The sequence below is a fragment of the Mucilaginibacter myungsuensis genome, from assembly GCF_015222005.1.
GTDB lineage: Bacteria > Bacteroidota > Bacteroidia > Sphingobacteriales > Sphingobacteriaceae > Mucilaginibacter > Mucilaginibacter myungsuensis.
Map to the genome: position 1 here is coordinate 749,729 of NZ_JADFFL010000001.1, position 57,671 is coordinate 807,399.

A 57,671-nucleotide genomic window follows, 5' to 3' on the forward strand; every position below is an offset into this window, starting at 1 on the left:
AACATCCCACGCAAAGTACGCCGCCATTTACATCAGTTAATTGGGTCGATGCGAAATCGCAAGCGGTAGAGAATATCGGGTTAACTGTAATGGTGACGGGAGTACGTGCACTTGTACAACCTGTAGCCAAAGCCGATTCTACATAATAAGTAGTATTAGATGTAAGCACAGGTGTAGTAAATACCGAACCTGTTGCTACCGCGGTACCACCTGCTGAGGTAGTATACCAGGCAAACGTAGCACCCGATGTAGTAGACGATGCGGTCAAGGTAGCGGTCTGACCAGAAGTGATCTGACCACCTACCGGGTTAACGGCAACTGTCGGCGCAGCCGGAGTTGGGTTGACGGTCACCGTGGCTTGCGCTCTTGTCGGACTGGTACAAGTACCTGCCACAGCTTCTACATAATAATTGGTATTAGCATTCAACGCAGGTGTAGTGAACTGCGCACCTGTAAATACCGGTGAGCCACCTGTCGCAGCGGTATACCATCTGAAGGTAACACCTGCCTGAGGTGAGGTTGCTGTCAAGGTTGCAGATGAACCTGCGCAAGTGGTCACGCTTGATTGTGCTAAAACAGGCACGGTCACCGCACCACTTACGGTAGCGGTCACTTGTGTGCGGCTTGTGCTGCCGCAAGTTCCGTTGCTCGCTTCTACATAATATGATGCTGTTGAAGCTAAAGCCGGAGTAGTAAAGCTATTACCTGTAAATATTGATGTGCCACCGGTTGGCGCGGTGTACCAGGTATAAGTGACGCCTGCCACAGGAGTAACCGCGAAACTTGCTGTAGAACCCGAGCAGATGGTCACATTAGGTACGGCCACCACAGGAGCGGTAGGTACCGGTACAACAGTTACGGTAGCCGGGGTACGCACAGGTTGGGCGCAGCCATTACCGGTACGGCTTGCCTCGGCGTAGTAAGTAGTTGTAGCGGTTAATACCGGGGTATTAAAGGAGGTACCTGTAAATACCGGGGTACCGCCTGTAGGCGTAGTGTACCATCTTACAGTGACATGGCTTGGTACAGTAGCGGTCAGGGTTGTTTGAGAGCCTTCGCAAGCTGTAACACTTGCTGTCGCGATAGTTGGAGCGGCTACTTCCTGATAAGCGTCGTAAACGTTCAGTGAAGCTAATACTCCTGCTAAAGCGCCGTTCTGTCGGATCTCTACCCTATCAAAATCAGCGGTAGCGCGGAACGCCACACGGAAACGGCTGTCGCCATTTAATAAGGTGACGGTCAACAGCGCACCATTCACATTAAAGCGGTCATTATTGTAGGTAGCACCATTATAAGTAGCTAAGCTGATACCTGACAACAAGCCAACACTTGCCAATGAACCCGGGGTACCCAGCTCAACCACAACGCTGTCCCCTGCCCTGCCTATTCCTGCGAAGCGTAAAGTTTGTTGAGCGTATGAGCCAACTAATCCGATAGGCACATTCAGTTGGGAGAAGGTGTTGCGGTCAGCATCAACAGCACCTGCTGCATTGGCAACCGAACATCCCACGCAAAGCAATCCGCTGGTGGTGTTAATTTGGTCGATGGCGGCGTCGCAAGGCACTGCGCTGCTTGCAATAGAGTTAACGGTGATGGTACCGGTAGCCCTTGTTGCCGATGGCGTGCCGGTGGCTTGTACTACAGCTTCGGCATAATAAACGTTATTAGCGAATTGCGGAGGGGTGGTAAATGTAGCACCGGTAGCGATCGCTGTTCCACCCGTTGGGGTAGTGTACCAATTAAAGATAGTGCCCGGCGTGGTTGATGAGGCGGTGAAAGTAGTGGTAGTACCGGCATTGATCGTACGCGTCGGCGGCGTCACGGTAATATCCGGAACGGCGTTCACCACCACGTTGATCGGCGTGCGATCTACCGATACGCAATTACCTAAGGCAGCATCAGCATAGTAGGTAGCGTTAGCGGTCAGCGCCGGAGTAGTGAAGTTATTACCTGTACCCAAAATGGTACCGCCTGTTGCAGATGAATACCATCTTACGGTAGCACCGTTAGCAGCAGTAGCGGTAAGCGTAGCAGTTTGACCACTGTTGATGGTAATGCTATTGAAAGCAGCCACCGGTTTCAGCGGAACATCATTGGTCAGTACATTGATGGCGTAGCGCACAGGGCTTACGCAACCATTGCGGGTGTACTCTACATAATAAACAGCGTTGGCGTTCAGTACCGGGGTAGTAAAGGTGGTGCCTGTAGCTACTGATGTACCACCTGTAGGAACAGTATACCAGGTATAGGTACCGCCGTTAACCGGGGTAGTGATATTGATGGTAGCGGTACTGCCTTTACAGATCTCGGGAGCTACCGGGTTAAATACCGGCGGCGCGAATTGCTGTATGGCGTAGTAAATACTTAAAGCATCAACAGCACTTAACAGACCTGAAGTCAACCTTACCACTACCCTATCATAAGCGCCGGTAGCAGGTACGATCACCTGATACTTATCGCCGGTACCCAATAGGTTCACTTTTACCAGCGGGTTACTCAACAAGTAAGTAGCCCCGGCGGTAGTACCATTGTAAAAGGTGACCTGGATACTACCTAACACACCTGCATCGGCCAACCCAATTGGAGATTGCAAGCCTAACTTAACGTTATCGCCTGCAAAACCCGGTTGTTGAAAGCGCAGCTCTTGCTCAATGTAAGTGCCCACAACACCTGCAACAATATGCAAGGTAGATGCGGTGGTAGTATCAGCATCAACCGCTAAGGCCGGTAGCGTAACGTTACAGGCCACACACAGCAAACCACTCACCGCATTACTTTGCGCGTTGGCAAAAGAACATGGCGCGTTGGTGTTGATGGTCACTGTTATAGTGATCGGCGTACGATTTACCGAAGTACAACCGGTGCTGTTCACCGCGCCTACATAATAAGTAGTGTTGGTGAATAAAGCAGGAGTAATAAAGGTAGTACCGGTAAATATTGGCGAAGCAGCACCTGCAGATGTATACCAGTTATAGGTAACACCTGTTTGGTTATTGCTTACGGTGATGGTGGCGGTCTGCCCGGCACTGATCGTTTGGTTATTGGCCACCAGCGTTGGATCGGTCGGTTTAGGCTGCACGGTCACCGTGGCTTGCGCGCGGGCGGTGCTGGTACAGCCGGTAGTATTAACCGCCTCTACATAATAGTTAGTGTTATTAGTTAATGCAGAGGTAGTAAAGGTAGTACCCGTAAATATTAAGGTACCGCCGGTTGCTGCACTATACCAGTTATAAGTTTGACCCGCAACCGGTGAAGCAACTGATAATACAGCAGCATCGCCCGAACAAATGGTTACAGCAGGCGCGGTCAAAGTTGGTGTTAATGGCGGTGCGCTTACAGTAGCGATCACTGCTGTACGTGCCGGGCTAACGCAGATACCTCCGCCTGATGTGGCTTCGGCATAGTAAGTAGTTGTGGCGCTAAGGGGGCCGGTAGTGAAACTATTACCGGTAGCTAAGGCAGTGCCGCCTGTTGCGGTAGCATACCAGCTAATGGTGATGCCGGCCGTCGGCGTAACCGCGAATGTGGCTGTTTGCCCCTGGCATAAGGTAACTGCCGGATTGATCACAACCGGCGCTGTTGGGATAGCAGATACATTCACGGTCACCGCGGTACGTGCCGATGCATCGGTACAACCGTTCCGCACGGCCTCAACATAATATACAATAGTGGAACTTAGGGCTGGGGTAGTAAAACTGGCACCTGTAAATATCGGCGAGCCACCGGTTGCGGTGGTATACCAATTAAATACCGTATTAGGCACCGAGTTTGCAACTAAAGTGGCCGAACCGCCAGTACATAACTGCACCGAGTTGGCCACCACATTATTATATTTTATCACCGGGCTTGGGATGACACGCTGAACTTCAAAAAGGTCTATCGATGAAAGCACACTGCCTATCCCTCCGCCTAAGCGAACTTGCACCCTATCAAATACGGCGGTAGGTGCAAAGGTCACTATAGCTTGCTGGCGATCGGGGCCAAAGTCTAATAACCTTATGCTCAACAGCGCGCTGCTTAACGTGCGGGTATCGCCATTGCTGGTGTTACCGTTAAAGGTGGTCACCGATATATTTTCGGTAACACCGGCGGTCAGCAACGTGCGAGGGATGGACATGATCAGTTTAACAGAATCGCCGGGAACAGATGGTTGCTGAAAGATGGCGGTCTGCTGGGCCGAAGCACCTAAAAGGCCAACACCGGCATTCAGTGTCGATGCGGTGGTGATGTTGCCGTCGATAGCGTTCGCAGGATTAACAACACCGCCCACGTTAAGACCTAAGCCTAACAAGGCCGACGAGATACCGTTCAACTCATCTATAGCAGTGTTACAGGCACCGTTGCCGGGGCTGTTGTAAAAGGCATCGTATAAATAAATACTGCTCGCTGCACCTAACAGCCCTGCATCCAGCGTTACCCTTACCCTATCATATATAGCATTAGGGGTAAAAGTGACCAGCGCCTGGTTATTATTACTCAACGCGCTCAACAGCGATGCGGCCGTTACCGGCTGCCCAATCGCGGTATTCCCGTTATAGGCTTGCAATAATGTACCGCCCAACAACGTTAGGTTAAGTAGATTATCGCCCGAGCCCAGCTTAACGGTCACCGGCGTATTGGCAGGTACCTTGCCCGCGCCGGGGAAGATGACCTCTTGCCAGCTTTGCGCAAGCAAACCTACTGTAACCCTAACAACCGAGTTGGTTTGAGTGTTACCGTCGGCAGCGTTGGCCGGATCTGTTGGAGCACATAAAAGGCAAACACCGTTTGTCCCTGTGCGTTGGGTGGTAGCATAGTTGCGCTGCGCGAAAACATTTTGACTATTAAATAACCAAAATGTAAGCGTGAAAATGCACCATTTAAGGTAGGTAGAAATTTTCATAGAGTGAGTGTTTATTAGACCGATGCTTAACGGTTTCTAAATTAAGCAGGCATATAGGGGGCATTCTGTTCACTTGCAAACAGTTTGTTCATTCTGTTCGATCTGAGATTTATTTGTCCATTCATTCAGATTTTCATTAATCTCGCATAACCATTTATTTAACTTTCCGTTAAAAGCATTAAAACGAATTCGTTGAAAGGCTATGCAAGCATATCCGGGTAAGGATATATCGGCACCGACGGCAGCGTTATTTAAGTAAGCATCTATCTACTATGCCGTATTTCGATCCATATTTTTTCGAGGAGCTGAAAAAACAGATCCTCAAAATTGCCGGATATACCGACCTTATCCCTGCTAATTGCAAGGCCATATCCTCTTTGATAGAAGCCAAGACCAGGCAAAAGATAAGCGAGACCACCCTCAAAAGGATCTTCGGCTTTGCCTACTCCAAATTCCAGCCCTCGCTGTTCACGCTCGATGCCATGTCTAAATATTGCGGTTACCGCAGCTGGAACGATTTCTGCGAGAACCAGGAAGAGCATACCGTTAAACCGGCATCCGCAGTTGCCAATAAGAATACGCTGAGCCAGAACGCGGGTAAGATCACCCAGTTCACCCTGCAGGCTTTAAAAAACAAGTCGGGGATCCCCTACTATCTTACCATCAACCGCAAATTCATGGACGATCATTTTGATCTGTTCCTGAACGGGCCATATAATGCTACCATCATTGCAGGGCCTGCCGGATATGGAAAGACCATCGCCCTTTGCCATTGGATAGATGAGCGCCTGGCTTTAAAAGCATCTAAAAGCAACGATGATAACATCCTGTTCTTCAGCCTTAACGCGCTAATGAACGTGTTTTTTACGGGGCGTGATCTTAATGAGTGGTTGCTGGCATTACTGGGCTACTCTGCCGATCAGGATATCAGCTCGTTCTTGGAGTTGAAACAAAAGCACAAAGGCTACTTTATTTTGGTGATAGATGGGCTTGACGACCACACCTTCCGCAACGAGCAATTTCAACTGCTGCTGAGCCAGGTGATGGATATCTTTTCGTTCTATAAAAACTATCACTGGTTTAAACTGGTGCTCACTATGCGGTCGGCCACGGTGATCAACTATCGCCATGTTTTTGAATACGACGAGCCGAAATGGTTCCGCGGGTTCATCTCCAATAACGACGAGGTGACCAATGTCCCGCTGTTCAACATTAGCGAGATCAAACGCCTGTGCAATAAGATCAACCCCAACGTCAGCCATCAGGTAGATATCGACGCGGTGAAAAAGATCAACTATCCGCTGTACTTCCAGTTCTACTACAAAGATCAGCGTGAGGATTTTAGCCTAAAAAAGCTGGATCAGCTGCATATGTACGAGGTCATCGCCACTTTCATCCTCAACAAGATCTACCTCGGGCCAAACTCATCAGAGAAGGTGCTGCTTATCAATGCTATTTGCGATAAGATGGACATGACCAACCGCATCTATACCGTCAACAAGCTTGATCTGGATACCGAGATCAAACAATACCGATCGGCCTACCAGGATCTGTTGGGCATAGGTTACATCAAAGAGATCAATAATAGTAGTAATCTTAATTACCTGACGGCCATCCACTTTGGCAATAACGATTTTTTGGCCTACACCATTGCCAAAAGGATGCTGGACGATAACGGACTGGCCTTTGATACCGGACTGGTAGCCGGCATAAGTAAAACATTTGGCGATGACACTATTAAATTGTACATCCTAAAATGGTGCGTGATCTATGCACTCAAGAGCTGCCAATCAGTGGATCTGCCGCTGCTTTATAATGCGGGTCTTAGCCCGAACGAAAAGCTGGATATTGTAGTGTTCCTGAGCGATCTTTTCCGTAAAGAGCTTACATCGTCGCGTAATTCCGAGCAGGCTAATATTCATTATTTATCGGCCTTTAGTTCGGGGATATTCAGTCACTTTTTAGGGTTGGAGTATATATCGCCCGAGTACAAAAGATCGCTGAACAGCCTGCTGAATTTTGGCTTGCAAGACCGTGATAAGATCCTGCTGCACACCACCCTGGCTATGATAGCCTTTGCCGAACTGGATGTTAACCAATTAGAAGAGCGCCTGAGCCACCTGCGTAAATTTAGTGCCGAGGACTTTGAAGCTTTCCCGGTCAATCCGCTGGCTTGTTTAGAGACCATTTACTATTACCTAAAATACGGTATCATTAAAAAAGAGGCTTTTGCGCAACTGACCAAATTCTATTTTAACCCGCGCCATAGCGCCTACGGTGGCCTTAAACATGCTAACGAAGTTTTGTACCTACTCGGCGCGTCTACGTTAACGATCTGTAAACGGCCGCACAAGATCATCAACATGATCAATGCGGTAAAAAAAGTTTACCACCCCAAATATGGCGATGAAGCGCCTTATCATTTCCTGCTCAACATCATCAAAACCCAAGCCTATTTAGGCATGGACAAAGCCGACGACGGCCTGAAACTTTACCACCGGCTGTACGAGACCTATCAGGAACATAAAAAGGACTACACGCCCTACATGCGTGCATCATTTTACCTGCTGCAATTACAGGTAAGCATTTACGTAGGCAAAAACCAGGACATTTACGACGGTATACAGACCCTCCTTAACTTGGCCGAACAATACGGCTTTAAACTCATCAAACTCAATTGCCTTATCAGCATATTGGAGAACCGCTCGTCGCTAAAGATCAATAACGATTTTTACAAACTGCTTTATCACGACTTTATAAAGATCATTCGCGAAAGTGGTTTCCGCGGCGAAAGCTTTGTGGGCGATAGCACGGTGATATTGAATGCGGGGTGAGAACCCGAATAAACGCCGGTGAATCACTTCTTTGCTACCGACCCTCTGTGAACGAATGTCCTCTGAGATTGCCACGTCGCCCCAACACAGCCCCCCACCCTCCGCTTCTCGCAATGACAAAATGGTGTGAAAAGATCATTATGGATCGAATGTTCTTTGATATTTCCACGTCGCCCCAGCACACTTCACCCTCGTCGCTCTCGCAATGATAAATTAGTAAACTCTGATGATCGTGTTATGAATGTGATCGGTTATAGATTACCATCAAATATACAAAAAATCGCCCGCCTCTCCAAACAAAAAAGGACCGGTCGCCCGGTCCTTTTTATCAAAATTTATAGCATCTGTAACTGCTTCGCGTTATGCCGTTTCGGCTATTGAGGTAGAAACCGACGGACAACTCGTGGCTGCCGGCATTGTAGCTGGTGACCTTGTTAAGCGACTGATCGTAAGAGTACCCCACTCTGATACTTGGGCTAATAAATATATCAGCTATCAACCCGAACGAGTTGCGCTGTGTCAGATCGCTTTGCAGGTTGTTTTTGGGGTACAGTTTTACAGATGTGCGGTAAAAACCGCCTATATTGAAACGTTCGTTAAATAAAAGGAAGGCGTTCAGGTCCATGGTGGTCGGGCCGCGCATGTCATCCTTGATCAGGAACACGGGTTTAAAACGCATATCATTATTCATTTGGATGTATGTACCCGCCGTTAAATAAACGTGCGGCTTAGGTATCGGCACTAGCATATTGGCCGCACTATTTGCGTTAGATAGGCTGGCTAACAGATTGGTAGCCGAAAGACCCCAAAAGTAATTGCTGTTAGCATAATATACGCCCACATGCGCATCGGGCAGTACCAAACTTTGCGAACCTACCGGTATAGCCTGATCGCCTTGGGTAACACTGTGCAGTTTGCTGCCATCTATACCTAATTGCATCATCCCCGCTGCCAAGCCAAAGGCCAGGCGCGATTCCTCGTCCTGCCCTACCCTAATGCGGTAAGCGTAGTTCAGATATCCCGATACGGCGGTCTGCGCACCGATCTGGTCGTTGGTGAGCATAGCGCCCAAACCTACGTTATCGTTCACGGTGCCGTCTATCGCTATCGCAAAGTTACGCGGAGCGCCTGTCAAGCCCACCCACTGCGATCGGTAGTACGATTGAACATACACGTCCTCTTTATACCCTGCGTAAGCCGGGTTAATGTACAATCCGTTAAAGATATACTGTGTTACTGCCGCGTCCTGCTGCGCGCTTGCCTTTAAGGCCGATATGATACATATAAGCCCTACAATGATCGCCTTTTTCATGGCCTTGCCTCCCTTCAATTACTTTTTATAGTACGTATCAGCGTGATATAGCCTTTGTAGATATCCCATTTGCCGTTAGCCGTTTGCACCTTAAGCAGATAGAAATAAGTACCCTCGTTCAGTCCGCTGCCGGTCCAATCGTTCTGGTAATTCTTTTTCTCGTACACGGTCGCGTTCCAGCGGTTCACTATGGATAGCTCGTTAGCTATATAGGTATTCAGGTTAGGTATCTCAAAAGTGTCGTTAACACCGTCGCCATTGGGGGTAAATACGTTAGGGATATACAGCCCGGCCATCATCAGCGTTGTGCTTGCTGTGTTGTTAGCCAGATCCATATCTGCCGGTTGCGAACTTACGGTAGCCGTATTTTCTATCCGGCCAACCTTCAGCGCTTTCACCGTGTAGGTGAGCGATGTCGTTTCGCCAACATCCAACTGGGCTAAGCGCCAGGTGATATTGTTATTGAAGGCATCGTAATCAGCCGTTCCCTTGGCCGGCTTGTCCATGCTCTTGTAGCTTACCTCGGCAGGTATCTTATTCTGCACGTTCACATCGGTAGCCGTTACAGGTCCGTTGTTCTTAAGCATAATGGTGTACCTGAAAGGGTCGTCCATATTATCGCTCACTTTCACCGCGTTAATGCCAATGGCCACATCGGTAAAGTTGGCTTGCTGAACGTTCACGATCACCGGATCCGACAAATCGGACGTGCAATTGGCAGCGTTGGTACTCAGTACCTGATAGCTCCCCGCCGTGCTTACCACATAAGTGGTTTGCGTAGCGCCCGGAATAAAAACCCCATTTTTAAGCCACTGAAAAGCCACCCCATTAACAGAAGCTGCCCGCAAAGTGGCCGTTTGCCCCTGTACAATGGTGACGGTTTGTGGTGCGGCGTAAACGGGAGCGCCTTTTTTGGTGGCGCTCCCTGTTAACGCGTACATCAGCAAAACCGCTATTACCGCAATATTAACACGCAGGTCAAACATTTAACGATGGGTGGTTATTTGGTGAGCTTGCTTTTGAGGCTGATATTATGGTGTTACAACGATGGTTGGTTTGCCCGGAGTTGCGATCACGTTAAAGTTGATAGCGTTAGACGTGGTCTCGGCGCAAGCTTTAATAACGTAAGTGATACGCACGGTGTAAGCAAAGTTGGTACCCACAACAGCATCACCAGGGTTAGCAAAAGCGTAAGTATTTGAGGTAGCACCTGTAATAGCCGTACCATTTTTGTACCACTGATATTTGTAAGCGAAGGTCTCAGACACGGTAGCGCCTGTTTTGCCACCCGTAGCGGTCAGCGTTAAACCTGCCGGAATAGCGGTCTCGCAATATTGAGTAGTTGAAGGTGAGCTTGATACGATAGCCGCCGAAATGCCCGGAAGCACATAAACGATGGCCGGATCTGATACGGTAGACTCGCAACCTTCGGCATTAACAGCGGTCGATACATAGGTATAGTAACCCGCGTCGGTCGGGGTGTCGGTCAGGTTAGCGGTAGTACCTGCTAAAGTTACCGGCGTACCCGATGTGTTAGCACCCGGATAACGTTTCCAGATGTAGCTTGCCGCACCTGTTGAGGCGGCGGTCAATTTTACCTGATCGGTCGGACAATATACAGCTAACGTTCCGGCAGTAAGATCTGACAGGGCTGAAACCTGTGCTTTGGCCATTGTGCCGGCTAATAAGAACAGCACAACAAGCAGTGTTTTGGGGGTAATTAAACGTTTCATGTTTCGGAATTTTAAATTTATTATGGAGTCAAATTAATTACTGGTTGGGTGGACCGCGCGTCTACGGTCAGCGTAAAAGGCTTGCCTGTACTCAGGCAACCGTTGGCGTTCTTTACGTATAAAGTGCCGCTGTAAGGCCCTACAGGCGCGGCCGGTGGCACGGTTATGCTGATAGCTCCTGGTGGCAGTACAGCATCGGTAACGTTGGTAAAACCTGCCGTATTAGCCGCTGCGCTCCAGACGATGCTGTATGTGTTTGGAGTGTTGGTAGCCCCGGTATAGCTCCAACTGGTAGCCGTATTACCTATGCAGATGCGCGGCCCGGTGCCGGGCGTAATGGCCGGTGCCGGATTCACGTTGATCACTACCGGGGTACGTACGGTGGTCTCGGTGCAGCCATCTCTTACGGCTTCTACGTAGTAGTTGTTAGCAGCCGTTGTTGACAGGCCCGAAGCTGCTGGGGTGTAGCTGGTGCCGGTGTGCAACAGGTTACCGCCGGTAAGTGCATCGTACCATTTGTAGGTGGTACAGGTTTGCGTGTTGTTGACCGCGAAGGTGGACGTGCTGCCCTCGCATACCGTTGCCGACGTGCCGGGATCGCCGTTCACATTGGTTAAGGGGTTAGCGATGATGCGCTTAACATCATAGATCCGCAGGCCGGGTACCAGACCTACCCCTGCCAGACCGCCCACTTGAACATCCACCCTATCGAAACTTACGGGAGCAGCCAATTCAAGCACATATTTTTCGTTACCGGCGGTGCTACCCGGCAATAAACTCAGCGACAATAAGCCCGAACTACTGGTAACAGCCGAACCGACCGGCGTACCGCCATTGTATAGCTGAATAGTAAAATTGGTTATCGCATTAAGATCAAGCAATCCTCCGCCCGGTCTTTGCAGGACCATGCGCACCTTATCGCCTGTTTGCGATAGCGCGTTAAAGATGGTAGTATGATATACCTGGCTAAGTACCTGTGCACCAACAAAAAGCTCTGAGTAGGTGATATAGGTCGGGTCGGTGTCTATAGCGCTAAAAGGGTTGGTGACCGTACCTGTCGCGTTAGCGATACCGCCTAAAACCGTACCGGCACGCACGCCCGAAAGCACATCGATGGGTGGGCCGCAAGCTACAGCGGGGTCTGTTGCCAGGCCTGTAGCTGTGGTGAATGCGCCGTAAACGTTGATACTCTGAGCGATCGTGATGCCCGACATGCGTACCCAAACACCATCGTAAGCTACATTAACGTTGCCCGCCGTTTTTGGGGTTATAGTGATCCAGGAATCGCCGCCGCCGTTAAGCAGGCCTAAAAGGCTTGCATCGGTAGTGGCAACGCCAACTGCATCGGCCGTCCAGTTACCACCCGACTGGTGCAGGTTAACAAACGGCTGTATAGTGACATTCCCCAGCACCGATAACACACTGGTAGGTACTGATAACTTGACAGTTACCGGTGTACCCACGGTAACTGGATCAGCAAATTTTAAGTATTGAGTAACGGTACCAAGTGTACCGCCATAAAGTTGCGAATAGTTGGTGAGATCGGCACCAGTTGCGTTGACGGGGTTGGTCACCGTGGCATCACCACCTAAGCTGATCGCCCTGAATTGCTGCGTGTTAGCATACGTATTAACCGGAATAGTACATTGCCCCACCGCTCTGTTGCTGTAGGAGATGGCCATGCATACCAGCATGGCCAAAACAATTTTAATTAGGGTTATGTTAACAGTCACTGACACTACGTATTTGCGATAATGCTTGGGGTGATCCCGGTTCGCATAGTTGCATAGCCGGGGCACTGTACCATCAAAATTATCTCAAGAAACGCCGTCAATTTTCATCCATTATGTTCAAATTGGGGGTGTGAACATGTGCTGAACAGGCCCTCCGAAGAGCTCCTGCAGACCGCTTTTGTTCACGATAAAATATTGATAATTAACAGGATGAATGCATAAATGAACGAATGTTCACTTTGTTCATGAAATGTGCGCGGGAACGTGTATTTGTGAACGGCCTGATCAGCCCGGAAATTTTCTGCCCAAAACCAGAAGTTGTGACCGAAAACATGAACGGCAAACCTGCAAAAAACCATCCAAAAAAGTGCAAAAAAGTGGTGTTTTTTCACTCTTTTTTGCACTTTTAACGCGTTTATTTTCGATCTGAAATTTCATATCGCGGGCAAATTCTTTCGACCCAAGATCCGCATAGTTCCCACATTGATCAGCCGTGGACCTGAACCAATGCCTGCCGATATCTTGGACCGGTAAAAAATGCAGGCAGATAAAACAAAAACACGACTACCACTATTGTAACCTCGCAAGTATGACCCGCCGGCGGGAAGACATTTTTCTTGAACCACCCGCCGTGTTAATTCCCTGATTTTGCTTAACATAAGCTTAATACTTGATTAACATACACATAATATATATTTGCCACGTATAATTCAGCAACCCTTATGAGTAAGAGCACATCAGCCATAAAAAAGGCAGCAAAAAAAGCCGCCAAGAAAAACCTTCAAGCAAGTTTATTCACCACCCTTCAGGAACTATCGTTAAGCTTAGGTGTCGAGTCTAAAAAGAACACCAAAGAGATCCTGAAAGCATCTAAAAAACTGGCCAAAAAGATCGCCAAAGAAATTAAGCCTGCCGCTCCGGTAAAAACTGCCGAAGCACCGGCACCAGATCAGGCCGCTGCCGCGCAAGCTGTACCAGCCCCGGCAAAAGCACCTGCTGCCAAACCAGTCGCAAGCAAAGCCAAAGCCCCAAAAGCCGAAGCTAAATAAGATATTAATTGTGATGTATTGCCAATTAAGGCCGCCCTATAAAGGCGGCTTTATTGGTTTTTGGTGGTATCGTTGGTCAAATAGCTTTAACTTAGTGGATATGGTTAGCTTACTACGTCAGCAATATCAATTGGTCCGAAGTTCGCGGGCGGTGATGCTCAAATTCATTGCGGAGCAAAACGTCGACGTGAACACGCCTGTACCCGCCTTCCATAACAAAACCGTCGGCTTTATGCTATTGCATGTGGCCAACGTTTACCGGCATTGGCTGGGCAACTTTGGGATGGGTAACGGACTTGGCTATTATGATGACTCCGCTCCTACCGATATCGGCGCTATCCGCGATGCGTTCGATGACGTTGACGACCTGGTAAATGCTTTCTTCAATAAATTCGGTAATGACCTTGATCTGCCCATCATTGGCACAATTTCAGGCGGACGACAATTCACCTTTACCCCTACCGAGTTATTCACACATGTGATCACGCACGAGTTCCATCATAAAGGGCAGGCTATGAGTATGTGCAGTTTGCTGGGGCACACGCCGCCGGATACGGATCTGATCAGGACGTAGTTTACCGGATCAGTAACTTCTCAAAATCCAAACTATCACCTTTAAACGCATCAAAATCTACCGCGTGGTTAATGCCGTTCACTCTGGCAATGTCCGAGTGTTGCCAAAACCACCAGTTGGTTTTCTTGTGCACTTTCAGATTTGACTTGTAGTAATGGGCTATCCAAAGCGGATACTCGTCAAAGTGACCTGCAAGATAGTCGGTATAAAAACTTAGGCCGGTGTAGATGATCGGCTTAACGCCCACCTTTTTCTCCACGTGTTTCAGGTAAGCCGTTAATTCCTTCCGCATTTTTTGTGGCGACACTTTATCCATTACCTCCACATCCACCACAGGGGGCAGGTCGCCGGGTTCCATCTTAGCGTTCTGCAGAAAAAAACGGGCTTGCCAAAGGCCATTTTTATTGGGATGGAAATAATGATATGCACCACAGGTGATACTTACTTTGGGCGCCTCGCGCCAGTTACGTTTAAAGTAGGGATCGACACCAAGCAGACCTTCAGTAGCTTTCACAAAGGCAAAACGGATGCGTACGCTGTCCTCTTCCATCGACCGTACTTTTTGCCAATCTATTTTACCCTGAGCGTAGGATACATCAATGCCATGGATATGATAAGCGGTAGGGATCTTAATACCGAAACTTTTATACGAGCGATAGTTTGGGTCCTGACCGATATCGCGCATCCAACGCCAGGTAGCCGAAAAGGTCTTGATCACATAACCATAATAGAACGGCGACAGCAACACCAGTAGCAGTCCGGCCAGGGCAACGTAGCCTGCCCAATTACGCTCGGCCTTCTTTTTTGCAGTTGCCCGCCTTTTGGCCGGGGCTTTTTTGGGGACGGATGTTTTTACAGGAGTTCTTTTAGGTGCAGCCACGGTACGAAGATAGGCATTGACGGGGTTTTCGGACATGTTATCGCTTCAAATTGTATCCACGCTGCATACATCTGACTACACATTTTGTGTCGACTGGGGCTATTTTTAACAGTAGATGAGCCTTGGCACACTATTGGTAATGGTATTGACATGAAAGTATTAAAATTTAAAACCGCCGAGAAAAAGCTTACAGCTACCGAGAAATTGATCAAAGCTATCCTGTGCGATAACATTGATGCTTTTGCAAACACCAGTCGCCAGTTCTTGCGTAATAACGCACAATATACATCGCAATACACAGGCCTGATCGCCTGATCCATCATATATCTACCTATGAATAGAAGCTTTCCCGGCACAGGAAGGCTTTTTTTGTGCCCTTTATTCCGCCCTTGTCTACAAAACAGATCGTATATTTTTTAATGTAGCCTGTCTTTTTTTTAATGCGTTGAAAAAACAGGACGCTCCGTTAAAACCGCCTTGCAGAATAATAGATAGCCATTATTACGAACAAAATAAACTGTTAGATAATTTTCTTTCAGATATTTTCAAAAAACACCTTACACAGCATTCATGGCATTTTATTGGCTATAACAACAATAACTAAAACACAAAAGCTTTAAACTTTTGCACTTATGAAAGCGAACGATCAAATATCCTATTACTGCTTCACCAAGACCTGTCCGGTCTCGGTTTACGCATGCGACTCGGTTGAGGTGGTTGATCTTCCTTTTACCGAAGAAACATTAACTACCGAACACCGTTGCGAGTTCTGTAACCATCGATTGGTCTCGGCCGTCGATATAGAACTGAAACAAGCAATGGCCAAAAAGCCCGTCGGCAGCAGGCTAATAAAGTATGCTGTAAAGGTTTGATGCTAAGCATCAAACCTTTTTTGTTTTTACCCTTGTTCATCATATCCGCTCAATCATATCCTTTTAACTGATAGCACATCGTATATTTAAGATGATCCGTAGTGCGATGTCTTGAAGTTAAAAAACGCTATCCGCCCCGTCGCCTGTGTCCCCACAGGCAACTAATATGATAAATATCAGAACCTGCGATCTGTCGTTTGTGAGGACACAAATGACAGTATCGAATAACTTTCTCCCACCCCTACTCAGAGATCATTGATCAAAAATGATTTGATAATTTAATTTTCAATAATTACTGAAAATTAAATTACTGTTTGCTACCTTTGTTGTATGATCAGCAATATCACACCTATCCAACTCATCCAATTAGCCGGCGCAGCACAGATAGCGCTGGCAATAGGCAGTTTAGCTGTCCCCAGGTTATTGAACTGGACTGCCGAATTAAGCAAAGTTTCATCCATTATCAGGCAAATGTTTTGGGTTTACGCGGCTTACATCCTGGTGATCAACCTGAGCTTTGGGACGGTGTCTGTGTTTTGCGCTGAAGAACTGGCCGACCATAGCACACTCGCCACCTTAGTAAGCGCTTTTATTGCGGTGTATTGGATAAGCCGGTTGCTCATCCAGTTCTTTGTTTTAGATAGAGCCGGCTTCCCTACCGGTACGTGGCATAAAATTGGCGAAACCGTATTGGTTAGTGTATTTGTGATCTTAAGCGCCAGCTACAGCTATATCTTCTATCTTAACCTGATCAACCATGTCAACTGAACTGATCGTTAGTCTGCTTTATTTTATGCTGATCAATATCAGCGTTACATTGCTGGGTTACGTCCTCATCAAAAAGCAACAGGTCGCGTTAAGCTGGTTACTGCTGATCGTTAGCATAGCTGGGATCTATCTGGTGATGAAAGATCAGCACCCCATTATTAAAATGTTGGGCATTATTGCCATCACTTTCACCGCTATGAAGGTGATAGCCGTTACCGAAGGTTACAAAGGCAAACCATTAACTCTTAACTTTAAACAATGGCTGGTATTTGCCGGTGGCTGGGCCGGTATGCGGGCGCAACCCTTCGAGACGCTGGGCAGCCCTGCCCTACCCGGTGCATGGAAGATGATCGGCTACGGTATCAGTAGGGTGTTCTCGGGGGCAATGCTGATCGCCCTGGCGCATATCATCCGTAGCCAGTGGGCACCTGTGGGTTTTGTGTATGCCTTGATAAGTGTGCTGTTATTGATAGGCTTTAGTTTGATACTGCATTTTGGGCTGCTTAGCATCAGCGCGGGGACTTACCGTTTACAAGGTGTAAACACCTACCTGCTGTTCCGCCAACCGGCTATGGCTACCAGCTTGACCGAATTTTGGAGCAAACGCTGGAATATCGCCTTCAGCGAGATGACCTCAGTAGCCATCTTTCGTCCCCTTAAAAACAAATTTGGCAGTGCCGGGGCTTTGATACTGGCCTTTGCATTTTCTGGCCTGCTGCACGAGCTGGCTTTGAGCGTACCCGTCAGCGCCGGTTATGGCCTGCCCATGTTATACTTTTTGTTGCATGGCGGTTTAGTTTTAACAGAAAAGGCGTTGACCGTCCGCAAGATCAAATTGCTTCAGCATCCGGTGGTAGCTCGCGTATGGATATTCTTTTGGTTGGCGGTGCCAATGCCCTTGCTCTTCCATCCGGCCTTTATCAAAGGGATACTTTGGCCATTAGCAGGACTTGCGCCTTTTTGATAAGCAAATTATCCGTACATTTATGATTGGCTAATACGAGCATGAAGAACCGCCTTTTACGCAACCCGTTTATAATTTTCTCCCCCTTCCTTGTCTATTACTGCTATTATATTTTTAAGCATAAATGGCCCAAGTTATATGGCGACGAGATACGTTATGTAGATTTTGCGCATAACCTTATCCACGGTTTTTATTCGCCCAAAATGCCCGACATTAACTTGTGGAACGGTCCGGGCTACCCGCTCATCATCACCCCTTTTATCGCGCTTAAAATACCGGTGCTGTGTGTCACCATGCTCAACGCGTTGTTCCTGTACCTTACAGTAGTGTTTTTATATAAGGCGATAAGCATTGTAGGTAACTATAAGATCGCTTTGGTGCTATGCATACTGCTCGCGCTTTATCCCAACGCGCATTCAATACTCCCTTTGCTTTATACCGAGGCCGTAACATTTATGCTGGTAGCCGGGCTGGTGTTGTCCGTCACGCTGTATTATCATAAAGACAGCACTTTTTATCTGATACTTTCCGGCTTCATACTTGGGTTTATCATCCTCACCAAGATCATTTTTGGATACGTGATCTTGATATGCCTATTGGTGGGTTTAGCGTCGCTGCTGTTTAAAGAACACCGCGATACCTTCCGCGGACCGGTCAAGATCATTGCTGTAGCGTTTTTGGTAGCAAGCCCGTATTTGGTGTACACCTATCAGTTAACGGGCAAAGTAATGTATTGGGGCAACGCAGGCGGAATGAGTTTATATTGGATGAGCACCCCTCACGCAAACGAATACGGCGACTGGAAAGCACCAAGCCTAAGCAATAGCCAATACCCGAAGGCATTCAGATCGGCCGAGGTGACCAAGATATTGAAGCAGAACCACCTGAAGGAGTTCAAGTATATCCTTAAACATAACGAGTTAGACGAGGACCGGCTTTTTAAAGAGGCCGCCATCCGTAACATCAAACAGCACCCGTTAAAATTTGCCGAGAACTATTACTACAATGTATCGCGCATGCTGTTCAACTTCCCCTACTCCTACTCCTTCCAGAACGGGGCCGTGGTGAAGAATATCCTGATCGGCTCGTTACTGTTCTGGACATCGATCTTGGCGTTGATCATCACCATCATCAATTGGCGTATGATCATCCACCCTATCCGTTTCCTGCTGTTCGTCACGGGCATTTATTTGCTGGCCAGCGGGGCGCTCAGCTCGTACCCAAGGCAGTTGGATGTGATGGTGCCGGTATTCATCTTTTGGTTCGGCTTTTTGGCCGGGAAGGTGAAAAAGCCGGAGTTGAGGTTTTGAGTTTGACGCCAAAATATGTCTCTACAGAACCGCGCCAGCTCATGACATTGCAAATACAAATTTCATATTGCGATAAATTATTCACCCAAAGTTAACAGCATCTTCATTAAAAATTCATTAGTTCTTTTTATCTTGCGTAACCTTAATTAAAGAACTGATCTTATGCTGTTTAGGACCTCGTGCCCAAAAGTGTTCGGCCTTCTATTGGCTTTATTATGCTGCAAAATTTGCCTGGCGCAACACCCGCCCCTTAGCAACGCCTTCGCCCATAATGATTATCAGCACAAACGCCCCCTGTTCGAAGCGATAAGCAATGGCTACACCAGTATCGAGGCCGACGTTCACCTTTATAAGAGCAGGCTTATCATCACTCATATTCTGCCTATTTTACACCACAAACGCACCCTGGAGGGTTTGTACCTGCAACCACTGGCAGAACATATCCAACAGAACGACGGCGAGGTATATCGCGGTTACGAGAAACCGATCACACTGATGATCGACATTAAATCAGACCCCAACAAAACTTACGAATTACTTAAACCGATGCTGGAGAAATACCGCGAGTTTTTCTGCGGATACCAAAACGGTGTTTTTCAGGACGGGCCGGTACGCATCGTACTGTCAGGCAACAAACCGTACGATGCCCTGCGTAACGACCCTGACCGTTTGGCCTTTATTGACGAGGATCTGCGCAAGGTAGGCCGCGATACCACCACCAACCTGTTCGCTATGGCCAGCTGCAAATTCTCTAATTTGTTAAAATGGAAAGGCAAAGGCCAGCTATCCCAAAAAGACCGCGACCGCCTGTCGGCCTATTGCGATGAGGCCCATAAAGCCGGCGCAAAAGTGCGCTTATGGAGCACCCCCGATAACCAAAAAGTTTGGAAAGAATTGCTGCAATGCGGCGTGGATCTGATCAACACCGATAGACTTGCCCGCCTGCGCGATTTTTTGGTAAAGGATGGCAGGGCGATGGTGTTGGAAGATTAAGCAGATCGGCGACATTTCGTAATTTAAAACGTCATAGTTCTTTTCGGCGCTGTAACTATTTAACATTCAAAAGTTAATGTGTGTTAAACCCGCGATCTGATCATAGTTTTAAAGTATATTAGGGGCATACCTTTTTGCCTCTATGTCCGCCGAAACAACTCTTAAAGCCGCTCCCGTAGCGCAAGCCGACCGTATTACCGCTGTAGACACCTTGCGTGGCGTAGCCCTGCTGGGTATCCTGATGATGAATATCCCCTATTTTGCCTTACCCGAGCGTTTTTCTGACGCCTATCATGGCAACATGCAAAGCCCAAATTTTTGGACCGAAGCCGTTATAGATGTGCTGTTCGAAGGCAAGATGCGGGCCTTGTTCTCGATGATATTCGGCGCTGGGATATTGCTCTTTACCAAGCGTAAAGAAGAGGCAGGCTTTTCCTTTAAAGCATTGTTTTTTAGCCGCATGGGCTGGATGGTGATCTTTGGTTTGATACACGCGCATGTGTTGTTGTGGATCGGTGATATATTATACATCTATGGGATGATCGGTATGCTGGCCTTCCTGTTCCGCAAAATGAAGCCAAAGTATTTGGTTTGGGGCGTGCCTATTGTGGCCATTTTTGGCTTTGTGACCGGTACGATATTTTATCAGCATATCCGTTCACAACGTTTCGAATACAACGCTGCAATAGCTGTCCAAAAACAAGATAAAACCTTGAACGCCGAACAAAAGAAAGCGATCACAGCCTGGAAAGAGGTGGAGAAAGAATTTTTGCCTAATAAAGCCGAGATCGCTCAACACACTGCCTCCATGAAAGGGAACTATGCCTCTGTAGGCGCATACATTCGCCCTTTGGCTTGGGACGGACAGACCAAGTATCTGTTCTTTAGCATAGGCGACGTGTTGGCCCTGATGCTACTGGGAATGGCGATGTATAAATGGAAATTTTTCACCGGCGGGTGGACCACCAAACAATACCGCCTCACCGCGCTCGTCGGCTATGGCGTTGGCTTACCGTTGGTAATTTGGAATTTTATCCATGACATGCACGAACCTGTAGGCAGCGCCGCTATGATCAATTATTTGGAAACCCACAACATGGATTGGTGGGGATTGATCTATCCTTTCCAACGGATGTTGTTGGTGATGGCACATTCGGCTGTTATCCTGCTTATTTTGCGCGCATCTATATGGAAAGGACTGACCGACCGTTTGGCCGCCGTTGGGCAAATGGCGTTCACCAATTACATTATGCAAACGGTTTTCTGTACGCTGATCTTTTTCGGCTACGGGTTAAATTACTTTGCCGAGTTGCAATACTATCAACTGTATTACATTGTTGCAGCGATATGGATCATCCAGCTGATCGTTAGTCCGATCTGGTTAAAATACTACCAATTCGGCCCGCTGGAATGGCTATGGCGAACGCTTACCTACCGCCGGGCACAACCTATGCGCCGCGAGCAGAAGGTCAGCACACCTGCACCAGATCCAGCCCTATAATAGCGGCCAGTTTATGTAGTTTGGATGCAATATGCCCTACCCCTACCGCGCAGTGGTGAGCGGGGCCGTGGCTATTCCAGTCTGTCACAAATTCGCGGGCGCCTATGGCAAAACGATAGCGGCTATTGGTATTACCGATCTGCAATATCGGCCCGGGAACGGATTCGCCTTCGGCTACCAATAGCATTAGCCACCCTTTGCCATCTTCCACTACAGATAAGCAAGTGACCGGGCCGTGTTTTACAGCCATTTCAACAGACAGCCCACTACCTACTTTACCATGGTAAACTTTTAGTGGTTTTACTTTGATCTTGCCTTCGGCGATGGCGATATGGCCGGGGCCATCGTGGCCCATCAGCACCACGTCGTCGGTGTAGTCCATGGCGTAGTATTCGGTAAAGGAGCCTCCTGCGCCAAAACTATCCATGATCTTCATGGCCTGGGCATTCTTGATCTCGTACTCGCCCGCTACGGGAACATTCTTGGCCGTAAGCAACGAGTTGCCTAAGATGACCGAACTCATCGTATCCTCATTACCTGCGCTACCGGTCCCTTTGTGATAATAAGCGAACGAACCCAGTTTATACTTAGCCACGATCTGGTCTAAAGCTACCGAGGTACGTGCCGCGCGAATGAGTTCCTCTTGCGAGCAATCATCCTGCACATCAAAAAGCATGTTAAATTCTGCTACCCTTTTGTCGATATCCGCTTGCTCTACCTGCTCCTTAACCGCCGTCAGCTCATCCACCTCGATATGCTCAAAATGCCCGCCGAAGTATTTGGCCTGCAGCGTTAGGTCAGTATAGATATCCATCATACCCGAATAGTAGCTGCCCATACAGCCCATACGGTTATAGCGCATCACATTGGCTACGTTGGCTGCCTCTATCCATTCCTGTATTTCGGTCAGGCTTTCGGGGTCGTTATCTAATATACCCGTCACCTGGTGGAACTTGATGCCGGTACGCTTGAACACATTCGCTATCTCGGGCACCGGGCAAGCCGAGCAGTATTTTAACCACTCGCCCGTCATTTGGGTACGGTCGCCCAGATTATTGAAGGTTTCGTAATCGATAGCGGCCTCCGGCGATAAATTCAGGATGATGACCGGCACATTCGCCCGTTGCACCACAGGCAATACTGTCGATGATAAAGCATACGTCCCTACATATAAAAAGATGATGCCCACATCCTGCTGGCGGAACAGTTTGCCAGTTTCGAACGCTTTATCGACAGTATCCACCAGTCCGGCATTAACTATCGTTACCGGATATGCATCAAACTTGGCGCTCAGCCTGTCCAAGTAACTTTCCAGCGTCGTTTTCAATCCATCGAATTGATCCCAATAAACATTCAGCCCAATGCCGAACAGCCCAATCTTTAAACCACTATCTATCATATCAATTCTCTTGTTTAATGGTGACCGGCCCTATCAACCCCGACTTTAACAGCGGCGAGTCTTTGTTATAAAATTTATAAGTAGAAAAAGTAACCCGCTTGGTCGGTCGCGGTTTGCCCTGCAAAACCCAATCGGGCAAACGGCCATTCTTGATGCCGTCATCGGGCAGGCGTTCGTCGCCGATAAGGCGGTTAGGCCAAAGGTTAACTACCTCTATCTCCAATTCGTTATGTTCTTTCAGGGTGGCTTTATTCAGATCGATGGTCCAAGGAGCGGCCCACAAGATGCCGTGATCTTTGCCGTTCAGTTTTACGCGGGCTAAATTATAAACTTCGCCCAAGTCGATGCTGATCTTGGCTTTTTTAGCCAAAGTAGCTTTATCCAGATCAAAGCTTTTGCGATAGACCGCTGTACCCGAATAGTATTTTACACCCTCCTCGGCAACGGTAGTCCAGTCTTTCAGATCATCAAAAACAAAGCTCTTCGGTCCACCCCATTTAGGATCGAAGGATGCCTGCCATGATCCTGCTAGCGATACCACCGTTCTCTGATCCGGGAAATTCTTTGCATTCGCCGATGCCGGCAACGGCGTTTTGTCGAACACAATAAAAAAACTTTGATAAGGCTCCAATTTCAACGGCACTTTGGTAAGCTGTCCGTTGGCACTAAATTCAGGCAATGCCCTCGCCTCCCCTGTAATGGCATTCCATAACTGTGGTCTGCCTGCCCGGCTGCGGAAGCTACCGATAGTGTCCACAACACTTGCGGTCCTGTTCGACACAAAGTAAACATCGCTGCCATTCACCCGGCGATGGGTGTATCTTATCGAACCATCGGCAGTAAAGTCCTGCGAGATATTCATTGACTTCAGGATAGCTGCAGTCAGATCATATTCAGGATATAATGTATTGATCTGTTTAGACAACTCGCCGCCCCAGATCACTTTGCCCTTGCCGTAGGCATGTGTAGTTTGCGTTGCAGGCACGGTCAAGTCTCCCCATATCGTTTGTGCCAATACGGTCAGTTGCGCGTCGCAAGCCGGATAATCAGTCAGTGATGGCGATTTGCTCGGCGGTGCACCCACTACGGTCGCACCGGCGGCTATTAGTGTAGATATTTTTTTCAATAAAGCCGGTGTCATCGTCGGCACGGCAGGCAGTACCAATATACGGTAACTTGCCCCGCCGGGGAACACGATCTTTCCATCTTTCACGCTTGCTTTATAAAGCTGCCCGGGAGCGCATCCGTCAAAATTATAACCTTTACGATCCGGCAGCACCACATCCCCGTTCATGGCCGATGACGGCGGGCGGAACACATGCGGCGAACCTTCGGGGGTTAGATAAAGGATATCGGCCACAGTATTGCCTTGCTGCAACATATAGCAGCTGCGCGATATATAATCGTGATAGCCATGCGCCATTGGCCACCAAGTTTGGTTGCGGTCCCAGTGTACACCGTATGGCCCCATGGTTGCGCCCGGTCTCAGGCTATCGGGCAGGAACTGGTTTTGAAAAGTATGATAAACAAAGCGGTTGATACCGGTAGCAAAAGCCCAATCGCCCTGGTTTTTCATATTGCCGGGATATTGTTTCCAGCCCTCGTTATCCTGCGCGGTAAAAGCCTCGGCAGGGATGAGTGACACGCCATTCACGTGGCCGATGGACGTAGCCTCGATACAACTGAACGAGGAATTAAAGCCCAAACCTTTGCTCCAAAACTCGGCCATGGGTACATCAGCCGTCGCGCCTAATTCCAGATCGGCGGTCGGATTCATATCATATGGTTCTATGGATAATTTCATACCCATTTTATGGGCGTAGTTCTTTACGGCAACGGCGTGATTCTGTAAAACCAGTTGCTGGGCAGTCTGTCGTAGGTCCCATAGAAAACGTTCGCTGATCTCGGTATTATCAACCACATCGCCTGCGTAGACCGGATAATAAGGCAGCGGGTCGTAACCACGACGTGCTTTGAACTCCTCGCGGAAACGGCCTGTCCAGTTTTGCGCGCCCATCTCCCAACTGTCCATGTGCAGCATCTTTAAGCCGCCTGCATCCTTAGGGTTCGGGATGCCCGTCTTTTTAAGCAATCGGCCTACATAGTTATCCAAATGCGAGTTAAGCGCGACGGTATCCATTTTATCCGCCTCGAAACCCAATCCAGGATACGGTGCCGGGCGAGTGATCGCGCCATTGTTGCGCTTGCCTAAGCGCATAATTGTCCAATTGCCAGCTGGTGCGGTCCAGTTCAGTTTGCCATCCGGCGATAATTTATTGGTCAGATCGATGACCTTAGACCGATCGATCGCTGCCCCCGATGTTACGGTTGCATGGTCGGCTACGTACGGTAAAAATTGTTTAACACCCGGTGCAGATGAATAGGGTGCCCGGGTAAATAACGCCTTCTCGTCTATATCGATTATTTTAGCTTGCGTAGCGGTCGGCGTTGGATAAGCCAGTACGGCTACATCCTCGTAATAGTCGTTCCATTGTTTTTTTAATTCGGGAGTAAATGCACCCTCTCCAAAGAACGGGTTTTTAGGTTTGGGGATGGGAAGGTTGAGGTTAGCCGCTCCGCCCTCCACCTTGACCGTACTACTCACCAAATGTAACATCGACTGTGATGCAGGTACCCATGGCCCGCCGCTCCCGGTCCATCCCGGACCGATACCCAACGTGATCGCTATACCCAATCGCTTAGCCTCCTTCACCGCATGGGCAAACAGATCCTGCCATTGCAGACTCAAAAAATCAACCTGACCGCGTGGTATGCCGACGTTCACTTCCAAAAACACCAAGTTAGCGATGCCTGCTTTTTTCATCGATTCCAGGTCGGCCGTCATGGAGCGGGCATTCATATTGCCGTCCATAAAGTACCAATATACGCCCGGCTTTGCCGAATCGGGCGGGCGTACGAAACCAGCCTTCAGCTTGCTGACCTGCGCTTGGGTGATGTCAGCGGTGCATATCCCCCACAAAGCGCCAATCAGGCATAGATATTTTAAATGACGTTTTTTCATTTGCAGACATTTAGGCGAACGGCAGCAAGCGCGGTCCTGATAATTGGTATCCCGCAATATACATCTTAATATATTTCTTTACTTTTATTGCCATCCCTATCTGTCCCCATCAAACCTGAGAGAGAAATATGTTATTGAAAAAACTATCCGCTTTAGCTATCATCGGCGCCTGCATCCTGTCAGCCAATTCATCGCTTGCCCAAAAAGGTAAAACCCGGCCGACGGCTACCGTGACCAACTTGGATAAAGACGGCAGACAGATCACCCGTTTTAATACCGTCGGCGACGCGGTTGACGCGCACGACGGCGAAATAGCCCTCTTTAACGGCGTATATTACCTGTACGGCACCAGCTACGATTGCGGCTTTGAATGGCAGAACAAGAACGCGGCTTTTTGCGGATTTAAAACTTATTCATCCACAGATATGGTGACCTGGAAGGACGAAGGTTTCCTTTTCGACGCGCAAACGCCTGTTTGGCAAAAGCGCTGCAACGGTAATACCTATGGTTGTTTTCGTCCCCACGTAGTTTTTAATAATAAGACCAACCTGTATGTGCTTTGGGTGAATGTGTACGACAATGTTTCGGGCTACCGCGTTTTCACCGCCACCAAGCCGACAGGCCCGTTCACCGAGGTGGCCGAACCAAAATTGACCGTGAACGCCGCCGCACCGGCCGGTGCATTGAACAACGGCGACCATGATACTTTTATCGATGACGACGGCACGGCCTACCTGGCCTTTACCGACTGGCGTTCAGGCGGTGCTATCGTGATCGAAAAGCTATCTGCCGATTACCTGACCGGCACCGGCGAGGTGTCGCAAAAAGTGACCGCCACCCGCACCGAAGCGCCGGGCATGTTCAAACGTAACGGCATTTATTACGTAGTTTATTCGGATCCTAACTGCGGTTACTGCGCGGGGACAGGTGCCTCCTACAAAACGGCGACCTCTCCCCTTGGCCCTTGGAGCGAGGGTAAAAAGATCAGCGATAATTCTTGCGGAGGCCAGCCATCATTTGTATCGACCTTAAAATTAGGTTCAGGAACGGTATTCCTTTTTGGCAGCGACCTGTGGAATAACGCGGCTAAGAATGAGGCTTTAGCCAATTACTACTGGGCTCCTTTAAGGTTTAACGATGATGGTTCTATCATCCCGATGGATTGTAATACGCCATTCAAGATAAGTACAGCTAACAACAAACCTGCAGCGTATAAACCTGTGGATGGCTACCTTACCCATGCCGATATTAGTAAGAGTATAACGCGTTCGCAATCATTCACGGCTACTGCGTCGGGTAATTTAAATATCACCCTAACCACTTTGCAAACGGGCTATCCTAATGCCGACCTGCAAGTTTCGATATTTAAGGCTGATAAAGAAGGCTTGCCTACCGGTAATGCCTTGGCTACGGCTGAGATCGCGAATAAGTCTATCGGCTGGTCAGCTAAGCAATTTAAGGTCCAACCGAAATTGAAGGTGGTTAAAGGGCAAGCCTATAGTATGGTATTGAGCACCGCATCTACTACTGGCGCTTACGGTTTTGCTTACCGCGATATTGGAAAGATAGATGGCGTAGAGGCTTATAGTAAAGATGGGGGTGAGAGTTACACCGTTGAGAAGGGCAGGACGATGAGGTTTAGCGTCGCCGTCAGCAAATAGCGAAGGGTCTTGTAGCGATCAGGAGGCACCTACGGAGCCTTTCCTTTCTTGCTCGTCAGTTACTATTAACACGTGATCCCGCCGGGATCGTTTTAAAGGAATTCATGACGCTTGTATTATCAACCGGTATGCCGACCGCAGAGCGGTCACGTGTTAGTAGGACGAACCATCGAATACAGAAAGGCTCCGGCGGAGCCACGTGTCACAGCGACCTTTCGGCAACTATATAAAATATTTCACTTTTACTTAAATCGATTTAGCAAAATCATTATCTTGCGGGCACTATGAAAATTTTTGCCCGCCTGCTTATTGCGATCATTGCATTATGTATTAATAATTTGTCTGCCGATGCGCAGAGCGCTTTACCTGCTCTAAAATGGCAGTTAGCGGCACAAAGCGATGTCAAGGAACAACCTTTGCAGGTTTCTATGCCGGGTTTTAATCTGCCGAACGCAGTAAACGCGATCGTACCAGGGACCGTTTTTTACTCTTACGTTAAAGCCGGTAAAGAGCAAGACCCCGACTACGCCGAAAACATTTACAAGGTTGACGCGGCCAAATACAATAAACCATTTTGGTATCGTACCGAATTCGTTACCCCTACCCTTTCCAACGACAAACGCATTTGGCTCAATTTTGACGGCATTAACAAACGCGGCAAAGTTTACCTGAACGGCAAGCACATTGGTACGGTCAACGGCCTCGCCGATAAACGTAAGTATGATATCACCGGCATCTTAAATAAAGGGAAGACAAATGCGCTGGCGGTGCTTGTCTTCACGCCAAATACTACCCACGGACTGGCTAATCGCGAAGCGCCTACTTACCTAAGCAGCGGCAGTTGGGATTGGATGCCGGCCGTGCCGGGATTGAATAGCGGTTTGACAGACAAGGTTTATCTGACCACGAGTGGCCCTGTGACTATTGACGCGCCGTGGGTGAAAGTAGATCTGCCTAATAAAGATCTTGCTGAATTGAACGTGAACGTCGCGCTTAACAACGCGTCGGACCAAGCGGTTACCGGCCGCGTTAAATTTGTGATCAATCCGGGCAATATCGTGGTGACCGGGCCTGTAATAACGCTTAAAGCTAATAGCGAGCAGAGCGTTAAATATACTAAAGCCGACTTTGCACAACTTGCTATCAAAAACCCTAAGCTTTGGTGGCCCAATGGTTACGGCGGCAAGGCTGATGGAACGCAGCATCTATATAATTGCTCGGCGAGTTTTGTGGTGGGTAATGCCGATTCAGAGACCGTGAGCAAGGTATTCGGTATCCGTAAAGTGACTTCTGACACGACCGCGGTCAATGGGCCGCTGCGTTTGTATGTGAACGACGTGCCCATCTTGTTGAAAGGTGGCAACTGGGGCATGAGCGATTACATGTTGAAGGTGCGCGAAAATGATTATGACGCCCGCATTAAGTTCCACCGCGAGATGAATTTCAACATGATCCGCAACTGGACCGGCGAAGTTACCGATGAAGCTTTTTACGACTACTGCGACAAGTACGGTATTATGGTTTGGGACGATTTTTGGCTCAACAACTTTGGGCCGATAGATAGCTTGGGCGTTTTCAAGATCAATGCCATTGCCAAGGTGAAGAAACTGCGTAACCACCCCAGCATTACCGTTTGGTGCGGCGCCAATGAGGGCCTGCCGCAAGGCAGCCCGACCAGTCCGCTGAGTTTAGTGATAAAGGATGCGATCCGCGAAAATGATGGCGACGATAAACTATATATCGACCGCTCTAACGCGGGGCCGACCAATCCTAATTTCTCTATCCATGGCGGCAGCAAAATGCTGTCGGGGAGCGGCAACTGGAGCAATACGGATCCTAAAACCTATTTCACCGACCCTAAGAATGGCTATCTGTTCTCTAAAGACAGCTACGGCCTGCGCAGCGAATTAGGCGCGGCAGCTTTTGTAAATATCGAGAGCTTTAAAAAATTTATGCCTAAGGAAAACTGGGTAGCCCCTACACAAAAGGATGTGGAGAGCAAGACCAATATGTGGGCACGCCATTACTTTAGCACTGATGGCGCCTTAGGCGGCGGTTCGGAACCTGTAAAGTATATCAATTTCATTAACAAAAGTTACGGCGCGGCTACCTCAATAGAAGACTTTTGCAAAAAGGCACAACTGCAGAACGTAGAGACCACCAAGGCCATGTTCGAGGCCTGGAACGACCATATGTGGAAAGATGCTACCGGCCTGCTGATGTGGATGAGCCAATCGGCCTATCCAAGTATGATCTGGCAAACTTATGATTATTACTACGACCTGACGGGTGCCTATTTCGGTGCTAAAACCGCTTGCGAACCTGTCCATATTCAATGGAACGCGGCAAACAATTCGGTAAAGGTGATCAACAATAAAGCCTACGCTATCAAAGGGTTGACCGCCGAAGCTGTGGTTTACAACACGGATGGCAAACCTGCGGCAGGTTACAGCCAAAGTAAAAAATTGGATGTCACACCATCATCAGCTACCGAAGCATTTGTGGCGTTTGAAGGTAAAGGTGACCGAAGCAATTTGTCAGATGTCCATTTCCTGAAATTGAAATTAAAGGATGCTGTTGGAAAGACCATCTCCGAGAACTTCTACTGGATGGGTAAAAACTATCTGGACTATACAGCACTGAACAAATTACCGTCCGTAGGGAAAGACCTGTCGGTGAGTGCGCCAAGGGTCACCGTTGCTATCGACGGGGCAAGTAAGGTATTGAACTACGTGATCAGCAACCGCTCCAATAAAACAGCGGCGTTTGGTATCCGTGCACAGTTATTAGATAACAAGGGCGAGCAGATCCTGCCGGCATTTATCAGCGATAGCTATTTTTCGCTGATGCAGGGCGAGGTAAAGACCGTCACCGTTGAAGTAGACGCGAAAATGTTGATCAAGGGATATAAGTTGGATGTGAAGGCTTATAATGAGTAATAAAGATCATCCATAAATTTCTGTCCTTCGGACTTTCCGACTTCCCGTCTTCCGGACCTTACTTACTTATTGATCGCCTGCCAAACCATATCCTTCAACTCGGTGATTCCTTTTTGTGCAACCGAAGAGATGAATACAGACGGGATATCTGTGGGCACTTGAGCTTTCATTTCGGCTTGCAGTTCATCATCTAACAGGTCGCCTTTGGTAACGGCTAATACACGTGGTTTGTGCATCAGTTCGGGATTATATTGTTCCAGTTCATTCAATAGGATATCGTATTCCTCTTTGATGCTGCGGTTAGTATCGGCTGGTACCATGAATAATAACACCGAGTTACGCTCGATGTGGCGCAAGAAACGGATACCTAAACCCTTACCTTGCGATGCACCTTCGATAATACCAGGAATATCTGCCATTACAAATGAGCGGTTATCACGGTAGGATACGATACCCAAGTTAGGCACCAGGGTGGTGAACGCATAATCGGCTATCTCGGGCTTGGCCGCTGATAATACCGATAGCAAGGTAGATTTACCGGCATTAGGGAAACCTACCAAACCAACGTCGGCCAGTAATTTCAGCTCCAGGATGTTCCATTTTTCGAGGCCCGGCTCGCCTGGTTGAGCAAAACGCGGGGTTTGATTGGTTGCCGATTTAAAATGCGCGTTACCCTGGCCTCCCCTGCCACCACTGGTCAGGATGCGGGTCTCGCCGTCCGTAGTTATCTCGAATAAGACCTCGTCGGTCTCGGCATCTTTGCAAATAGTACCCAGCGGAACCTCTAATATCTCGTCGCGCCCGGTCTTACCGCTACTGTGGCTACTCCCGCCCGCATCACCTTCGCCGGCGATAACGTGTTTACGGAATTTCAGGTGCAGCAAGGTCCACAATTGTGCGTTACCTTTCACAATAACATGCCCGCCTCTGCCACCGTCACCACCGTCGGGGCCGCCCATTGAGGTGTGCTTATCGCGATGCAAATGCGCCGAACCTGCACCACCCTTACCTGAACGGCAGCATATCTTTACGTAATCGACAAAGTTTGAACCTTGAGACATATGTTTCTTTTTTTGAGTAAGAAAGCCAGTAAAGACGGAAAGTCCGAAAGACAGAAGTTAAACCTTCTACTTTTCGGACTTTCGGTCTCTCCGACTTCCGGATCATTCCTTAATATGCAGCAATAACGTTAACAATAGCGCCGAATATCTCGTCGATAGTGCCTATACCATTAATGCTGGTGAACTTATTTTGTTTCTTATAAAAATCAGCTACGGGAGCTGTTTTAGTATTGTATTCAACTATGCGTTTGCGGATAACTTCGGGATTAGCATCATCCGGGCGACCAGAGTCTTTACCTCTCAGCAGTAAACGGGTCTCTAACTCACCATCGCTAACTTCTAAAGCGATCATGCCTGATATGCTTTCACTTTTAGAGGTAAGTAGCTGATCCAAAGCTTCGGCCTGAGCTACCGTACGCGGGAAACCGTCGAAAATAAAGCCTTTAGCTTCTTTGTTGGCATCCAGTTTATTGCTGATCATGCCGATAACTACTTCATCAGGTACCAGTTTACCATCGTCCATCAGCTTTTTAGCTTCTAAACCTAAGGTAGTACCCTGTGCAATTTCGCCACGCAGCAAGTCGCCGGTCGATAAGTGTATCAAACCGTATTTTTCAATAAGTTTTTGAGATTGTGTACCCTTACCAGCCCCGGGAGGACCAAATAATACTAAGTTCAGCATCCTTGTGTTAAAGTTAAAAGCCTTTCGGTATTGTTATACAGAAAGGCTCAGTGGATCTTTTGTCGGAAGTAAAAGTCTTTATGGCTTTTAAACCTTAGGACCAATAACTGTAGACTTGTATTTTTGTGCACTTGTAGGGATTCGAACCCCAAACCTTCTCATCCGTAGTGAGATGCTCTATCCAATTGAGCTACAAATGCATTTCCCAATAAAGTGATATCGTTAAGACATTTCCTTTTGTTAAGGGACTGCAAAGATAGGAATGATGATCTATTTTCCTAAATATTTTTTCAAATTTATTTCACTTTCTCGGCTATGGCTTGAAAATCAGGCAGATCTTTTGCGTTCTCCAATACCTCTGCATAGACGATGTTATGCTCTTCGTCCAAAACAAAAGCGGCACGTTTGGATACACCTTTCAATCCCAATACAAAATCTGCATATAGCGCGCCATAGGCTGCGGATACTTCTTTATTAAAATCGGACAGTAGCGGGAACTGATAGTTTTGCTCAGCCTTGAACTTAGCCAGCGTGAACGGCGAATCCACCGATATAGCTAAGACCTGGGCATTCAAACCATCATAATATCCAAAGCTATCGCGCATGGTACAAAGTTGGGTCGTACAGACGCCAGTGAAGGCTAACGGAAAGAAATGCAATACTACCTTTTTGCCTTTGAAGTTGGATAAAGATACCGGTTTAGTTTCGTCGGATATTAAAGTGAATTGCGGCGCTTGTTGACCTATTTGTAAACTCATGATGCGGATGTAAATATATTGGGCAAATTAAAAGAAATAGATCGGTAAAGTGCAGATCGGTCTACGGTTTTTGTTACATGTAATTGGACCGGTGGCTATCTGATAAACTTATTTATATTTACCGGTATAAAAAAACCTCATCAAGCACCAATGGTCAACTTTGCCCAGATAGATAAAAAATACAAAGAGGCCGTAGCCAGCCCGAGTGACATTAACAGACTGTTGCCGCATTTATTTCATTTTGCTAAAAAGTGCAAGCATATTACTGAGATGGGGGTGCGCCGCCCAACATCAACCTATGCATTCTTAGCCGCCAAACCCGATCTTTTGGTAAGCTACGATATAGACCGATCCACAGGCGTTGATACGGTAGAAGAGTTAGCGCCCGGTATCTTTAAGTTTATACTGGGCAACACCTTGGAGGTGGAGATAGACGAGACCGATTTTTTATTTATTGACACCTACCATACCGCTACGCAATTAGAGCACGAACTGGCCTTGCATCAAAATAAGGTTAGGCGTTATTTGGGCTTCCACGATACTTTATCTTTTTGGGAGCATGGCGAACCTCCATATGGCGGTATGCCTAAAACCATGGCTTGCGGTCGCGGTTTAAAACATGCTATTTTACCTTTGCTAAAAAGCAGCCAATGGCGGATAGCCTTTATGACCGATAAGAACAACGGCCTGTTGATACTTGAACGGAAAGAAGATGGTAACCAACAACAAGCGATCGATCATCTTAAATACAGCCTGTACCTGAACACCAAAAAGATAAGACGCATAGGGATAGACCTTAGGCGGGCTTATTTACAAGTAAAATGGCGCAATAAGCAATAATAACCATCAGGCTACAATTATGAAGGCCGTTATTATAACCCAACCCGGTGGACCGGAGGTTTTGCAATTAGCTGACCGGCCGGTATCGAACCTTCGGCCAGGCGAGGTACTTATTAAAGTAGCAGCGGCAGGCATTAACCGCCCCGATGTAGCGCAGCGCAAGGGCCACTACCCTCCCCCGCCAAATGCTCCGCAAGACATCCCGGGATTAGAAATAGCCGGAACTATTGAGGCTGTTGGAGATGATGTTGAACGATGGAAAATAGGTGAACAGGTTTGCGCCCTCGTAAGTGGTGGCGGTTATGCCCAATACTGCACCGCGCCCGCCGTACAATGTTTGCCGATACCTGCGGGACTATCCTTAATAGAAGCTGCATCATTACCCGAGACATTCTTTACCGTGTGGAGCAACGTTTTTGACCGCGCCAAATTACACCCCGGCGAAAGCATCCTGATCCATGGCGGAAGCAGCGGCATAGGCGTTACGGCTATACAAATGGCCAAAGCTTTAGGCAGCAAAGTTTACGTTACAGCAAAATCGGCCGAGAAATGCCGTTTTTGCGAGGAACTTGGCGCTGATCTGGCTATCGATTACCGCGAACAGAATTTTGCTGATGAAATAGCGAAAGCTACCGACGGCAAAGGCATTGACGTAATTTTAGATATGATAGGCGGCGATTACACTCCCCTAAATTTAAAAAGCTTAGCAGATGATGGCAGGCTGGTGCTGATCAATACCATGAAGGGTAAGGATGTTCAGTTAGACCTATCGCTGATCATGCGGAAACGGTTGACCATCACCGGCTCTACATTGCGTAACCGGGATGCGGCGTTCAAATCTGTCATCGCGCAAAATTTAGAGCAGCACGTTTGGCCCCTGATATCGTCTGGGATCATCAAACCGGTGATCTACAGCGTTTTTGATGCCGCCGATGTACGCAAAGCCCACCAATTAATGGAGAGCAGCGAACACATCGGCAAGATCGTACTGAAGTTTTAAGATCGTTAAAGTTTTCTGTCGGGCGGTCTACCAATCAGATGTAGCGCCTGATGACGAACCGGTGGAAAACCCACTGTTACCGCTGTTACCGTCACTACTGCTACTGCCTCCTCCGCTATCTGATGAACCACCGCCCCAGTTACCCCAGTTGCGCGGTTCATTGGCTTCACGGTCGTGGGCTTCCTGTTCACGGCGGTCGTCTTCCTCGCGGTCGCGCTCTTCACGGTCACGGCGTTCATCTTCTTCACGGCGTTGGCGGTCGCGCCGCTCTTCGTCCGATCTTTCCTGAAGTGTACGTGCGGCATATCCCGCGGCTGCACCTGTGGCAAAATCGCCTAAGCGGCTGCCACTACTACGATATCCGCCACCATAACTACCGTAACTGTTATATCTGCGCGAGCTGCTGTAGCCCGAACTGCCATAGTTACCATCGCCCACATAATTGTCGGTATTGCGTATAGTTTCGTAAGATGATGAACTACGGTTAATTAATTTGCGGATCACATAGATCACCAATAGTACCGACAAAAACACAGCGAACCATTTCCATAACTGGCGGTCACTCTCGGCGACTATGGCATCTGCTTTCTCTCTGGCAATTGCCGCCTGCTTAACCACGGCTTGCACACTGTCGGCGCGCACTTGTTCCAGTTTCTGTTCTGCTGCAGATAGCGGCAGGATATCTTCTACCCCTGATATCAACTCGCTCAGGCCTGCTTTATAATCCTTTTCGCGAAAGCCGGGCTTAACCCTATCCAGCAAAGCCAGGCTCACATCGTTCGGGAACAATTCGTCCAGGTTACGTGCTACCTCTATCCGTTGCTTGCGCTGGTCAATAGCGGCCACGTAAACAATACCGCGCTTATTTTTACCTACACCCCACCTACGGCCGATCAGCACCGCAAATTCCTCGATATCATACATCGAGGGTATCTTTTTCACCAGCACAATGGCCATCTGCACATCGCGCTTGCGCTCTATCGTAAAGATCTCTTTATTTAGTTCGGTCTCTTCGTCGGCGGTAAGTACCCCGGCAAGGTCATTCACATAGGAATTCTTTTTAGGCTTGGGTATTTGAGCCGACGAGTTAAATGCCGTGAAAGAGATGGATATTATTAAAAGGCTTAGTGCAAAACGGCGCATAGGTATAACAAGGTTTATTTTGACTTTAAAGTAAAACATTTAAACCCAAAGTAACAAAAATGCAGGGCGATCTTATGGCAACACAGCGGCATAAGCCGAAATATTGACCGTTTTTATAGTGGTGCCATATTTTTGATTGATAGCCCTGATGAACTCGTTAGCCTCCAGCGCATAGCCACGTGGCGTAAGGTGGATACCATCAAGCGAGAAAACACCACCTGTGATGTAAGCCGAACTAATATTCACACCATCAACGGTCTGCCCTGCTTTTAGCAGACCAGACATCCCACGCACATCGAACAGAGCCAGATCATGAGCATTCGCCACAGTTGCAATGGTATTGTTATAGTCGTTAAGGTGATCCTGCACAATAGCCACCTCGTTAGCATCCAGCACAAATTTATCTTCGATAGGCGCATCTACAGATAGTCCATACGGACGTAACCCTGCGGATGTATTCACCATCTGGCCTACTTTGGTCGTCTCAAAGTTCAGCACCAATAGGTCGGCGGTTGTGGCTATGCGGGTCGTATGGGTAGTATCCGTAATGCTGCTATTTACTTTGGCCCTGATGAACAGATTAGCTGTCGGTTGCACTTTACGGATGTCGGCTAAAATGCCTGCCACCGTAATAGTATTAAAGTAAGGTATATAAGTAACGTCTACGATATTGGCCAATGCGCCTTTTTGTCCGTTGCTTACTAATTTATTGATCAGCGAGGTATAAAGCCCGTAGAAGGTGGCTTTGTTGGTCGGCATAGCAGCCGTCCCGCCCGAGGCGGCATATTCCAACAAATCATTACTGCCTAACCAGCAAGTGAAAAAGGTGTAGGGTTTGGCAATAATAAAGTCGCGGTAGGCGGTGATGTTACTTGGCGGGGTGCCGGGTAATAGGCGTTCGTAGTATGGGTTTTTGTTGCCGTAGTTAGCATCGGCAATGTCGGCCATTTTAATGCCGGTGATGCCGAAGTTATTGTTGTTACCGCTGTATTTAGTCAGCAAGGTCATTCCGTTAGCTGTTACTCTCACCGCCAACTTATCGGTAACCCTACCAATGACAGGCAGACCATTAGGTTGAAAGCCGTTCATTTTCAGATAACCCGTACCGTTAGCCTGCGCGGCATCAAATAATGGCTGGTTAAATTCGCCGCCACCTGCTGCTTTTAATTGCTGCGCGATGATATTAGGGAATGAACCGATCTGTCCATCGCGATACAAACCATCATTAGAATGACCGGCCGTTTGCGAATCGCCAATGGAGATGTAAGCGGAGAAGTCTACCTGCGGATTATTGCCCGATGCAGGCGGACCTTTCGCCTCGCCGTCCGGACCGATAAGCGGTTTCATGGAACATCCCTGAACAGATATTAAGATAATAAGCGCTATTGTGGCTTTGCCGGCAAGGCGTGGTAATTGCATATTTATCCAAAAATGGCTTTTATTGAGCTATTTAAGCAGCATAACGCAAATATGCACCGATATGATACAGTTGCTTTAAAAATAGTGGAAAAATATCTGAAAAAAATTTCAACACAGGCATTTTCAATATCGTTTTTAAAACCTAACTTTGCACCACTAAAATAGCACCCTGTAATGGGGCGGCAACTCGATCATTAATTTCTTTTAAATACCAGGTTATTTATGCCCAATATTGGAAAAATATCTCAGATCATCGGTCCGGTAGTGGACGTTAGCTTTGCTGACGACGCTCACCTGCCGCGTATCTTTGACGCCTTGGAGATCACCAAGGACAACGGACAAAAAATTATTCTTGAAGTGCAAAGGCACTTAGGCGAAGACCGCGTACGTGCAGTTGCGATGGATTCTACAGATGGTTTGCTACGTGGCATGCCGGTAGTCGATCTTGCAACTCCGATCACCATGCCTGTTGGCGACGCAGTTAAAGGCCGCGTATTTAACGTAGTTGGCGACCCTATCGACGGCCTTGTTGCCCTTGATAAAACAGGTGGCCGTGCTATCCATAACAACCCTCCCCGTTTCGAGGACCTTTCTACCGAGTCTGAAGTATTGTTCACCGGTATCAAGGTTATCGACTTATTAGAGCCTTACGCTAAAGGTGGTAAGATCGGTTTGTTCGGTGGTGCGGGTGTAGGTAAAACTGTATTGATCCAGGAACTAATCAACAACATCGCTAAAGCATATTCTGGTCTATCTGTATTTGCAGGTGTAGGCGAGCGTACACGTGAAGGTAATGACCTTTTGCGCGAGATGTTGGAGTCAGGCATTATAAAATATGGCGACGAGTTCATGCACTCGATGGAAGCCGGTGGCTGGGACCTGAGCAAGGTTGATATGGAAGAAATGAAAGAGTCTAAAGCTACTTTCGTTTTCGGACAGATGAACGAGCCTCCTGGTGCACGTGCACGTGTGGCTTTATCAGGTCTGACTTTGGCTGAGTATTTCCGTGATGGTGATGCAGAAGGCAAAGGCCGCGATATCCTGTTCTTTATCGATAACATCTTCCGTTTCACCCAGGCAGGTTCTGAGGTATCAGCGTTGTTAGGCCGTATGCCTTCGGCGGTAGGTTACCAACCGACCTTGGCTACCGAGATGGGTATGATGCAAGAGCGTATCACGTCAACTAAACGTGGTTCGATCACTTCGGTACAAGCGGTTTACGTACCTGCGGATGACTTGACCGACCCTGCGCCGGCCACAACCTTCGCCCACTTAGATGCTACTACCGTACTTTCACGTAAAATTGCCGAGCTTGGTATTTACCCTGCGGTGGATCCACTGGATTCTACCTCACGTATCCTGAGCGCTGCTATTTTAGGCGACGAGCACTACAATACCGCACAACGTGTTAAAGAGATCCTGCAACGCTACAAAGAGCTGCAAGATATCATCGCGATCTTAGGTATGGACGAACTTTCTGAAGAAGATAAGCAAACCGTATCGCGCGCACGCCGTGTACAACGTTTCCTTTCACAGCCATTCCACGTAGCTGAGCAATTCACCGGTCTGAAAGGTGTATTGGTTGACATTAAAGAAACCATCAAAGGTTTCAACATGATCATGGACGGCGAAGTTGACGAATACCCTGAAGCAGCTTTCAACTTGGTAGGTAGCATCGAAGAAGCTATCGAAAAAGGTAAAAAACTGTTAGCAGAAGCGAATGCTTAATTTTAAGAGTCCAGAGTCAAGAGTCAAGAATCAAGATTAGAAAAAGTCTTTATTCCTGATTCTTGGCTCTTTAATCTACTCCACAATGATATTAGAGATCCTAACTCCCGATAAAAAAGTATTCGAAGGCGAAGTTACTTCGGTGACCTTACCAGGTACTTTGGGATCATTTGAAATACTGAACCACCACGCTCCTATCATCTCTACTTTAGAGGATGGTAAACTGATCGTGCGCGGCGGCGGCAAGACCGAAGATGTTTACCTGATACATGGCGGCGTTGTTGAAGCCAACAACAACAAAGTGATCGTATTGGCCGAGGGTATCACCCACAGGTAGTAGACTTCTTTAAGATACTTAAAGCCCTCTGACAGATGTTGGAGGGCTTTTTTTGTTCGGCCCTATCTCACCTCAGCAAAAGCTTAAAAGAGAAAGTTGACAAAGGTTAACATAATTCAAATTAATATTTATTAAAAAATTGATAATCAATTAGTTAATAAAATAAAGGTTACCCATAATGTTAAGCCTTATCGCCTCTCTTCCCACGCCCAACCGTCATCGCGAGGAGCCTCTATCAGCGACGTGGCGATCCCCGGCAGGCAGAGCAATAACAGTGACCTTCCATTACTCATTACAATTGCTTAAATTTGTTTATAAACGTTCAGGTTATGACAACTACAACCATGCGAGAGAAATTGATCACCTACTTGTCGGATGCCGATGAAAGTAAGGTGAATGCTCTTTACACCCTTTTGGAAAAAGATATAGAAGATGTTGACGATACCTTAACGTTAACAGAAGAACATTATACTATATTACGCGAAGAACGCGGTGCCTACTTAAAAGGAGAAGGAACTTCATATACTGCCGAAGAGTCGATCCAAATAGCAAAAGGCGAACGAGACATCGATGTATAAACTTATCGTTAGGAAACGTGCAAGTAATGCTCTTAAAAAAGCATACGATTGGTACGAAAATGAACAAATCGGCTTGGGCAATGCGTTTATTGAAGAAATACAAGATTGCTATACTAAACTCCGGTCACATCCTTTTGCCTATCACAAAGTAGAGTATGAATTCCGCCAATTTAATCTAAAGAAATTCCCACATGTAGTTGTCTACGATATAGACGACATCAACGAATTGGTGATCATATATTCCATCTTCCACCCAAAACGCCATACCAAGAAGAAGTTTGAGGATTGATCTTTTGAAAACGAACGTGTAATAGTTCTTCGGTACCGGTAGCCCCGCTTTCTGTCCAAGTTTTGCCCTGGCGCACCGGACCGTCCTTCGCAAAAGCTTTCCCGCCAATCGGGTTTAGAATGATAGGTAGCGTTAGTAAGGTGATTCAGCTATTGCTCTAACTCTCCGTTTTCGTAATGATAATGCTCCTGACTTCCCGATGTGAATGCTTGAATAAAAAATGGTTCTTTTTCGCTATCTTTTTTTATCTCAAAAAAATCGTTTTTAATAGCCCAATCATAAACACCTTCATTTATCGGGTACTTAGTTAATAGTCCGGTAAGTTTATTGGCCATTATCCACTTTTCGGCCACATTCAAAGATGTAAAAACGCCACTCGAAAACCTTGCTCCAGTGCCATGGAATATCCAAATTGAATTTATCTCATTCATGTGTTTAAAGTTTGTTGAAGCATCCCCAAAAACTCCCCAACCTTATCATAGTCCAACACCTCGTACTCCAACCCCATCCGCCTGATATTAGCATAGTAAGCCTCGTGATGGTCGTAATAAAACTTCTCCGACTGCACGAACCATGCCTTTTCTCCTAACTTCTGCGCCAAGAACCATTTTTCCAGCAGGCGCGCGGTGCGGCCGTTGCCGTCCTCAAAAGGGTGGATCTTTACAAAGATCAGGTGGATAAGCGAGGCAAAGAAAAATGTCTCGGCAAAGCTTAATTCCGCATCTATCAGTTTAGCAACATCGCGATAAAACTTAGCTAACTCGGTCGGAACATTTTGTGGCAGACAGGCTATGTACTCAATTTTGCCATCCGGAGTCATCACAAACATATTGCCGGTGCGTGTTTTGCCGCGCTGACTTTTTTGCAGGATGTGTTTAGTTAATAAGGTATGGGCTTCAGTTACTGTCGACGCATTTAATGGGTTTGCTTTAGCAACGCGGTAAGCATCGTACAGGTCGTCTATCTTTTGCGTATAGTCGGGCAGGAATTTTACGCCTAATTTTTTGTGTTTGATGTAAGAGTCCAGTTCGATAGGCTCTCCTTCTATTTTGGATGAGAATACAGCAGATACCGAGGTGTAAAAACTGAAGGTATCGGCAGAGAGTTCGCTATCCTGCAAGGCATCAAACTTCAAACGGAGGTCGGTATCGAAAGTCGATAAAAATTCGTTTAATAATTCTGTTGGCAATATCTCTAATTGGAGGTCGTTCATCATTTAGCGATGTGAAGTTAAACTTTGCATGTGGTAGATCTTTTCACATAGCGCAAAATTTTGCACTTTTTGCACCATTTGCGCAAAATTTTGCTCCTACTCCCCCATTTCACGCCGAAAAACGCTCCCTATGCTATGCACGCATATATTCTATACCGAATACCGTTTTTAACTTTGGTATAGATAGCTAAATTTTATATATTGCATAAATCAACATTACCAATACAATAATTCGATTTATCGAAAAAAGCCAAATTATATTCTTATTTCAAATAATCACCATCTGCTATTGTGCCTGCAAAGGCATCTGCCTACCTTACAAATAACAAACGACAATTAAACCGGTCCCCAAAACATGTACAACCAAATGGCGTAATCGACTGCTTGCTGTACCTATAACACAGAGACCCAAAAATAACCACGACTACATGAGCCATACTGAAACCAGTGAAGCTATAGAATTGAATAAGTACAGCAAGGTCCTTACGCAAGACCCTACCCAACCGGCCGCGCAGGCGATGCTATACGGGATAGGCCTTACCGACGAGGACATGCAAAAAGCCCAGGTGGGCGTGGTGAGCATGGGTTATGATGGTAACACCTGCAACATGCACCTTAACGACTTAGCCAAGATCGTTAAAACAGGCGTTTGGGATCAGGACCTTGTCGGACTGATCTTCCATACCATTGGGGTGAGCGACGGCATGAGCAACGGCACCGAGGGTATGCGCTACTCGCTGGTGAGTCGTGATATTATTGCCGATTCTATCGAGGCGGTTGCCGGTGCACAGTATTATGATGCCATTATTGCGCTGCCGGGTTGTGATAAGAATATGCCGGGATCACTGATCGCAATGGGAAGATTGAACCGTCCATCTATTATGGTGTATGGCGGTACCATTAAACCGGGCCACTATAAAGGTGAGGATCTGAATATCGTATCAGCATTCGAAGCATTAGGTAAAAGAATAGCCGGAACGATCACTCCCGAGGATTTTATGGGTGTGGTTAAAAACGCTTGTCCAAGCGCGGGCGCTTGCGGTGGGGTTTATACCGCCAATACCATGGCCGCCGCCATCGAGGCTTTGGGTATGAGTTTGCCTTACTCCTCTTCTAACCCCGCGTTGAGCGAGGAAAAGAAAGCAGAGTGTTTAGCGGCCGGCAAAGCCATCAAGATATTATTAGAAAAAGACATCAAACCGTCGGACATCATGACCCGCGCGGCTTTCGATAACGCCATCGTTACCATTATGGTATTAGGCGGATCTACCAATGCGGTGTTGCACCTGATCGCTATGGCCAAGGCTGTTGGCGTAAAGCTGACTCAGGACGATTTCCAGACCATCAGCAACCGTATCCCGGTATTGGCCGATATGAAGCCAAGCGGTAAATACATGATGGAAGACCTGCACAATGTTGGTGGCGTACCTGCCGTAATGAAATACCTGCTGAACATGGGCTGGATAGATGGCAGTTGTATGACCGTTACCGGAAAGACATTGGCTGAAAACTTAGCCGACATTGAGCGGATCAACTTCGAGACACAAAAAGTTTTCTTACCGGTAGAACATGCTATTAAAGCTACCGGTCACTTACAGATATTATACGGGAACCTTGCCACGGGCGGCAGCGTTGCCAAGATCAGCGGTAAAGAGGGCGAAAGCTTTGAAGGCCCTGCCCGCGTTTTCGACGGGGAATTTGAACTGATCGACGGCATTATGAGCGGTCACGTTAAGGCCGGCGACGTGGTGGTTATCCGCAACGTTGGTCCGATCGGCGCGCCGGGTATGCCCGAGATGTTGAAACCGACCTCTGCCATTTTTGGCGCAGGTTTGGGCAGTTCGGTCGCTTTAATTACCGATGGCCGTTTCAGCGGTGGTACACACGGTTTCGTGGTAGGTCACATCACACCCGAGGCTTATGCCGGTGGCAACATCGCCCTGGTACGGAACGAGGACCGCATCCAGATAGATGCCCGAACCAACAGCATCAACCTGATGATCAGCGACGAGGAAATGGCAGCCCGCAGAGCGGCTTACACCCGCCCGGCACTTAAAGTGACCAAAGGCCTACTTTACAGATACGCAAAAACTGTAGCGTCGGCAGCAGAAGGTTGCGTAACGGATGAATTCTAAGATGTGTTCTACGTAGGACGTTGTACGTTGTACGTAATGCATCAAACTAACAAAAAGGTAAAAAAACGTAGAACGTAAAACCTACTACGTAAAACATAAAACGAATGGAAACTCAAACGATCACTCAAGAAACTGTTGAGACCGCCGAACAAATGGCGACAACACCATCAGTAGAAGTTTCAGGATCAGTGGCCCTTTTAGAGGCACTGTTAACTGAAGGTGTGGATACCATTTTTGGTTACCCAGGTGGTGCCATTATGCCAATATACGATGCCTTGTACGATTACAAGGAAAAGCTGAACCATATCCTGGTCCGTCATGAGCAGGGTGGCATTCACGCCGGTCAGGGTTATGCCCGTACCTCGGGTAAAGTGGGTGTGGTTTTCGCGACCAGCGGCCCGGGTGCTACCAATTTGGTTACCGGTTTGGCCGATGCGCAGATCGATAGCACGCCTTTGGTTTGTATCACCGGTCAAGTATTCGCACACTTATTGGGTACTGATGCTTTCCAGGAGACGGATGTGATCAACATTACTACCCCTGTCACCAAATGGAACTATCAGGTGACCGACGCTAACGAGATACCTGAAGCTATCGCCAAGGCTTTCTACATTGCAAAGAGCGGTCGCCCGGGACCTGTGCTGATCGACATCACCAAGAACGCGCAGATCCAGAAATTCGAGTATAAAGGCTACGAGCCTTGCAACCATATCCGCAGCTATCGCCCAAAACCGATCGTACGTAAAGAGTACGTAGCGCAAGCTGCTGAGTTGATCAACTCAGCCAAAAAACCATTCGTGTTATTTGGTCAGGGTGTGATCTTAGGTAGTGCCGAGCAAGAGTTTAAAGCTTTTATCGAGAAGAGCGGTATCCCATCTGCCTGGACCGTTTTAGGCGCAGGCGCTATCCCGACCGATCACCCGCTGAACGTGGGTATGTTGGGCATGCACGGCAACTACGGCCCTAACGTATTGACCAACGAGTGCGACGTACTGATCGCTATCGGTATGCGCTTTGATGACCGCGTGACCGGTCGTTTAGATAAATATGCTAAGCAAGCCAAGGTCATTCACTTAGACATCGACCCGGCCGAGATAGATAAGAACGTTAAATCGACCGTACCGGTATGGGGTGATTGTAAAGAGACGCTTCCGATGCTGACCGAACTGATCGTACCTAATGATCACTCTGCCTGGTTAGCCAAATTTGCTGAATATACTAAAGCAGAAGTTGAGCAAGTGATCGATGCCGAGTTGAACCCGACCGAGGGCGAAATGACCATGGGCGAAGTGATCAACCAATTAAATAAGCTAACTAACGGAGAAGCGATCATCGTGACAGACGTTGGTCAGCACCAAATGGTAGCTTGCCGTTACGCGCAGCTGAACAAGACCCGCAGCAACGTGACCAGTGGTGGCTTAGGTACCATGGGCTTTGCTCTGCCGGCAGCTATCGGCGCTAAGTTTGGCGCGCAGGACCGCACCGTAGTAGCTGTTATTGGCGATGGAGGTTTCCAAATGACCTTGCAGGAATTGGGTACCATTATGCAGTCAGGTGTCGACGTAAAGATCATGATCCTGAACAACCGTTTCCTTGGAATGGTGCGTCAATGGCAGGAATTGTTTAACGAGCGTCGTTACTCTTTTGTAGATATCCAAAGTCCGGATTTTGTGCGACTGGCATCGGCCTACGGTATCGCCGGAAAGATCGTCAACGAGCGGGAAGAATTGCAAGGTGCGCTGAAAGAAATGCTGGATCACAAAGGATCATTCCTTTTAGAAGTTATGGTGACCAAAGAGAATAATGTATTCCCAATGGTGCCCCAAGGTTGCAGCGTAAGCGAGATAAGGTTGAAATAAGGTGAAAGCTGAAAGGCGAAAGCTAAAAGGTTTGTGACCGAATGACCAATAACAAATGACCATTAAAATGAGCGATCAACAAGATATCAAACAGGAATTTAACATCACGGTGTATACCGAGAACCAGATAGGTCTGCTTAACCGGATAGCTATTATATTTACCCGCCGTAAGATCAATATCGACAGCTTGAATACTTCACCGTCGGAGATAGAGAAGATCCACCGCTTCAACATCGTGATCAATGAGTCGGAAGAGGTAGTGCGTAAGATATCCCGTCAGATAGAGAAACAGGTAGAGGTATTAAAGGTATACTACCATACCAACGAGGATGTCATCTGGCAAGAGTTAGCCTTATATAAGGTGCCTACCGACGTTATTGCTGAGAAAGCAAGCGTAGAGCGTTTACTACGAGAGAACGGTGCCCGTGCGGTGGTGATCCGTAAAGATTACACCGTTTTTGAGACCACCGGACATCGCGAAGAGACCGACGCGCTGATCAAAGTATTGCAGCCTTACGGGCTGATCGAGTTCGTCCGTAGCGCACGTGTCGCGATCATCAAGGACAGTGAAGGCTTCAACTCCAAACTACGCGAGTTCGAGCGTTTGGAACCTGGCGAGGACGTGATCGAAAATGAGTACCTGAATAGAGGTCAGAAGGTATTTACGATGTAAGAGCCCCCCGGCCCCCTAAAGGGGGAGGAATAAAAAATAGAAATAATTAATAATTGAAAATAAATCATCGGTGTGATCAATCAACCATCGATGCAATCACAAATCAATAATCATGGCAAAACTAAATTTCGGCGGTACTGAAGAAAATGTAGTAACCCGCGAAGAATTCCCGCTATCAAAAGCTCAGGAAGTATTAAGCAACGAGACCGTAGCGGTTATCGGTTACGGCGTACAAGGCCCGGGCCAGGCGCTTAACCAAAAAGACAACGGCATTAACGTGATCGTTGGTCAGCGTAAAAATTCTAAGTCATGGGATAAAGCGATCAGCGATGGCTTTGTTCCGGGTGAGACCTTATTCGAGATCGAAGAAGCTTTAGAGCGTGGTACTATCATTTGCTACCTGCTGAGCGATGCTGCGCAGATCGCTTTATGGCCAACTGTTCAAAAACACTTAACCCCGGGTAAAGCACTATATTTCTCTCACGGTTTCGGCATCACTTTCAAAGAGCAGACCGGCATCATCCCTCCTGCTGATGTAGACGTATTCCTGGTTGCGCCTAAAGGTTCAGGTACTTCATTACGCCGTATGTTCCTGCAAGGCCGTGGCTTAAACTCAAGCTACGCTATCTTCCAGGATGCTACCGGTAAAGCGCAAGAACGTGTGATCGCTTTGGGTATCGCTGTAGGTAGCGGTTACCTGTTCGAGACCGACTTCCGTAAAGAAGTTTATAGCGACTTAACAGGCGAGCGTGGCACGCTGATGGGTTGTGTGCAAGGTATCTTCGCAGCCCAGTACGAAGTATTGCGCAGCAAAGGCCACTCTCCTTCTGAGGCTTTCAACGAGACCGTAGAAGAGTTGACCCAATCATTAATGCCATTAGTGGCCGAGAACGGTATGGATTGGATGTACGCTAATTGCTCAACCACTGCTCAGCGTGGCGCTTTGGATTGGTGGAAAAAATTCCGTGATGCTACCAAACCTGTATTTGAAGAATTATACGAGAGCGTTGCTACCGGCGTTGAGTCTCAACGTTCTATCGATAGCAACAGCAAGACCGATTACCGCGAAAAACTGGATGCTGAATTAGCTGAATTACGCGACAGCGAAATGTGGCAAGCCGGCAAAACAGTACGCAGCCTGCGCCCTGAAAATCAGGTTGTAGAAGCGTAATTTTTTGAGGCGAAAGCCGAAAGGTAAAAGGCGAAAGCTTAAAAAACCACATTGTCATTGCGAGGAACGAAGCAACCGCGGACTATGCAAAAATTGAAAGATCGTGATTAACTTCGCTCTTTGCAATGACATATTTTATAAGAGACTAAAAGAAAATGGGACAAACATTATTTGATAAGATCTGGGATGCGCACGTCGTCAGTAGCAAGGAGGGATTCCCGGACATATTGTATATCGACACACACTTTATCCACGAGGTTACCAGTCCGCAGGCATTTGACGGGCTACGTAAGCGTGGATTGCCTGTTTTCAGGCCAAAACAGACCGTAGCAACGGCGGATCACAACGTGCCTACCTGGGACCAGCACCTTCCGATCAAGGAAGAGCTTTCGCGTTATCAGGTAGATATGCTGACCAAAAATTGCGCGGAATTTGGCATCGAACTTTACGGACTGGGCCACCCTTTTCAGGGTATCGTCCATGTTATTGGTCCGGAGTTAGGCGTAACCCGTCCGGGTTGCACGTATGTGTGCGGTGATAGCCACACTTCTACCCACGGTGCTTTCGGCGCTATCGCGTTCGGTATCGGCACCTCGCAGGTAGAGCAGGTTTTGGCTACACAATGTTTGCTGCAATCGCGTCCAAAGCGCATGAAGATAGAGGTGAACGGTCAGCTCCAAAAAGGCGTTGGCGCTAAGGATATCATCCTGTACATCATCTCTAAAATATCTGCCGCCGGTGGCACCGGCTACGCGGTAGAATATGCCGGCGATACCATCCGCTCACTGAGCATGGAAGGCCGCATGACCATCTGCAACATGAGCATCGAAATGGGTGCCCGTTGCGGACTGATCGCCCCTGACGAAACCACCATCAACTACGTAAGAGGCCGCGAATTTGCCCCTAAAGGCGAGGAGTGGGACAAAGCCGTAGACTACTGGAAAACATTATATAGCGACGAAGACGCTGAGTTCGACTCCGTGTTAAGCTTCAACGCTGAAGACATAGAACCGATGATCACCTACGGTACCAACCCGGGTATGGGTATCGGCGTAACGCAGAACGTTCCGGCTACTGCCGACGTGGAGAAAGCCGAACAACCATCATACACCAAGGCCTTGAATTACATGGGCCTGCACGATGCGCAACCTATCCTGGGCAAACCGGTAGATTACGTATTCATAGGCAGTTGCACCAACTCCCGCATAGAGGACCTGCGTCAGGTAGCCGAGTTTGTAAAAGGCAAACACAAGGCGGATAACGTGACCGTATGGGTAGTTCCCGGCTCTAAACAAGTGCAGGAACAAGCCATCCGCGAAGGACTGGACAAGATATTCGATGCCGCAGGTTTCCCGCTGCGCGAGCCGGGTTGCAGCGCTTGTCTGGGTATGAATGAGGACAAAATCCCGGCCGGCAAATACTGTGTATCTACATCTAACAGAAACTTTGAAGGACGTCAAGGACCAAACTCAAGAACCTTTTTAGCAAGCCCGTTAACGGCTGCGGCGAGTGCTATAACGGGTGTAGTGACTGATATCAGGGAGTTTTTGAAAGAAGAGGAATTGGTATAACCCCAAAGTAAGTAAGCACCTTGTCATTGCGAGGAACGAAGCAACCGCGGAAAAGCAGAGCCGCTCTTTGCGTGTGCGGTTACTTCGTTGCTCGCAATGACAAATGGAATAATATAAAATGATACTCGAAGTAGCCATACTCAATGTGATCCCCGGGAAGCAAGAAGACTTTATCAAAGCCTTTGCCGAAGCCGAAAAGACCATATCAAGTATGGGCGGATATATATCACATCAATTAAAAAGATGCATAGAGCACAACTCGCAATTCATCTTATTTGTAGAATGGGAAAAATTGACCGACCATACCGAGGGCTTTAGAGGATCAGCAGAATATCAGGAGTGGAAAAGGTTATTACATCATTTTTACGACCCCTTCCCTACTGTTAAACATTATATGTAGTTAAACAATTGTCATTGCGAGCGATAGCGCGGCAATCTCATAGGACGATTCACGAGGACCTGCCACTGAGATTGCCATGTCGCTCTCTCTCCTCGCAATGACAAAAGAAAATAAAGTATGAGTACTAAAATTTTTAAACACATACAAAGCACCGTGGTGCCGGTCAATATTGAGAATATCGATACCGACCAGATCATCCCGGCGAGGTTTTTAAAGGCCACTACCCGCGATGGTTTTGGTAATAACCTGTTCCGCGATTGGCGCTTTGACGAGGATGATAACCCTAAACGGGATTTCATTTTAAATAACCCGCTATATTCGGGTAAGATATTATTAGCGGCCAAAAACTTTGGTTGTGGTAGCAGCCGTGAGCACGCGGCCTGGGCCATTGCCGATTACGGCTTTGATGCTGTGGTCAGCAGTTTCTTTGCTGACATCTTTAAAGGTAACGCCTTGAACAATGGTCTGCTGCCTGTACAGGTAAGCGACGAGTTTTTAGCTAAACTATTTGCCGCAGTGGAAGCTGATCCTAATACACAGGTAGAAATTGACCTGGTAGATCAGTTCATCAAAATATCCGCCACCGGCGAGATGGAAGAGTTTGAAGTTAATCCTTACAAAAAAGCTTGTATGACCAACGGATATGACGATATCGATTATATCCTGAGCAATACAGCTTTGGTTGAGGAGTTTGAGCAAGGAAGGTAAAAGCTGAAAGGCGAAAGGTAAAAGGTTAGTAAACCACCAGCGTCATCCTGAGCGCAGCTGAGGATTCCCGATAAACAGAGCCGCTCTGTATAGCCGGGAATCGCCACGTCGCTGATAGAAGCTCCTCGCGATGACGTATTTGATATAGACACATGGCATTAAAAAAACACATATTAGTAATACCCGGCGACGGGATCGGTCCTGAGGTTACGACCTGGGGTAAGGCAGTATTAGAAAAGATCGCCGAGAAATTCGGTCACGAATTTTCTTATGACGAGGCACTGATGGGTCACGCAGGTATTGAAGCTACCGGCAATCCATTACCTGACGAAACTTTGGAAAAAGCCAAAGCAAGCGACGCGATCCTGTTCGGTGCTATCGGTCACATCAAGTATGATAATGACCCATCGGCTAAGGTACGCCCGGAGCAAGGTCTATTAAAGATCCGTAAGGAACTGGGTCTGTACGCCAACCTGCGTCCGATCATGTTGTTCGACGAGTTGCTGGATGCATCGAGCCTGAAACCTGAGGTTTTGCGTGGCACGGATATCCTGTTCTTCCGCGAGCTGACCGGCGATGTATACTTTGGCGAGAAAAAACGCAGCGAAGACCGCAATACCGCGTCGGACCTGATGATCTATCACCGTTACGAGGTGGAACGCATCGCCCGCAAGGCTTACGAAGCAGCACAAGTACGTGGTAAAAAATTATGCTCGGTAGATAAAGCTAACGTACTGGAAGCATCACGCCTATGGCGTGAGGTTGTGCAGGAGCTTGCACCGCAATATCCTGACGTAGAGACCGAACACATGTTCATCGACAACGCGGCCATGCAGTTGGTAAAGAACCCGAAGAAATTCGACGTGGTACTGACCGCCAACCTGTTCGGTGATATTTTAACCGACGAGGCATCGCAGATCGCTGGATCGATGGGTATGTTAGCATCAGCATCTATCGGCGATGGAACCGGTTTCTTTGAGCCTATCCACGGTTCGGCACATGACATTGCCGGTCAGGATAAAGCTAATCCGTTGGCCTCTATCCTATCGGTTGCCCTGATGTTAGAGATCAGCTTCGGCCTGAAAGAAGAAGCCAAACAAGTGACTGACGCTATTGACAAAGTATTAAAAGACGGTTTCCGCACAGGCGATATTGCTGACGCGAATACAGATAAAGTCAAGATATTGGGCACTAAGGCAATGGGTCAAAAGGTATTGGAATATTTGTAGGGTGTTGCAAAGTTGTAAGGTTTGAATGTTGAAAAGTTGATCGAATATTAACTGAATAGCTTTACAACATTCCAACTTTTTAACCTTACAACAAAACATAGAACTATGAAATGGAACGCAGAACTATATGACACCAAGCACGCCTTCGTATCGCAATACGGCGAGAGCGTGGTGGAATTGCTGGATGTAAAACCGGGCGAGCGCATACTGGATCTGGGTTGCGGTACAGGTCAGTTAGCTGATCATATCAGGCAGCAGGGCGCTGAGGTGATCGGTGCCGATGCATCGCCGGAGATGATCGCGAAGGCTCAGGCTACTTATCCGCAAGTTGAGTTTGTGGTTGCTGATGGTACCAATTATCATTTTGATGAGCCATTTGATGCGGTGTTCAGTAATGCTACGCTGCATTGGATAAAGGATGCTGAGGCATTGACCAAAAACGTCTACAAAAGCCTTAAACCCGGCGGACGCTTTGTTGTCGAAATGGGCGGCAAAGGCAATATGGACCAGATCGTGGCGGCGACCACTACTGTACTAACTAAGTACGGTTATGGCGCTAACAAGGCTAACGATCCATGGTATTTCCCATCACCCGCCGAGTATGCCGCGCATTTGGAAGCTGCCGGATTTAGAGTTACCTTCATGGTTCACTTTGACAGGCCTACCCTATTACAGGACGGCCGCCAAGGCGTGGGCAAATGGCTGCAGATGTTCGGCTACACATTTTTTAAGGACATCCCTGAAACGGAACTGAAACAAATTTTAGAAGAGATCACCGACATACTTGAACCGGATTATAATAAGAACGGCGAATGGTATGCGGATTATAAAAGACTGAGATTTATCGCTGTGCGCGAGAAATAGAGTCAAGAGTAAAGAATCAAGAGACAAGACAAAATATTAAATAGAAATTAACTGATGAAAGTTGGGCGATCGGGCGAAAGTCACATATCTCACATCTAACATCTCAAATCTAAGATCATGCTACACGATCCAAACCGCGTTTATGTATTTGACACCACCCTTCGCGATGGCGAGCAGGTGCCGGGCTGTCAATTGACGACCCCTGAAAAAGTAGAGATAGCCCGCGAGTTGGAATTGCTGGGCGTAGATATTATAGAGGCAGGCTTCCCGGTATCAAGCCCGGGCGATTTCCAAAGTGTTGTGGAAATATCAAAAGCCGTGACCAACCCAACAGTTTGCGCGCTTACCCGTGCCAATAAAGGTGATATCGATGCCGCTGTTGAGGCATTGAAATACGCTAAACACCCGCGTATCCACACGGGTATCGGCTCGTCTGATCAGCATATCCTGCACAAATTTAACAGCACACGCGAAGAGATTTTGGAGCGCGGCGTTGAGGCGGTGCGTTACGCCAAGAAGTTTGTAGAGGATATAGAATTTTACGCCGAAGATGCCGGTCGTGCTGATGTTGTATTTTTAGCGCAGATGGTAGAGGCGGTGATCGCTGCCGGTGCTACCGTGGTTAACATCCCGGATACTAACGGTTATTGCCTGCCGGACCAGTACGGTGCCAAGATCAAATTCCTGAAAGAGAACGTTAAGAATATCGATAAGGCCATCATTTCGGTGCATTGCCATAATGACCTTGGTTTGGCTACCGCTAACGCTGTTGCGGGTTTGCAAAATGGTGCACGTCAGATCGAAGGTACTATTAATGGTATTGGTGAACGTGCAGGTAACACCTCTATTGAGGAGGTTGTGATGATCCTGAAAACACACCAGGTCCTTGGTTTGCATACCAATATCAATGCTAAAAACTTTTACGAGTTAAGCCGCATGGTAAGCTCGCAAATGCGTATGCCGATACAAGCCAATAAGGCTATTGTGGGCGCCAATGCTTTCGCGCATTCATCTGGTATCCACCAGGATGGGTTCTTAAAGAACCGCGATAATTACGAGATCCTGCGCCCCGAGGATGTTGGTTTCCCAAGCGCGAGCATTGTGTTGACCGCCCGCAGTGGTCGCCATGCATTGAAGTTCCACTTAGAGCGTTTGGGCTTTACCTTAAGTAAGGACGAACTTGCTGATGTTTACAAAAACTTTTTAAACCTTGCCGATGGCAAGCTGGATATAAACGATACCGATCTGCAGGGTTTAATGGCGTATCGTTTAGTGAAGAACTAATGACTACAGAAACACAAACATTGCTCGATTTCGACGCGGCTTATGCCCGCTTAAAGGATGTAGTTAAACGCACACCGTTAATTTACAACGCAAGCCTTTCGGCAAAATACGAGTGTGATATTTACCTTAAACGCGAGGACCTGCAGATCGTACGCTCGTATAAATTACGTGGCGCCTACAACCTGGTAGATCAGCTGAGCGAGGAGCAATTGGCCAAAGGCGTGGTTTGCGCAAGCGCTGGTAACCATGCACAAGGTGTAGCTTTCTCTTGTAAAAAGAAAAATATCAAAGGCGTGATATTTATGCCCGAGATAACCCCTAAGCAAAAGGTAAAGCAGACCGAAATGTTCGGCAACGGCAATGTAGAGCTAATGCTGACCGGCGATACTTTTGATGACTGCCTGCGCGAAGCTTTGGCTTACACCGCCGAGCACGGCATGACCTTCATCCCTCCTTTCGACGACTATCGCACGATCGAGGGACAAGGAACGGTTGGCGTAGAGATATTGCAAGACCTCCCCGATCTGGATGTGATCATTATGCCGATCGGTGGCGGTGGTTTAGCGGCCGGTACAGGCACTTATCTAAAACAACAGAACCCTGATATCAAACTGATCGGTGTAGAGCCGCAAGGCGCTCCATCCATGCTGACATCGATCACCAATGGCGAGAATACTGCCCTTACCGAGATAGACCGCTTTGTAGATGGCGCCGCTGTTAAGCGCGTCGGTGATAAAACCTTTGCGATCTGTAAGGAAATATTGGACGAGATGCTGACCGTTCCGGAAGGGAAGGTCTGCACCACGATATTAAAGCTATACAACGAGGAAGCTATTGTAGTAGAGCCTGCCGGCGCATTATCGGTAACCGCTTTGGACGCTTGCCGCGAGCAGATCAAAGGCAAAAAGGTGGTCTGCATCATCAGCGGTGGCAATAATGATATCGACCGTATGGCCGAGATCAAAGAAAAATCCCTGCTGTACGAAGGTTTAAAGCACTACTTCATTGTCACCTTCCCGCAACGCCCGGGTGCTTTGAAACTCTTTGTGAATAGCGTATTGAGCAAGACCGATGATATCACTCGTTTTGAGTTCATCAAAAAGACCGAGAGGGAAAGCGGACCCGCTTTGGTAGGTATCGAACTAAAGTCGGCCGATGATTATGCCGGATTATTAGAACGCATGCAAGAGCACCGTTTTGGTGTGAAGATATTGAATGAGGATCCCACCTTGTTCGGGTATTTGGTGTAGAACTTTCAACAAACTCAAAATAAATGAGATAGCAAAAAAAGCGCCGATAGGTCATCCCGATCGGCGCTTTCAATATTATCCGCAGCTGGTTAAACTGCCGGTTCTTGATAGTCGCTACCGTCAAATGGTTGCGGTTCTTTCTTTGTGAAGATAGACGTGATCAAGCTGACAATTGCGCCAAAGATAGCCGAACCTACTGCCGCAAACAGAGCGAACATGGCCGGACTGGTCATTTTAGATGCCATCGACATTGCCTGGTCTATCTGCTCCTCGGACATGTTTTTTTCTTCCATGGCGGCACGTTGAGCATCCTGAACTTGAGTTATCATAGCTGGATTGATAAACGCAATGTAGATATAGGTGAAGATACCGGTTAGCAGGCCAGTAAATACGGCGTACCTAAAACCGGATGAGAACGACTGACCGTAAGTAAGGCTATCGCCCAATAGCTTTCTGTACTCTAATTGCGTCAGCACCATAAAGGCAATGAACGGAATGTAAGTGATATACTTAGCAGGCGAGTTGACGTCAACCTTCATAAAGTCGAATAGCAACGTAAAAACGATAGCTACACCTGTGTTGATCAGCGCCCACTTGGTGGCCACTTTTGTAGAGTTGGGTTTTGGAGCAAATGGGTCAGTTGTCATGATGATGTGTGTGTGTTTAGTTATTTATAGTTGATCAATATCTTATAAACAGCCATATCGAAAGTCCTGAATACGGCGTTGTCTGCCACGGCAGCTTCATCGTTCGACTCAGGGTTTTGGAAGAATGCCATGATCGGGTAGAACAGATCTTTCAATTCGGTGTCATCAGGTAAGGTCTCGGCTACTTTACGTACTTCAGATAGCGGGCTATCCATCAAGATCTGGTTGGTGATCACTGGCTCATAGATGCTGTATTCATCCTGGAATTCATCGTCGTTAACCAATAAGAACTCGTTCAGGTAGTCGTCCAATTCAGGGTCGATCTCTTCGTCGATGCACTCGGTCAGATACAATAACAGGTTAAGCAATTCGGTACCGCGGTCGAGGGTGTCCTCTTCTATTTGCTCCCACTCCTCGCTGTCCAGGTAATCCTCTTCTAACTTCTTTGCATCAGCCGAGAAGAAGTTGATCATCAACAGGTCGAAGAATACTTCGCGCAGTTCTTCCAATTTTGGTTCATCATCAAAAATGGCATCCACATCGGCTACCTTTTCTAAAAAAGTTTTATCAGTGCCAAAGGCAGCGCTAAACTTGTCAATAAAAGGGACCGCGTCGAACACGCCGTACACGGTGTGCGCATTTAAAGCATCGCTAATGGCGGTCTGGATCTTTGGATCTATCATGTTTTTCTGTTATTAAGATTTATAAACCTGGTTATTGTTACAAGTAAGTAACACTTTTCCTTTCAGGGTTTGCCCAAGGTACGGTGAATTGTACGACTTTGACAGATTATTTTGTTTGGTGAATGTCCACTCGGCATCGGTATCAACTAATACTAAGTTGGCTTTTTGTTGTTCGGCGATCGAGGTTGCTTCTACCTTTAAAATACGGCGTGGGTTGACCGATAATTTCTCAGCGATCTGCTCAAGCGACAGACCAGCTTTCAATAAATTTGGTAAGGCGGTCTGTAAAGCGATCATGCCAAATTCGGCTATCTCAAACTCCACATCCTTAAACTCCACCTCGTGCGGGGTGTGTTGGGTTACAATAGCGTCGATGGTTCCGTCTTTAACACCTGCTAACAGCGCATAAACATCGGCCTGCGTACGCAATGGTGGTTTAACTTTATATTGGCTGTCAAAGCCCATTAAAACCTCGTCGGTCAAGGTCAAATTGTGCACGGCAACGTCAGCGGTAACTTTCAAACCGTTCTTTTTAGCTTCACGGATCAGCTCTATCGAGCGCTTGGTAGAAATCGTGCTAAAGTGTATCGGCGAACCAGTATACTCTGCCAAATAAAGATCGCGGGCAACCATTAACTCTTCGGCTAAGGATGGGATACCTTTCATACCCAACATCGTACTTATCACGCCTTCGTGTACTTTTGCTTTACCGGCAATGGCGGTGTCTTCAGGATAAGAGAAGATCAACCCATCGAAGCCCTGGGCGTATAACAAAGCGCGCTCCATCAGGCCGGCATCCTGTACGGGATGGTTACCATCGGTAAAGGCTTTAGCGCCGCTCAGATGCATATCGTATAGTTCGGCAAGATCCTTGCCTTCGCGTTTTTGGGAAATGGTGCCTAACGGGTGGACCTCGACAAGGTTACCTTTGGCTTTATTCACCAGGTATTCCACCTCAGTTTTAGAGTGGACAGGTTTCGCATTCGGTACTAAGGCCAATCCTGTAAAACCACCTGCGGCGGCGGCTTTGGTACCTGTTTCCAGGTCTTCTTTTGTTTCGTAACCTAACTCACCAATATTGCAATTCAGATCAAAAAAGCCGGGTAATGCATAAGCACCATTAGCGTCGAACACTTCGTGATCGCTGCTGATGGTGGTACCAATTTTAGTGATGATACCGTTCTCAATTAAAATATCGGCTTTTTGTTGATGGAACGGCGAGTTGGGATCAATGATGGTAGCTGAGGTAATAAGCAAATTCATGGATAGTGCTTTATACCGCAAATGTAGCAATTATGTGGTAACGGCAGCAACCTGCCTGTCAACTTTATAAAAGCGCACCAGCAATATCTCTATAGCGATGCACACCAGCGCCAACACCACGAACAACTTCCACAATTGCAGGCCGATGTTGATATTGTTCAGCTCGCTCTTTAACGATGGTGTAGCGGCATTGATAAAATTCCCACCCGGGGCCATGGTTTTCAATTGGGTTTCGGTCAGATAACTCATGTCCGATTCGCGGCGGTTGTCGTTAAAAGCGATCACGCTTAATACGCTATCTTGCTTTTTAAGTTCGTAGTTACCTGTCTCTTTTAACTGATCTGAGATGTACAATAAGGTACTTCCCTCCTGTGTGCGTGCATCAGGGATGATGCTATTGCTGCCTTTCACCAACTTCAAAACCTGTTTCTCGTTCAGTTGAATTGGTGGCGCTTCAATG

General features: G+C 47.6%; 48 protein-coding genes and 1 tRNA gene (2 of these 49 running past the window's edge). 29 read left to right on the plus strand and 20 right to left on the minus strand.

Translation table 11 applies throughout. The features are described from left to right. Positions 1 to 4,882 carry the 5' end (the start) of a gliding motility-associated C-terminal domain-containing protein gene (locus tag IRJ16_RS03150; protein ID WP_194110056.1) on the minus strand. The gene continues 6,155 nt to the left of window position 1, outside the view, so only the first 4,882 of its 11,037 coding nucleotides appear in the window; the start codon lies at positions 4,880 to 4,882; its stop codon lies beyond the left edge, outside the window. A gap of 272 nt (positions 4,883 to 5,154) precedes the next feature. Here IRJ16_RS03150 and IRJ16_RS03155 point away from each other — a divergent pair, with 272 nt between their 5' ends. After that, positions 5,155 to 7,716 (plus strand): hypothetical protein, encoded by a 2,562-nt coding sequence (locus tag IRJ16_RS03155; protein ID WP_194110057.1) that lies wholly within the window; start codon positions 5,155 to 5,157, stop codon positions 7,714 to 7,716. 328 nt (positions 7,717 to 8,044) lie between these two features. Here IRJ16_RS03155 and IRJ16_RS03160 read toward each other — a convergent pair whose 3' ends face one another. The 4 genes from IRJ16_RS03160 to IRJ16_RS03175 are packed head-to-tail and all read right to left on the minus strand — an operon-like array spanning position 8,045 to position 12,455. Continuing rightward, on the minus strand, positions 8,045 to 9,028 hold the full coding sequence (locus tag IRJ16_RS03160; RefSeq protein WP_194110058.1) for a PorP/SprF family type IX secretion system membrane protein: 984 nt from the start codon (positions 9,026 to 9,028) through the stop codon (positions 8,045 to 8,047). Between the two features lie 14 nt (positions 9,029 to 9,042). Continuing rightward, positions 9,043 to 10,014: a T9SS type B sorting domain-containing protein gene (locus IRJ16_RS03165; RefSeq protein WP_194110059.1), complete on the minus strand. Its 972-nt coding sequence runs from the start codon at positions 10,012 to 10,014 to the stop codon at positions 9,043 to 9,045. Between the two features lie 45 nt (positions 10,015 to 10,059). Continuing rightward, entirely contained in the window at positions 10,060 to 10,761 is a 702-nt protein-coding gene (locus IRJ16_RS03170) for a hypothetical protein (RefSeq protein ID WP_194110060.1), read from the minus strand. A gap of 20 nt (positions 10,762 to 10,781) precedes the next feature. Next, a complete protein-coding gene (locus IRJ16_RS03175) occupies positions 10,782 to 12,455 on the minus strand; it encodes an immunoglobulin domain-containing protein (protein WP_194110061.1) in 1,674 nt (557 codons plus the stop codon). A gap of 761 nt (positions 12,456 to 13,216) precedes the next feature. On the opposite strand from IRJ16_RS03175, the gene IRJ16_RS03180 reads away from it, so the two are divergent. Together IRJ16_RS03180 and IRJ16_RS03185 are read left to right on the plus strand one after the other, a co-directional pair. Further along, positions 13,217 to 13,543: a hypothetical protein gene (locus IRJ16_RS03180; protein ID WP_194110062.1), complete on the plus strand. Its 327-nt coding sequence runs from the start codon at positions 13,217 to 13,219 to the stop codon at positions 13,541 to 13,543. 100 nt (positions 13,544 to 13,643) lie between these two features. After that, on the plus strand, positions 13,644 to 14,117 hold the full coding sequence (locus tag IRJ16_RS03185) for a DinB family protein (protein ID WP_194110063.1): 474 nt from the start codon (positions 13,644 to 13,646) through the stop codon (positions 14,115 to 14,117). Position 14,118: 1 nt separating this feature from the next. On the opposite strand, the gene IRJ16_RS03190 is transcribed toward IRJ16_RS03185, so the two are convergent. After that, positions 14,119 to 15,033: a glycoside hydrolase family 25 protein gene (locus IRJ16_RS03190; protein WP_194110064.1), complete on the minus strand. Its 915-nt coding sequence runs from the start codon at positions 15,031 to 15,033 to the stop codon at positions 14,119 to 14,121. 114 nt (positions 15,034 to 15,147) lie between these two features. On the opposite strand from IRJ16_RS03190, the gene IRJ16_RS03195 reads away from it, so the two are divergent. From IRJ16_RS03195 to IRJ16_RS03225, 7 genes are all read left to right on the plus strand, one after another. Beyond that, positions 15,148 to 15,312 (plus strand): hypothetical protein, encoded by a 165-nt coding sequence (locus IRJ16_RS03195; protein WP_194110065.1) that lies wholly within the window; start codon positions 15,148 to 15,150, stop codon positions 15,310 to 15,312. Between the two features lie 317 nt (positions 15,313 to 15,629). Further along, positions 15,630 to 15,869 (plus strand): hypothetical protein, encoded by a 240-nt coding sequence (locus IRJ16_RS03200; protein ID WP_194110066.1) that lies wholly within the window; start codon positions 15,630 to 15,632, stop codon positions 15,867 to 15,869. 330 nt (positions 15,870 to 16,199) lie between these two features. Next, entirely contained in the window at positions 16,200 to 16,637 is a 438-nt protein-coding gene (locus IRJ16_RS03205) for a hypothetical protein (RefSeq protein WP_194110067.1), read from the plus strand. Further along, entirely contained in the window at positions 16,627 to 17,601 is a 975-nt protein-coding gene (locus IRJ16_RS03210) for a wax synthase family protein (RefSeq protein WP_194110068.1), read from the plus strand. Before IRJ16_RS03205 ends, IRJ16_RS03210 begins: the two co-directional genes overlap by 11 nt. A 41-nt stretch (positions 17,602 to 17,642) precedes the next feature. Beyond that, on the plus strand, positions 17,643 to 18,911 hold the full coding sequence (locus IRJ16_RS03215) for an ArnT family glycosyltransferase (RefSeq protein WP_194110069.1): 1,269 nt from the start codon (positions 17,643 to 17,645) through the stop codon (positions 18,909 to 18,911). Between the two features lie 162 nt (positions 18,912 to 19,073). Then, positions 19,074 to 19,904, plus strand: coding sequence for a phosphatidylinositol-specific phospholipase C/glycerophosphodiester phosphodiesterase family protein (locus tag IRJ16_RS03220; RefSeq protein ID WP_194110070.1), 831 nt, complete (start codon positions 19,074 to 19,076; stop codon positions 19,902 to 19,904). 142 nt (positions 19,905 to 20,046) lie between these two features. Then, on the plus strand, positions 20,047 to 21,405 hold the full coding sequence (locus IRJ16_RS03225) for a DUF418 domain-containing protein (RefSeq protein ID WP_194110071.1): 1,359 nt from the start codon (positions 20,047 to 20,049) through the stop codon (positions 21,403 to 21,405). Here the strand turns inward: IRJ16_RS03225 and IRJ16_RS03230 are convergent. Continuing rightward, positions 21,374 to 22,804 (minus strand): arabinose isomerase, encoded by a 1,431-nt coding sequence (locus IRJ16_RS03230; RefSeq protein ID WP_194110072.1) that lies wholly within the window; start codon positions 22,802 to 22,804, stop codon positions 21,374 to 21,376. The genes IRJ16_RS03225 and IRJ16_RS03230 overlap by 32 nt on opposite strands. Position 22,805: 1 nt before the next feature. Beyond that, the gene (locus IRJ16_RS03235) at positions 22,806 to 25,826 is read right to left on the minus strand and encodes a glycosyl hydrolase (protein ID WP_194110073.1); all 3,021 of its coding nucleotides are present in this window, start codon (positions 25,824 to 25,826) and stop codon (positions 22,806 to 22,808) included. 128 nt (positions 25,827 to 25,954) lie between these two features. Between IRJ16_RS03235 and IRJ16_RS03240 the strand changes: the two genes are divergently transcribed. Together IRJ16_RS03240 and IRJ16_RS03245 are read left to right on the plus strand one after the other, a co-directional pair. Then, positions 25,955 to 27,487, plus strand: coding sequence for a family 43 glycosylhydrolase (locus IRJ16_RS03240; RefSeq protein WP_194110074.1), 1,533 nt, complete (start codon positions 25,955 to 25,957; stop codon positions 27,485 to 27,487). Positions 27,488 to 27,771: 284 nt separating this feature from the next. Then, on the plus strand, positions 27,772 to 30,426 hold the full coding sequence (locus tag IRJ16_RS03245; RefSeq protein ID WP_194110075.1) for a glycoside hydrolase family 2 protein: 2,655 nt from the start codon (positions 27,772 to 27,774) through the stop codon (positions 30,424 to 30,426). 62 nt (positions 30,427 to 30,488) lie between these two features. Here IRJ16_RS03245 and obgE read toward each other — a convergent pair whose 3' ends face one another. The 4 genes from obgE to IRJ16_RS03265 all read right to left on the minus strand — a co-directional run bounded on the left by obgE (position 30,489) and on the right by IRJ16_RS03265 (position 32,927). Further along, a complete protein-coding gene (obgE, locus tag IRJ16_RS03250; protein WP_194110076.1) occupies positions 30,489 to 31,487 on the minus strand; it encodes a GTPase ObgE in 999 nt (332 codons plus the stop codon). A 109-nt stretch (positions 31,488 to 31,596) separates the two neighbouring features. Beyond that, positions 31,597 to 32,169, minus strand: coding sequence for an adenylate kinase (locus tag IRJ16_RS03255; protein WP_194110077.1), 573 nt, complete (start codon positions 32,167 to 32,169; stop codon positions 31,597 to 31,599). 126 nt (positions 32,170 to 32,295) lie between these two features. Then, a tRNA-Arg gene (locus IRJ16_RS03260) sits at positions 32,296 to 32,369 on the minus strand. 96 nt (positions 32,370 to 32,465) lie between these two features. After that, positions 32,466 to 32,927 (minus strand): redoxin domain-containing protein, encoded by a 462-nt coding sequence (locus tag IRJ16_RS03265; RefSeq protein ID WP_194110078.1) that lies wholly within the window; start codon positions 32,925 to 32,927, stop codon positions 32,466 to 32,468. Between the two features lie 150 nt (positions 32,928 to 33,077). Between IRJ16_RS03265 and IRJ16_RS03270 the strand changes: the two genes are divergently transcribed. Together IRJ16_RS03270 and IRJ16_RS03275 are read left to right on the plus strand one after the other, a co-directional pair. Continuing rightward, the gene (locus tag IRJ16_RS03270; RefSeq protein WP_194110079.1) at positions 33,078 to 33,767 is read left to right on the plus strand and encodes a class I SAM-dependent methyltransferase; all 690 of its coding nucleotides are present in this window, start codon (positions 33,078 to 33,080) and stop codon (positions 33,765 to 33,767) included. A 19-nt stretch (positions 33,768 to 33,786) separates the two neighbouring features. Further along, on the plus strand, positions 33,787 to 34,767 hold the full coding sequence (locus IRJ16_RS03275) for an NAD(P)H-quinone oxidoreductase (protein WP_194110080.1): 981 nt from the start codon (positions 33,787 to 33,789) through the stop codon (positions 34,765 to 34,767). 27 nt (positions 34,768 to 34,794) lie between these two features. On the opposite strand, the gene IRJ16_RS03280 is transcribed toward IRJ16_RS03275, so the two are convergent. Together IRJ16_RS03280 and IRJ16_RS03285 are read right to left on the minus strand one after the other, a co-directional pair. Next, positions 34,795 to 35,910: a TPM domain-containing protein gene (locus IRJ16_RS03280; protein ID WP_194110081.1), complete on the minus strand. Its 1,116-nt coding sequence runs from the start codon at positions 35,908 to 35,910 to the stop codon at positions 34,795 to 34,797. A gap of 72 nt (positions 35,911 to 35,982) precedes the next feature. Next, the gene (locus IRJ16_RS03285; RefSeq protein ID WP_194110082.1) at positions 35,983 to 37,257 is read right to left on the minus strand and encodes an SGNH/GDSL hydrolase family protein; all 1,275 of its coding nucleotides are present in this window, start codon (positions 37,255 to 37,257) and stop codon (positions 35,983 to 35,985) included. A 294-nt stretch (positions 37,258 to 37,551) separates the two neighbouring features. Here IRJ16_RS03285 and atpD point away from each other — a divergent pair, with 294 nt between their 5' ends. The 4 genes from atpD (at position 37,552) to IRJ16_RS23175 (ending at position 40,261) form a co-directional block, all read left to right on the plus strand. Then, positions 37,552 to 39,057: a F0F1 ATP synthase subunit beta gene (gene atpD / locus IRJ16_RS03290; RefSeq protein WP_194110083.1), complete on the plus strand. Its 1,506-nt coding sequence runs from the start codon at positions 37,552 to 37,554 to the stop codon at positions 39,055 to 39,057. 85 nt (positions 39,058 to 39,142) lie between these two features. Beyond that, positions 39,143 to 39,394, plus strand: coding sequence for an ATP synthase F1 subunit epsilon (gene atpC, locus IRJ16_RS03295; RefSeq protein WP_194110084.1), 252 nt, complete (start codon positions 39,143 to 39,145; stop codon positions 39,392 to 39,394). Between the two features lie 329 nt (positions 39,395 to 39,723). Continuing rightward, positions 39,724 to 39,972, plus strand: a complete 249-nt coding sequence (locus IRJ16_RS03300; protein WP_194110085.1) for a hypothetical protein — start codon at positions 39,724 to 39,726, stop codon at positions 39,970 to 39,972. Further along, on the plus strand, positions 39,965 to 40,261 hold the full coding sequence (locus tag IRJ16_RS23175) for a type II toxin-antitoxin system RelE/ParE family toxin (protein ID WP_194110086.1): 297 nt from the start codon (positions 39,965 to 39,967) through the stop codon (positions 40,259 to 40,261). The genes IRJ16_RS03300 and IRJ16_RS23175 overlap by 8 nt, the downstream gene beginning before the upstream one ends. 149 nt (positions 40,262 to 40,410) lie before the next feature. Here the strand turns inward: IRJ16_RS23175 and IRJ16_RS03310 are convergent, their stop codons facing one another. After that, positions 40,411 to 40,692 carry a DUF7710 domain-containing protein gene (locus tag IRJ16_RS03310; RefSeq protein WP_194110087.1) on the minus strand — a complete coding sequence of 94 codons (282 nt, stop codon included), beginning with the start codon at positions 40,690 to 40,692 and terminating at the stop codon, positions 40,411 to 40,413. Beyond that, complete coding sequence (locus IRJ16_RS03315; protein WP_228079776.1) at positions 40,689 to 41,477, minus strand: Fic family protein; 789 nt, start codon at positions 41,475 to 41,477, stop codon at positions 40,689 to 40,691. The genes IRJ16_RS03310 and IRJ16_RS03315 overlap by 4 nt, the downstream gene beginning before the upstream one ends. Before the next feature lie 425 nt (positions 41,478 to 41,902). Here IRJ16_RS03315 and ilvD point away from each other — a divergent pair, with 425 nt between their 5' ends. From ilvD to ilvA, 11 genes are all read left to right on the plus strand, one after another. Further along, a complete protein-coding gene (ilvD, locus tag IRJ16_RS03320) occupies positions 41,903 to 43,609 on the plus strand; it encodes a dihydroxy-acid dehydratase (protein ID WP_228079778.1) in 1,707 nt (568 codons plus the stop codon). Positions 43,610 to 43,761: 152 nt separating this feature from the next. Further along, entirely contained in the window at positions 43,762 to 45,468 is a 1,707-nt protein-coding gene (ilvB, locus tag IRJ16_RS03325) for a biosynthetic-type acetolactate synthase large subunit (RefSeq protein ID WP_228079826.1), read from the plus strand. 67 nt (positions 45,469 to 45,535) lie between these two features. Then, positions 45,536 to 46,141, plus strand: a complete 606-nt coding sequence (gene ilvN / locus IRJ16_RS03330; protein WP_194110089.1) for an acetolactate synthase small subunit — start codon at positions 45,536 to 45,538, stop codon at positions 46,139 to 46,141. A gap of 112 nt (positions 46,142 to 46,253) precedes the next feature. After that, on the plus strand, positions 46,254 to 47,312 hold the full coding sequence (ilvC, locus tag IRJ16_RS03335; protein ID WP_194110090.1) for a ketol-acid reductoisomerase: 1,059 nt from the start codon (positions 46,254 to 46,256) through the stop codon (positions 47,310 to 47,312). Between the two features lie 155 nt (positions 47,313 to 47,467). After that, on the plus strand, positions 47,468 to 48,883 hold the full coding sequence (gene leuC / locus IRJ16_RS03340) for a 3-isopropylmalate dehydratase large subunit (protein ID WP_194110091.1): 1,416 nt from the start codon (positions 47,468 to 47,470) through the stop codon (positions 48,881 to 48,883). Positions 48,884 to 49,001: 118 nt separating this feature from the next. Then, entirely contained in the window at positions 49,002 to 49,283 is a 282-nt protein-coding gene (locus IRJ16_RS03345) for an antibiotic biosynthesis monooxygenase family protein (RefSeq protein WP_194110092.1), read from the plus strand. 117 nt (positions 49,284 to 49,400) lie between these two features. After that, complete coding sequence (gene leuD / locus IRJ16_RS03350) at positions 49,401 to 49,991, plus strand: 3-isopropylmalate dehydratase small subunit (RefSeq protein WP_194110093.1); 591 nt, start codon at positions 49,401 to 49,403, stop codon at positions 49,989 to 49,991. Between the two features lie 152 nt (positions 49,992 to 50,143). Beyond that, on the plus strand, positions 50,144 to 51,220 hold the full coding sequence (gene leuB / locus IRJ16_RS03355; RefSeq protein WP_194110094.1) for a 3-isopropylmalate dehydrogenase: 1,077 nt from the start codon (positions 50,144 to 50,146) through the stop codon (positions 51,218 to 51,220). Between the two features lie 105 nt (positions 51,221 to 51,325). After that, entirely contained in the window at positions 51,326 to 52,084 is a 759-nt protein-coding gene (locus IRJ16_RS03360; protein WP_194110095.1) for a class I SAM-dependent methyltransferase, read from the plus strand. A gap of 117 nt (positions 52,085 to 52,201) precedes the next feature. Beyond that, on the plus strand, positions 52,202 to 53,368 hold the full coding sequence (locus tag IRJ16_RS03365; RefSeq protein ID WP_194110096.1) for a 2-isopropylmalate synthase: 1,167 nt from the start codon (positions 52,202 to 52,204) through the stop codon (positions 53,366 to 53,368). After that, positions 53,368 to 54,618: a threonine ammonia-lyase IlvA gene (gene ilvA, locus IRJ16_RS03370; protein WP_194110097.1), complete on the plus strand. Its 1,251-nt coding sequence runs from the start codon at positions 53,368 to 53,370 to the stop codon at positions 54,616 to 54,618. The genes IRJ16_RS03365 and ilvA overlap by 1 nt, the downstream gene beginning before the upstream one ends. An 89-nt stretch (positions 54,619 to 54,707) precedes the next feature. Here the strand turns inward: ilvA and IRJ16_RS03375 are convergent, their stop codons facing one another. The 4 genes in view from IRJ16_RS03375 to IRJ16_RS03390 are tightly spaced (at most 30 nt apart) and all read right to left on the minus strand, a layout consistent with a single transcriptional unit that may run on beyond the window. Then, positions 54,708 to 55,265, minus strand: a complete 558-nt coding sequence (locus IRJ16_RS03375; protein WP_194110098.1) for a DUF4199 domain-containing protein — start codon at positions 55,263 to 55,265, stop codon at positions 54,708 to 54,710. Positions 55,266 to 55,285: 20 nt separating this feature from the next. After that, positions 55,286 to 55,948 (minus strand): hypothetical protein, encoded by a 663-nt coding sequence (locus IRJ16_RS03380; RefSeq protein WP_194110099.1) that lies wholly within the window; start codon positions 55,946 to 55,948, stop codon positions 55,286 to 55,288. Positions 55,949 to 55,960: 12 nt separating this feature from the next. Then, positions 55,961 to 57,211 carry a dihydroorotase gene (locus IRJ16_RS03385; protein ID WP_194110100.1) on the minus strand — a complete coding sequence of 417 codons (1,251 nt, stop codon included), beginning with the start codon at positions 57,209 to 57,211 and terminating at the stop codon, positions 55,961 to 55,963. Between the two features lie 30 nt (positions 57,212 to 57,241). Next, positions 57,242 to 57,671, minus strand: partial view of a BatA domain-containing protein gene (locus IRJ16_RS03390; RefSeq protein ID WP_194110101.1) — the 3' end only. 1,619 nt of this gene lie beyond the right edge of the window; 430 of the gene's 2,049 nt are visible here — the last part of the coding sequence; the start codon falls outside the window, past its right edge; the stop codon is at positions 57,242 to 57,244.

Excerpts from the sequence above, each read along its gene's own strand:
- IRJ16_RS03245 (WP_194110075.1), top strand. The coding sequence starts at position 27,772 with ATGAAAATTTTTGCCCGCCTGCTTATTGCGATCATTGCATTATGTATT.
- IRJ16_RS03190 (WP_194110064.1), bottom strand. The coding sequence starts at position 15,033 with ATGTCCGAAAACCCCGTCAATGCCTATCTTCGTACCGTGGCTGCACCT.
- IRJ16_RS03240 (WP_194110074.1), top strand. The coding sequence starts at position 25,955 with ATGTTATTGAAAAAACTATCCGCTTTAGCTATCATCGGCGCCTGCATC.
- atpC (WP_194110084.1), top strand. The coding sequence starts at position 39,143 with ATGATATTAGAGATCCTAACTCCCGATAAAAAAGTATTCGAAGGCGAA.
- IRJ16_RS03230 (WP_194110072.1), bottom strand. The coding sequence starts at position 22,804 with ATGATAGATAGTGGTTTAAAGATTGGGCTGTTCGGCATTGGGCTGAAT.
- IRJ16_RS03220 (WP_194110070.1), top strand. The coding sequence starts at position 19,074 with ATGCTGTTTAGGACCTCGTGCCCAAAAGTGTTCGGCCTTCTATTGGCT.
- IRJ16_RS03285 (WP_194110082.1), bottom strand. The coding sequence starts at position 37,257 with ATGAAACCGCTTATCGGTCCGGACGGCGAGGCGAAAGGTCCGCCTGCA.
- ilvC (WP_194110090.1), top strand. The coding sequence starts at position 46,254 with ATGGCAAAACTAAATTTCGGCGGTACTGAAGAAAATGTAGTAACCCGC.
- IRJ16_RS03175 (WP_194110061.1), bottom strand. The coding sequence starts at position 12,455 with ATGCTGGTATGCATGGCCATCTCCTACAGCAACAGAGCGGTGGGGCAA.
- IRJ16_RS03235 (WP_194110073.1), bottom strand. The coding sequence starts at position 25,826 with ATGAAAAAACGTCATTTAAAATATCTATGCCTGATTGGCGCTTTGTGG.
- IRJ16_RS03205 (WP_194110067.1), top strand. The coding sequence starts at position 16,200 with ATGATCAGCAATATCACACCTATCCAACTCATCCAATTAGCCGGCGCA.
- IRJ16_RS03265 (WP_194110078.1), bottom strand. The coding sequence starts at position 32,927 with ATGAGTTTACAAATAGGTCAACAAGCGCCGCAATTCACTTTAATATCC.
- ilvN (WP_194110089.1), top strand. The coding sequence starts at position 45,536 with ATGAGCGATCAACAAGATATCAAACAGGAATTTAACATCACGGTGTAT.
- IRJ16_RS03365 (WP_194110096.1), top strand. The coding sequence starts at position 52,202 with ATGCTACACGATCCAAACCGCGTTTATGTATTTGACACCACCCTTCGC.
- IRJ16_RS03275 (WP_194110080.1), top strand. The coding sequence starts at position 33,787 with ATGAAGGCCGTTATTATAACCCAACCCGGTGGACCGGAGGTTTTGCAA.
- IRJ16_RS03165 (WP_194110059.1), bottom strand. The coding sequence starts at position 10,014 with ATGTTTGACCTGCGTGTTAATATTGCGGTAATAGCGGTTTTGCTGATG.
- IRJ16_RS03380 (WP_194110099.1), bottom strand. The coding sequence starts at position 55,948 with ATGATAGATCCAAAGATCCAGACCGCCATTAGCGATGCTTTAAATGCG.
- IRJ16_RS03200 (WP_194110066.1), top strand. The coding sequence starts at position 15,630 with ATGAAAGCGAACGATCAAATATCCTATTACTGCTTCACCAAGACCTGT.
- IRJ16_RS03155 (WP_194110057.1), top strand. The coding sequence starts at position 5,155 with ATGCCGTATTTCGATCCATATTTTTTCGAGGAGCTGAAAAAACAGATC.
- leuD (WP_194110093.1), top strand. The coding sequence starts at position 49,401 with ATGAGTACTAAAATTTTTAAACACATACAAAGCACCGTGGTGCCGGTC.
- ilvA (WP_194110097.1), top strand. The coding sequence starts at position 53,368 with ATGACTACAGAAACACAAACATTGCTCGATTTCGACGCGGCTTATGCC.
- IRJ16_RS03315 (WP_228079776.1), bottom strand. The coding sequence starts at position 41,477 with ATGATGAACGACCTCCAATTAGAGATATTGCCAACAGAATTATTAAAC.
- IRJ16_RS03280 (WP_194110081.1), bottom strand. The coding sequence starts at position 35,910 with ATGCGCCGTTTTGCACTAAGCCTTTTAATAATATCCATCTCTTTCACG.
- IRJ16_RS03345 (WP_194110092.1), top strand. The coding sequence starts at position 49,002 with ATGATACTCGAAGTAGCCATACTCAATGTGATCCCCGGGAAGCAAGAA.
- leuB (WP_194110094.1), top strand. The coding sequence starts at position 50,144 with ATGGCATTAAAAAAACACATATTAGTAATACCCGGCGACGGGATCGGT.
- IRJ16_RS03310 (WP_194110087.1), bottom strand. The coding sequence starts at position 40,692 with ATGAATGAGATAAATTCAATTTGGATATTCCATGGCACTGGAGCAAGG.
- IRJ16_RS03170 (WP_194110060.1), bottom strand. The coding sequence starts at position 10,761 with ATGAAACGTTTAATTACCCCCAAAACACTGCTTGTTGTGCTGTTCTTA.
- IRJ16_RS03160 (WP_194110058.1), bottom strand. The coding sequence starts at position 9,028 with ATGAAAAAGGCGATCATTGTAGGGCTTATATGTATCATATCGGCCTTA.
- IRJ16_RS03300 (WP_194110085.1), top strand. The coding sequence starts at position 39,724 with ATGACAACTACAACCATGCGAGAGAAATTGATCACCTACTTGTCGGAT.
- IRJ16_RS03195 (WP_194110065.1), top strand. The coding sequence starts at position 15,148 with ATGAAAGTATTAAAATTTAAAACCGCCGAGAAAAAGCTTACAGCTACC.
- leuC (WP_194110091.1), top strand. The coding sequence starts at position 47,468 with ATGGGACAAACATTATTTGATAAGATCTGGGATGCGCACGTCGTCAGT.
- ilvB (WP_228079826.1), top strand. The coding sequence starts at position 43,762 with ATGGCGACAACACCATCAGTAGAAGTTTCAGGATCAGTGGCCCTTTTA.
- ilvD (WP_228079778.1), top strand. The coding sequence starts at position 41,903 with ATGAGCCATACTGAAACCAGTGAAGCTATAGAATTGAATAAGTACAGC.
- IRJ16_RS03385 (WP_194110100.1), bottom strand. The coding sequence starts at position 57,211 with ATGAATTTGCTTATTACCTCAGCTACCATCATTGATCCCAACTCGCCG.
- IRJ16_RS03185 (WP_194110063.1), top strand. The coding sequence starts at position 13,644 with ATGGTTAGCTTACTACGTCAGCAATATCAATTGGTCCGAAGTTCGCGG.
- atpD (WP_194110083.1), top strand. The coding sequence starts at position 37,552 with ATGCCCAATATTGGAAAAATATCTCAGATCATCGGTCCGGTAGTGGAC.
- obgE (WP_194110076.1), bottom strand. The coding sequence starts at position 31,487 with ATGTCTCAAGGTTCAAACTTTGTCGATTACGTAAAGATATGCTGCCGT.
- IRJ16_RS03360 (WP_194110095.1), top strand. The coding sequence starts at position 51,326 with ATGAAATGGAACGCAGAACTATATGACACCAAGCACGCCTTCGTATCG.
- IRJ16_RS03225 (WP_194110071.1), top strand. The coding sequence starts at position 20,047 with ATGTCCGCCGAAACAACTCTTAAAGCCGCTCCCGTAGCGCAAGCCGAC.
- IRJ16_RS03255 (WP_194110077.1), bottom strand. The coding sequence starts at position 32,169 with ATGCTGAACTTAGTATTATTTGGTCCTCCCGGGGCTGGTAAGGGTACA.
- IRJ16_RS03270 (WP_194110079.1), top strand. The coding sequence starts at position 33,078 with ATGGTCAACTTTGCCCAGATAGATAAAAAATACAAAGAGGCCGTAGCC.
- IRJ16_RS03210 (WP_194110068.1), top strand. The coding sequence starts at position 16,627 with ATGTCAACTGAACTGATCGTTAGTCTGCTTTATTTTATGCTGATCAAT.
- IRJ16_RS03215 (WP_194110069.1), top strand. The coding sequence starts at position 17,643 with ATGAAGAACCGCCTTTTACGCAACCCGTTTATAATTTTCTCCCCCTTC.
- IRJ16_RS03375 (WP_194110098.1), bottom strand. The coding sequence starts at position 55,265 with ATGACAACTGACCCATTTGCTCCAAAACCCAACTCTACAAAAGTGGCC.
- IRJ16_RS03180 (WP_194110062.1), top strand. The coding sequence starts at position 13,217 with ATGAGTAAGAGCACATCAGCCATAAAAAAGGCAGCAAAAAAAGCCGCC.
- IRJ16_RS23175 (WP_194110086.1), top strand. The coding sequence starts at position 39,965 with ATGTATAAACTTATCGTTAGGAAACGTGCAAGTAATGCTCTTAAAAAA.